Raw genomic sequence first — 49261 nt, 5'->3', positions numbered from 1 at the left:
TTTACGGCTTATGCCGTGATCTCCCCGGAGACGAGTTCTTGGTTGACTCCGTCGCTGCCGTTCAGCTCTCGCCTACCCGACAGCTTGACACCTGCAACGGGTGCCAGGACCACACGGTTTTGCCGTACGCTTAATCCACGCCGTCGTCTCAGCGTAAACCAGCGTCCACCGCAACCCGCCCAACGTCCGTGACGACGGCCGACGCCCTTCTGAGTAGGACGGGATGGCCAAACATATGCACCTGATTGCCCTTCCGGTAAACAGAAATATTTTTTATTTTGGGGCTTGACACTATTTCCGCAAATCAGAACTGATTTGCCCGTCGGGTTGATTTGTCACATGCGGGACGCAAGATTGCGCTTGCGTGGGGGGCGACCGCAGTTGGCGTTTAGCGATACCTGCTTCGAGCAATCAAGGTGGGAGTTTCGCGACAAGGAAGCGTGATCCACGACGCTCGGCAAAGCTCGTTCAAGGGGCTGAAGGAGGGGTAAGCGTCGGTCTACCGAATGCGCTTCGACTGCTCCAGCAGGGTCGCATAGCATTCACAAGATAGACGCTCCAAAACATGGCGATCGAGAATCTGTATTTCTCCGCGAGAGTAATGAATTGCGCCGCTATCCTGGATCTTTTTCGCGACTTCGGTTACCGAAGTGCGCCGCACGCCCAGCATTTCCGCCAAGTATTGCTGTGTCAGATTGATGGTATTGCTTCCAGCCGTATCAGCCGTTTGCAGGAGCCACCGGCAAAAGCGGGCCTCGATGAGGTGAACGGCGTTGCAAGCTGCGTTAATTCGAGCCTGGGACAGCAGGATTTCGTTGTAGCCCACGCAGAGGTTTCGAAGGGGGATGCTATCTCCCGTCGCCTTCCGAAATCGGCTTGCCGGGATTCTTGTAACCTCGGCTTGAAGCTGCACAACCACCCTGACATGCGAAATGTGCACGCCAAGCCCGGCCATCGCGCCAACAACGCCTTCGCGTCCAACGGTGGCGGTTTCGATGGCCCTGCCGTCCTTCAACACAGCCAGCAGTGACAGCATACCCCGGTGTGGGAAGTAGACGTTTTCGGTCTCTTCGCCGGCCTCGGTCAGAACGGCACCCTGCGCCAATTGCTCAACGGCCATGTAAGGCGAAAGCAAGCTGAACTGGGCGTGAGGCAAAGACGCGAGGAGATTGTTGGCTTGTTCCGCCGAAGCGTTGCGTTCTGGCACTGCGGTCCCCGCCCGGTCGGTCGGGCCGCATCTCCGCGGGAAGGGGTGCGCTCCGAGAGCACGCACCAAAGCGGGAATAGCTTATATGGAACTTATAGGTGGGCCTGTCGCTCCGGTTTCCGTCACAACCGCGCCAAAGCCGGTGCAGACCAAGTCGGGCTTCCGATGGAAAAGCCCCTCACATAAGCCAAAATCTGCGGACCGATTACGTTCCCGGGAAAAACTAATATTTTCTGCTGGCATTTCTTTGTCCGGTATCGGACACTCAACCATCACAGCGCGGTTCGTGGCCTATATCTGTGATGAGAACGCCGGTTGCGCTCCCGCCCCATTCAAAACAGGGAGCAGCGCCATGCAGCAGCAGCGACGCCGTTTCGAGCAAACACTCTCCCTAGAAGAACGTCTCGCGCAAGAGGCGAAGCGCCTCCGCAAGGAAGCCGCACTGCTTCCGCCCGGCAAGGTGCGCGACGAAACCATTCGCAGGGCACGTCAGGCGGAGACAGGCGCTCACATGAGCGACTGGCTGCGGTCTCCAGGTCTCAGTGCGCCGACGTGAAAGACTACCGCGCCTTCACCATCGGTCAGGACGGGCACATATCCGGTGCCGAAGGCTTCAACGCCGCTGATGATGAAGAGGCTCTCCAGAAGGCGAGGCGGCTCGTCGACGGCCATGATGTAGAGGTCTGGCAGTTGGAGAGGAAAGTCGGACTGATCAAGGCGGCAGAATAACTAGCGGCTATTTTACTGGCGGTCGCTCTCGGCCTTGTTGGCCTCTCTGAGCTTGTCCCTGATGTACTCGGCAACGTCGCCAATCTCGGCCTCCATATCGGCATCCGAGATGCCTTGGGCTTTCGCATTCTCGATGCAGCGCGCGGCCAGTTCGCTGACGTTCTGCGACGCTCCGGGGGTCCGGAATTGCTCTACCGCATGAACGCTGTGTTCTCAATCCAGAAATCTATGAACTCTCGCGCCTTGTTCACGGCCCACCCTGCAAAATACGATCCCTGCCGGGTCGCGTGCTAATGTCGGAGACCGGACAGATCAAGCCAAGCCGGAATCTTTGGAGGTTTCAAACGTCAATCTCGTGCAACATTAGTGAGATACGGCGGTTAGACTTGATGTCTCATCCGAACGAGCGCGTAGAACTCGCAATGCAAATTCTGGAATTGCGACGCAAGTTGCGACAAGCGGCTTCGGACGACGATACCATCAAGGAAATTCAGGCAGAGTTGAAGCTGGTCGAGCGGAAGCTGCAGGAGATAGACGAGTAGGAACGGGCTCTGCTGAGCCTGTAACGGCGGACAACGCCTTCTACCTTCGAGCTACGGCGGACAGGTCGCTCTTTGAGCCACGGCGGACGAGTTGGCCGCCGACGAAGACCCGCGTATTCGTTGATACTGCAGGCGCGTCGATCAGGGCGGGATGGGGGGCGCGGTTAGTGGTTACGGGATCACACCCTGAAGACCAGGCTACGGGAAGTTTAGTTATTGCGGCCCGGATGGACGGCGGATAGGCTCCTTGACGCCGACCGGAGTTCGATCGCCCTGGTTGTGCTGACCTGGGAGCATTCTGCTGCGACCGACTAGTGCGGGATACCATCTTCATGAGGCGCAAGATCGCCGCAATTCTGGTGGCCCACATCGCCGACTACGGCAGGTTGGTCGCTGAGGACGAAGAACAGACGCTGCGGCGAATGGCGTCCTGTCGAACCACCACTGACGACTTCATTGCGGTAGCGGGCGGCCGGATCTTCAATACCGCGGGCGACGCAATTCTTGCAGAATTCCCCAGCGCGGTCGAAGCGGTACGCTGCGCCATCGATATCCAGGAAAGCCTGCGCACGCGAACCTCGCTTATCCCGGCAGCCGGCAGCTGAGCTATCGCATCGGCATCGGTATCGGCGACGTGGTCGAGCGCGATGGCGATCTGCTTGGCGATGGCGTCAATATCGCCGCGTGGCCGAAATTGGCGGTATCTGCATTTCACGCGCGGTGCATGAGCAGGTGGCCGGCAAGTTGTCCGCGATTTATCGACATCGGCGCGCGGCAGGTGAAGAACATTCCACAGCCGGTTCATGCCTATATCGTGGTGACGTGGGACGACAGCCGATCCGCTGAAGCGTCACAGGCGGCTGCCGTACCGGCAGGCGCAAAACCGGCCAGGAAGTTGCTTGAGGTCGCAATCATCAGCGCCTTCATGCTATGCACTGCGGCTCTTGCGTTCTTTCTTGCAAACCAGAGGCCTGACGTTAAGGCTTCATCGGGCCAAACCGCTGCCGCGGCAATGCCGCCGGTGCCGGCGGTCGTACCTCCAACCGCGTCAGCGCCTCCGACATCGCCATTACCTCCGGCATCGCCATTACCTCCGAAATCGGCAACGCCCGCCCCGGTCATCATCCGTCGCACCAGCTCTTCCACCAACGAACCTGATGCGCCGAAGCGCTCGTTTGAAGCCTGCAGCGCGCTTGCGGCTCAACGTGGCTGGAAGGGCACCGGTCATGACATGATGAACGGACAGAGCGCCTTTATGACAGCATGCATGCAGGGTCGCGAGTGAGGTCGTGTAGCGTGCAGGGCGGATTGGCCCACCGGGTGCGCGCAAGCGCGGCCCGATAGCTCCGGCGTCATTCGTCGTTCAGCGACCGCTTCGCATAGCGCGTCAGAGACGCGCGTAAACGTGCTTTTGGCAAAGCGCAGCATCCGGGGAATGCCGAGAGCAACCGGCCCTAGCCAAAAAAGATGAGGTAAGTTGTCGGGAGCCGCGCTGGTCGTTCGTCCTCCGGACGCAAATCTCGATGGCGTCATGCAATTATCCGGAGCCTCGCAATGATCCCCACCATCACCGCCTTTGAAAATTCGCCCGACCGCGGTGAGGGACAGGCACGTGACATGCGTGTTCGCTGGGCGCTCGAAGAAGTGGGCGTACCCTACGACGTCCGTCTGGTGTCGTTCCGTGAGATGAAGGAACCCGCGCATCGCGCGCTTCATCCTTTCGGGCAGATTCCGACCTATGAAGAAGGCGATCTTGCCCTGTTCGAGACGGGGGCGATCGTGTTCCATATCGCGCAGCGCCATGCTGGACTGCTGCCGGAGAATGCGAATGCCCGGGCGCGCGCGATCACATGGATGTTCGCCGCGCTGAACACGATGGAGCCACCAATCGTTGATCTGGAAATTGCTTTTCTCCTGGAGCGCGACAAAGCCTGGTACGAGCAGCGCCTGCCGATGGTCGAGGCTCCCGTCCGCGATCGGCTGGGCCAGCTTTCCCGGCGCCTTGGCAATGCCGACTGGCTCGATGGCGCGTTCAGCGCCGGTGACCTGATGATGGTCACCGTGCTGCGCCGGTTGGATGGATCGGATATGCTGGACGAATATCCAAACCTCTCCGCCTATGTAGCCCGCGGCGAAGCGCGGCCGGCGTTCAGGCGCGCCTTCGATGCTCAATTGGCGGTTTTTACGGCATCGAAAGGTTGAGCCGTATCCCGTAGGATGGGTGGAGCGCAGCGATACCCATCGATTTTTGTCATTGAAGAAAGGTGATGGGTTTCGCTGCGCTCTACCCATCCTACGGCGTATCCGCTACGCCGGCACCCGCCCGCCGAAAAACGGCATCAAGGCCTGGCTCAGCGTGTGCGGTCGCTTTGAGGTGAACACCATCTCGGCGCCGGCGGTGTCGGATTCTTGCCCGGGTCCACCAAGCAGATCGGAGACGCGCCGCGCGATGGCGGGGGCGGGGTCGATCCAGTCGACCGGCCATGGCGCCAACTTCACCAGACGATCCAGCAACAGCGGATAGTGGGTGCAGGCCAGCACGACGGTGTCGGTGCGGGCGTTGCCGCGATCGACGAAGCAGGGCGCGAGTTCGGCCGAGATGTCCTTGTCGCTGACGTAAAAGCCGTTGAGCGCGCGTTCGGCCAGCGAGGCCAGTTCACCCGAGCCGACCAGCGTCACCTCGCAGCCCTGCGCGAAATCGTCGATCAGTTTTCGCGTGTATTCGCGCTTCACCGTGCCCTTGGTGCCGAGCACCGACACGCGTTTTGTTCTGGAACTGGCGCAGGCCGGCTTGATCGCGGGCACGGTGCCGACGAACGGCACGGAATAGGCGCCGCGCAGATGCGACATAACCAGCGTGGAGGCGGTATTGCAGGCGATCACCACCAGATCGGGGGCGTGGGCCGCGATCAGTTCGCCGACCAGCGGCACCACGCGGGCGATGATCTGCTCTTCGGTATGGTGGCCATAGGGGAAGAACGCGTCGTCGGCGACATAGACGTAGTGGGCGTCGGGCCGCGCGCCCACGATCTCGCGCAGGACCGTGAGACCGCCAAGGCCGGAATCGAAGACGAGAATCGTTGGAGGACCTGCCACGCTGCGACTTTAGCCGATCCGCGGTTAGCGTTGGGTTGACGTGAGGGCCGCGGCAGCCCGTCCATCGGGCCATCGCCAGCTGAGGGCAATTTGGAGTGATTCAAATCGCTTTGGCAAGGGCGGAGAGCCCTCAGAGCGCGCCGTCTCAGCTGCCGCCAGAACCGCTGCAGACTGATCCTTTTTCCCCGCCGAACGCCGTGGCGCGTCGTCAACCCGCCGGCATCGACTTCTCGATCAGCCGCACCCAGTACGATGCGCCGTGGCCGAGGATATTGTCGTTGAACGTGTAGCCGGGGTGGTGGCATTCATTGCCGTCGCCCATGCCGAGGAAGATGAAAGCGCCGGGGCGCGCTTCCAGCATGAATGCGAAATCTTCCGAACCCATCAGTGGCAACGCGCGCTCGTTGACGCGGTCGGCGCCGACGACATCGCGGGCCACTTCTGCGGCGATGCCGGCCTCTCGCGCGTGATTGACCGTCACCGGATACGAACGTGTGTATTTGACCTCGGCAGATCCGCCGTAAGCCCGCGCCACGCTGTCGGCAACCTCGCTGATGCGGCGCTCGACGAGATCGCGGATTGCAGGATCGAGCGTGCGCACCGTTCCACCGAGCCTGGCGGTCTCCGGGATGATGTTGAAGGCGGTGCCGGCCTGGAACATGGTGATCGAGATCACGGCCGATTTGAGCGGATCGACGTTGCGCGATACGATCGACTGCAACGCGTTGACGATCTGCGAGCCGACCAACACGCTGTCGACCGCGTTGTGCGGACCGGAGCCCGCATGGCCGCCCTTGCCGTGCACCGTAATCTCGATCTTATCCGCTGAAGCGAGCATTGCGCCCGGCGTGGTGTGGAAGTGCCCTTCGGGCAAGCCCGGCATGTTGTGCAGGCCATAGACCTCCTGAATGCCCCAGCGGGTCATCAATCCATCGTCGACCATCGCCTTGCCGCCGGCGCCGCCTTCTTCGGCCGGCTGGAAGATGACCACAGCCGTACCGTCGAAATTGCGCGTCTCGGCGAGATATTTGGCCGCGCCAAGCAGCATCGCGGTGTGCCCGTCATGGCCGCAGGCGTGCATCTTGCCGGGAATCTTGGAGGCGTAGGGTACATCCGAAGTCTCCTCGATCGGCAGCGCATCCATGTCGGCGCGCAGGCCGATGGTCTTGCCGGACGTGCTCTTGCGGCCGCGGATCACGCCGACGACGCCGGTGCGGCCGATGCCCGTCACCACCTCGTCGCAGCCGAATTCGCGCAAGCGGTCGGCTACGATGCCGGCGGTACGGTGGACTTCGTAGAGCAATTCCGGATTCTCGTGGAAGTCATGGCGCCAGGCGGCCATTTCATCTGACAAAGCGGCGATGCGGTTGACGATGGGCATGGGAAATCCGTTTCTTGTGTTGTTCGTTTGCGGCTAGCGTAAGGGATTCTGCCGCGATGTCACCGACAAGAAGGCGCGCCTGTTTACGCTGCCCCAAACACGCGCCTGAAGATCGTGTCGACGTGCTTGAAATGATAGCCGAGGTCGAACTGGTCCTCGATCTCGGCGTCGCTCAGATGCTTCTTCACATCGGGGTCTTTTTTCAGCAGCGTCAGGAAGTCGCCTTCGCCGCGCCATACCGGCATCGCGTTGCGCTGCACGAGTTTGTAGGCGTCCTCGCGGCTGGCGCCCTTTTGCGTCAGCGCGAGCAGGATGCGCTGCGAATGCACGAGGCCGCCGAGGCGGTCGAGATTCTTCTGCATGTTCTCGGGGTAGACCAGCAGTTTTTCGACCAGGCCGGCGAGGCGCATCAGCGCGAAGTCGAGCGTCACGGTGGCGTCCGGCCCGATCATGCGTTCGGCGGACGAGTGCGAGATGTCGCGCTCGTGCCAGAGCACGATGTTCTCCATCGCCGGCATCGCATAGGCGCGCACCATGCGCGACAGGCCGGTGAGGTTTTCCGACAGCACCGGGTTGCGCTTGTGCGGCATCGCCGAAGAACCCTTCTGGCCCTCGGAGAAGAACTCTTCGGCTTCCAGTACTTCGGTGCGCTGCAGGTGTCGGATTTCGGTGGCGAGACGCTCGACCGAGGAGGCGATGATCCCAAGCGTTGCAAAATACATCGCGTGGCGGTCGCGCGGGATCACTTGCGTCGAGATCGGCTCCGGCGTCAGTCCCATCGCCTTCGCGACATGTTCTTCGACACGCGGATCGATCTGCGCAAAGGTGCCGACGGCGCCCGAGATCGCGCAGGTCGAGACTTCCTTGCGGGCGGCGACCAGGCGCTCGCGGGCGCGGGAAAATTCCGCATAGGCGTAAGCGAGCTTGAGGCCGAACGTCACGGGTTCGGCATGGATGCCGTGGGAGCGGCCGATGGTCGGCGTCATCTTGTGTTCGAAAGCGCGCTTCTTCAGCGCTGCCAGCACCTTGTCGATGTCGGCGAGTAGCAGGTCGGCGGCGCGGGTGAGCTGGACGTTGAAGCAGGTGTCGAGCACGTCGGAGGAGGTCATGCCCTGATGAATGAAGCGCGCCTCGGGGCCGACGATCTCGGCCAGATGGGTCGTGAAGGCGAGGACGTCGTGCTTGGTCTCGCGTTCGATCTCGTCGATGCGAGCGATGTCGAAGGTGACGTTACGCGCCTTGTCCCAGACGGTTTTGGCGGCTTCCTTCGGGATGACGCCGAGTTCCGCCTGCGCGTCGGCCGCATGCGCCTCGATCTCGAACCAGATCTTGAAACGGGTCTGCGGCTCCCAGATGGAGGCCATTTCCGGGCGGGTGTAGCGGGGGATCATCGACGACTCCGGCGAATTGTTTTTTACGCCGTGCTTTAGCAGGGCCACCCAAATGAGACAAACAAAGCGAGACAAACGCCCGGGAAAAACGGCTGGAATAGCCTCGGGCAGGCTTGGGCCGAGTGCCCGGCGGATGCGGGCGGGCGGAAGGGCCCCAATCACGGAAAACTGAATGACAGATATTGAAATCTGTCAGCGAGACATGCTATATCCTTCTTCGACGCCACGGATAGGGGCGTCATCCGGGTTCGCTGGCACTGAGCCTGGGTACTTGAGAGGACTTAAGCCATGACAATCGAAATCATTAATCTGACGACACAAATCTCCCGCTGGCTGAACGCCCAGGTGGCCCGCCATCTGGAAGCCCAGGCCACCCGTTTGGGACCGTTGAAGAGCTGAACCTTGCAAGGCTCCAGGGGTTACCAAGGCTCCAGGGGTTACAAAGGGATCAAATGACCACCCATTCCATCATTCCGCAGGTGCGCGCATGAACGAAGTCGTGGTTTTGACCCCTGAGCGAATTTTGGAGGTGACCGAGGACGTATTGCGCCGCTACGGGCTGGCCAAGGCCACGGTGGTCGACGTTGCCCGTGCGCTGGATGTCAGCCACGGCAGCGTCTACCGCCATTTCCCCAGCAAGGCATCGCTGCGCCAGGCGGTTGCCAAACGCTGGCTCGACCGCGCCAACGCGCCGCTGCAGAAGATCGCGGAATCCTCCGGACCGGCGCCTGCCAGGCTCGAGAAGTGGCTGCGCACGATGTTCGAGATCAAATACAAGAAGGTTTCGGAAGATCCCGAGATGTTCCAGACCTATTTGACGCTGGCACGCGAGGCCTGCGAGGCGGTGCATGCGCACCGGGAGCGCCTGATCGGCCAGGTCACGGATATCATGTCCGAAGGCGTCAAGCAGGGCGTCTTCCAGATCGCCGACGTCAAGGTGACGGCGCGTGCGCTGTTCGACGCCACCACGCGCTACCATCATCCCGCGCATGCCGACGAATGGCGCGATCCGGAGACGCCGGCCCGCATCGACGCGCTGCTGGCTCTGCTGCTCAAGGGCCTGGAAGCGCCAAAGAAGCGCTGATCCCGCGCGCATCGTTACCTTGTTCCGCCTTCCGCATCATTGCGGGGCGCAAGCCTCCCGTAGTTTGATATCTTTCAAACCATGTGCCTGACGACGGCGCGGAGGAAGATGTGCGTCTTGCGGTGTTTGCGGATATCCATGCCAACCGGCAGGCGTTCAGCGCCTGCCTTGCGGCGGCGCGCGCGCGGGGCGCCGAGCGGATCATCTGCCTCGGCGACATCGTCGGCTATGGCGCCGACCCCGAATGGGCGGTCGAGACCGTGATGGACCTCGTCCATGGCGGCGCTATCGCCGTGCGCGGCAATCACGACAACGCGATCGGCACGCCGTCCGAGACCATGAATGCCGCGGCTCAGGCCGCGATCGAGTGGACGCGCGGGCGGCTGAGCGCACCGCAGCGGCGGTTCCTCGCCGAATTGCCGCTGACGCAGCAGGAAGACGATCGCCTCTACGTGCATTCCGAAGCCAGTCATCCGGCGCGATGGCGCTACGTCGAGGGCACCTCGGAAGCCGCCCGAAGTATCGAGGCCACCGAGGCTCACGTTACCTTCTGCGGGCACATCCACCAGCCCGCGCTCTATTCGATGTCCTCGGCGGCGAAGATGACGAGCTTCGTCCCGACCTCTGATGTCCCGGTGCAACTGCTGGGGGGCCGGCGCTGGCTGGCCGTTGTCGGCTCGGTCGGGCAGCCGCGCGACGGCAATCCGGCGGCGGCGTTTGCGATGCTCGATACCGCGACGCGCGAGATCACCTATTGCCGGGTGCCCTACGACGTCGAGACTGCGGCGGACCGGATCCGCGCCAACGGCTTGCCGCGCTGGCTGGCCGATCGCCTGCTTGAGGGGCGGTGAGCAATGGCGAAGCCTTCGATCGAGCCGGGCGCCGAACTCGACGGTAGGACCATCGACCGGACGCTCGACGAACAGGGCAACAACAAACACATCGACCGGCTGGTCGCGCTGCGGCACTGGGCCTCGCCATTAAAACTCGACGAGAGCCGGCTCACCGTGCATGTGCTGGAAGCGATCGATCCGGCATCCGCGATTCTGGAATTTACCGCAGTCAATCAGGTCGACCATATCGTCATCGGCGCGCGGCAGAATTCGATGATGCGGACGTTTCTGGGCAGCGTCTCGGCCAAGGTTGCGGCCGCGGCGGCAGAGCAGGAAGAAAAAAGCGGCGGCAAGCCGAAGGCGATCGAGGCTTAAGGGTTCATCTGAAGCGCTGGACGTGATCGATCAGCGCGCGCAGTTTCGGGGCCGTGTTGCGGCGACTTGGGTAATACAAATAGAAGCCGGCGAAGCGCGGGCAATATTCTTCCAGGATAGACACGAGTTCGCCGCGCTCGATCGAGGGGCGAAAGCTCGCTTCCATGCCAAAGGTGATGCCATAGCCGGTGACGGCGAGCTTGATCATCAGCGCCATGTCGTTGGTCGTGATCTCGGGCGCGACGGCGACGCTGAACTCCTTGCCGTGCTCGGCGAATTCCCAGCGATAGGGTGCGACCCTGGGCGCGGGGCGCCAGCCGATGCAGCGATGACCTGCAAGCTCGCTTGGATGTGACGGCACTCCGAACCGGTCGCGGTAGGCCGGGGCGCAAACCGCAAGCTGGCGCTCGTCGCCCGCGACGGACACCGCGATCATGTCCTGCTCGATCACTTCGCCGAGTCTGACGCCGGCGTCATATCCCTCGGCGACGATATCGAATTCCTCGTCGGTCACGGTGATGTCGATCTGGATTTCCGGATTGGCCTCGGCAAACGTCGCCAGGAACGGGCCTGCGAGAAAGCGCTCCGCGATCGATGAGACGGCCAGCCGCAGCTGCCCGCGCGGCAGCCCGCGCAGGTTCCCGGTGGTCTCGATGGCCGCGCGCATCTCTGCAATCGCGGGCGCCGTCTCGGCAAAGAGGCGTTCGCCGGCCTCGGTCAGGCTGACGCTGCGCGTCGTGCGCTGCACCAGTGCAATGCCAAGCGTCTCTTCCAGCCGCCGGATGGTCTGGCTGACCGCCGAGCGCGTGACCCCCAGGCGGTCGGCCGCCGCGCGAAAACTCCGCTCCTCGGCCACGACGGCGAAGACGGCCAGCGCATTGAGGTCCGGTTCCATTGGTTAGATTTTCTTTCCATATTGGGAAGAAATGGTCGTCTTCCGTCGACAATGGGCCAGATCTATCTTCCTGGCAACCGCTCAAGGACGGCTCGCAAATCAGCCAGGAAAGAGACCAGATATGTCGCTGAACAAAGTCATCCTCGTTACGGGCGCTTCCAGCGGCATCGGCGCCGCCATCGCGCGGGAGGTCGGCGCCGCCGGCGCGAAGGTCATGCTCGGTGCGCGCCGCTTCGACCGGCTGGACGCGCTCGCGGAGGAAATCAGGGCCAGCGGCGGAGAGGCGATGCCGCGCCGCGTCGACGTCACCGACCGCGCCGACGTCGCGGCGTTTGCGGAAGGCGCGCGGCAGGCCTGGGGCCGCGTCGACGTCATCGTCAACAATGCCGGCGTCATGCCGCTTTCGCTGATGGCCTCGATGAAGGTCGATGAGTGGGACCGCATGGTCGACGTCAACATCAAGGGCGTGCTGCACGGCATTGCCGCGGTGCTGCCGGAGATGACCGCCCGGGGCTCCGGCCATGTCGTCAACATCGCTTCGATCGGCGCGCTTTCGGTTGTCCCAACCGCTGCGGTCTATTGCGCGACCAAATATGCGGTGCGCGCGATCTCGGATGGATTGCGGCAGGAACACGACAACATTCGCATCACCTGCATCCATCCCGGTGTGGTCGAGAGCGAGCTTGCCGACGGAATCACCGACCCGGTAGCGGCGGAAGCGATGAGGACTTACCGCGCCATTGCGCTGCAGCCCGATGCGATCGCTCGCGCCGTCCGCTTCGCCATCGAACAGCCCGACGACGTCGACGTGAACGAGATCGTCATCCGGCCGACAGCCTGCAAATAAGGAGGCAGAAATGGGTTTTCGTTTTCACCGTTCGTACAGAGCAATCGCTGTAGCGGTTATGCTCGGTGGGATTCCGGCGGCGGCCAACTCGCAGACAACAGAAGAGCGCCTGCAACGCGGGGACGCTGTCGTGCGAAGCCTCAACAACGGGCAGCCGCAGCCCACCCTGGAGCGCATGCGGCGGGAGTTTCCATTCCTGGCCGAAGCCACCCAGGGCTATGCGCTGGGCGATGTCTGGTCCCGACCGGGCCTCGACAACCGAACGCGCCAGCTTGCCGCCGTCGCCGCATTTGCGGCAATCGGAGAGGTGGTCTTCATGAAGGTCCATGCCGGCTATGCGCTCAATGTCGGCGTATCCGAGGATGAGTTGAAGGAAGTCATCTACATGGTGACAGTTCCGGCTGGCTTCCCTCGGGCAATTTCGGCGTCGCAAGCGCTGTCCGAGCTGTTCGCCGCGCGTCGTGCAACGCCAGGCAGGCAACCCTGAGGAGGCCAGCCCATGAAGCATCCATTGATATTTGCGGCTGTCACGCTTCTCGCGGGCGCGGCTGCCTTGCCCGTAAAGAAAGGTCTCGCTCAGATGAACTCCGATCGGAAATCTGCCGCCCAGCCGGCACAAAACCATTCCTACGCCGGCATGTGGGTCACGGCCGACGGCACCATCCGCCACAACCTGCTCCCGAACGGCCGCTACGACGAAGCGCGCGGCAATCGCGAGAGCGCCTACCAGGGACGCTATGAGATCCGCGGCAATCACATCGACTATTGGGATGACACCGGTTTCACCGCCGATGGCGACTTCATCGACGGCGTGCTGTATCACGGCGGCATGATCTTGCGTCGGAAGGAATAGCCGCGCCCGACGCACAAGCAGCCTTGCGTCAGGCGGCGCGAACCTGATCGATCGGGCGCTTCGCGTCACGTGGCGGCTTGGTGTCGCGATCCTGCCAGACGTCGAAGAACTGGATGATTTCGCGGCAGGGTTCGCAACGGAACATGTTGCGCGACGACGCCGACTTCGACATCTCATTCAGACAGTTCGGGCAAAGCGGATTCATAGCGGTCTCGAAATTCTGATGCTGTAATATTCGGCGGCAGCGACAGTTCCCACGCACGGCGCAATAAAATGCGAACAGGCCGGCTTCAATTTGGGGAACGGTGTTTAGCGGCGATCCTGTAACCGCATCCGGCTTTCCAATTCGTAAAGATCGGACCGGGAACCGCTATCGAGCCGGTTCATCGTCGGCCGGCGCCACTCGTATCGGCTGAAGAAGAATTCGAGATCAGGACGAACACACCGCGCGAGGCGCTTGCGCCTCATCGATCGCCTCGCGACCGCGCTTTCCATCAACTCACTTGCGGGCGCGAGCGCGAGCGTATGCTCTCTTCCTGGTTCCTGGTTCCGCCGCCAGCAGGCAAACGGTGACGGCTGCATTGAACGCAAGCCACAGCGCCACACCAGTCCAGACCCATGTCATCGTCATCGTGCCGCACTCCCAAAAATCCGGGAAGCGCGTTGTGCTCGATTTGCCGTTCTCCGTGAAGACCGGACTTCTACGGTAGGTCGCACGAAGTCTATGCATGCGGCGGCGCATTATGAATTGCTGCAGGTGCGGTGCGTGACCTGCGTGGCGGCATCATTCGCGGGCCTCGGATTGTCGACGTCAGTCTACGCGCCTGATTCACTCGAGTGTCTGCACAGGCGGCGGTGTCGTTGCCACAGGCGCTGCTGTCGTCGCTGCAGGCGCCGATGTCGTTGCCGAAGGCGCCGATGGCCTCGCGCTCGGCGCTGCATTGCTGGCTTCGTTCCTGGTCGTCGCGACACGCGCGTCTTTTTCGACGCGAGCGGCGGCCGGTCTGGTTCCAGCGCTACCGACAGCTTCCGCTCTCGCGCCGCGCACGCGCTCTTTCGAGGCCTGCCGGCGCTGTCGCGGCGGGCCTGACCTTTCAATTCCCCAGGACCGCGCGATCGCAGGTCCCGCCGAATAGCCGATGAAGGCGCCGGCGACCGCGCCGATCGGTCCCAGCACCACCGCGCCCGATACCGCACCCAGTGCGGCGTCACTGGCCCGGTGCTGCGCAAAGGCTACGGACGGCGCAAGCATCAGGATGATGGCAGCTGCGGTTAGGGCTTTGGTCATGGCGTGGTTCCGTCGAATATCAGGGTTCGACGGTGTTACGGCTTTATGGCCAGACCATGAAGCTTCGTGGCCAGACGATGAAGCTTAAAGGTCAAGACGATGACACCTCGGGTTCCATCAGCCGCGAGCGGAACCCTGACGGAAACTCGCTAGTCGCGCTGCGTAGTCCCGGCGCGCGCGCGTTCGAGAATATCCCGCACCGCCGCGGGATTTCGAATGCAACGAAACCCGTAGCGGCCGGTGTAGTCGGTATCGGGCGACCGGGTCGAAATACCTGATGCGAAATTCAGGTGGCCTGCGCCGCGGCCAATGTCGAGGATTTCGAACGTCGCGTCCATGTCCTCGAACGAAGTGCCCCTGACGGTCGGTTTGCCCCAGGCCGTGCGCAAAATCAGCGCGCGGCGATTGGTGATCACGCATAGCGTCTGCCAATCGTACAGCAGCATCACCAGGGGTGCTGCGATCATCATGGCGCCGAACAGCAGAAGAAACATCGCTGCCTGATCGATCCAGCCTCTGGAGATCGCAATCGCGGTGGGAGCCAGCCAGGGAAATCCGATCCACCACAGAAACCGCCACATCAGCATGTTGGCGACAGCGTCGGGCTGTTCCTGCCAGAGCACGCGCTCGCCGTGCTGCAGCGCCTCGGCCAGCAGCCGCCGCAGCTTCGCGGAAAACAGCGTCGATCGAATTTCATCCAAGCTCATGTCTGTTGGTCGCTTGCGGTGCAGGAATGGTTCGGGACGCCGCCGCAACGCTCGATGGCGCGATTGCAAGGGTTGGCGTAAAGTGCGGCGTGGGGCGTCTGCTACCGGTGAAGGAGGATCTCCCATGTATGCCGCCATTCGTCAGGGCAAGGCTAAGACCGGCATGGCCGAAGAACTGGCACGCAGGATCAAGGAAGGTGCGATTCCGATCATCAGCGATGTCGAAGGTTTCATGGCCTACTACGTGGTCTATGCGCCCGACGACACCGTGACCGCGATCAGCATCTTCAACAATTACGCAGGCGCCGAGGAGTCGAACCGGCGCGGGATCGCCTGGATCGAGCAGAACCTGACGCCTTTGCTCACGGGACCGGCGACGGCGGTTGCCGGACCCGTGATCGTCCATACGCTGGCCTGACAATTGGCAGAAATCGTAGGGTGGGCAGAGCCAACGGGTCGCGCGAATGCGCGCCCGATGACAGGCTCCGCGTGCCCACCGACAAGAAGATGGTGGGCACGGCGCTAGCGCGCCTTTGCCCACCTGACGAATTGGCAGCAAGCAGAACGGTGTCGCTCGCCAGGGCGTGAACCCGTAATCTGTAGCGTTGGTGCGCACAACGGACTCAAGTCGGACATCGCTCCATGTCCGAAAAGTGCCAATAGGCGACCTGCGGATATGCCGTGTGCATTTGGTAGAGTTTCATGAGACATCTTTATTGAGTTTTAGGAGATGTGCGTCACAACCTTTGCATGAAAACGGCCGCACCTGCACTCGGGCTCTTAGCATACTTTTGTCTGTGCATCATTGTGGGAACAGCTGGTACCTGATAGCCTTTTCATACGCGCTCCTTTGGCCTTCCATATTTGCGTTTGCGATTCTTCCCGGTGTCCTGATCGGCACCCGTATGCGGACTTGGCAATCAAGCGTTATTGTTACTGAAATAATTACCATAGTTGCCGCGACCATGGTTGATCATCCGACCCTCGAACAATTGGTTCAGCCGCTGTTTGGTATGCGGCTCGCTATCGTTCACCTCGCCCTTTTCCCACCACTCCTTCTTTCGGTCCTCATTGGTCACTTCGGGAAGAAACGGAAACATGACCACACTGCGCATCTATGATCTTCGCGAAGGAAGTACTGGCGCTGGATTTGCGCGACCTAGTTGATTTTCTTGCGCCACGTTCATTGGAGGCAAGCTGGATCGTTTCACCGGTCAGTGTGGAATACCCCACTTTGGGGCGTGCTTTTGATCAGTTTGAAATAGTGCCGAACCGGGCGGGTGAGGACCATTTGGAGATTTTGGCGGCCAGCGGCGCGGCGGTCAACGGCATGGCCCTTTCGAAATATGCGCACGAAACGCTGCAAGTGATCTGGGGCCAGTTCGTTGCGACGCTTCCCGATCAGACGGACGTGTGGGTCACGATAAGAGCGATAGACAGCACCTTCTATGAAGTGACCACTTCGGATGAAGAGGCGCTGGCAGAAATAAGGTCCGCTTACCAAGACGTGCGCGATGCCTCTGGTCCCGTCTCTTCAGCGCCCTTTCCGCATGTACCCTGCGAAGGCGGCGAGTCGTATGTCGCGTTGAACATCAAGCCTGTCGAAGTAACTGGGATATTTGGCAACACTCAGATAAAGCGAGCTCTCGAATAGGCGTCGATTTTGACACGTCCGCAGCATGTCCGGTCACGGGGTAATCTCGGCAGTTCCGGTTGTCCGGTTTTGCCGGTTGAAGGCATCGGTTTGGCCGTGATTCAAGCGCTATTTCTGACGCGAGCGGGACATTCCAATTTAGCGAAACCAAAGCCGACCATGCCGGGGACGCGGTCAGCTATGCGGCTATCAGAATGAAGGCCGTTCCCGATGTGCGTGTGGTGCACGACATCATCCGGAAGGCATCGGCGACGACGTCCTGACTGAGCTAGATCGCTTCGCCGCGCGCCATCGCCGCCGCATTGCGGATCGCTGATATGTTGGTCTTGTAGGCCTCCACGGTGCCGCCCTTGAACACCGCGGAGCCCGCCACCAGCGCGTTGGCGCCGGCGGCGGCGAGTTCGCCCGCGACGTCGGGGCCGACGCCGCCGTCTACCTCGATATCGATCGGACGGCCCGCGGTCATCGCCCTGATGTCGCGCACCTTGCCGAGCGCCGAGCGGATGAAGGCCTGGCCGCCGAAGCCGGGATTGACCGACATCACGAGCACGAGGTCGATCAGGTCGATGACGTATTCGAGTGCGCTTACCGGCGTGCCCGGATTGAGCGAGACGCCGGCCTTCTTGCCGAGCGCGCGGATCGCCTGCAGCGAGCGATGCAGATGCGGACCGGCTTCGGCGTGGACGGTGATCTGGTCGCAGCCGGCCTTGGCGAAGGCTTCGAGATAGGGATCGCACGGTGCGATCATCAAATGCGCGTCGAAGATTTTCTTGGTATGCGGGCGCATCGCCTTGATGACGTCGGGGCCGTAGGAAATGTTCGGCACGAAGTGCCCGTCCATCACGTCGAGATGGATCCAGTCGGCGCCAGCGGTGTCCACCGCGCGGACTTCCTCGCCCAGCTTGGAGAAATCCGCAGCGAGGATCGACGGGGAAATGATGAGCGGACGCGACGCAAATTGCTGGGACATGTGCGCTCCGGTGCACAAGGGACGGATTTCCCCGCGTATCATGCAGGGCGGCCGGGGGCAATGCGGCTGCGAAAGACTCCGGTCGGGCGGAAAAATCTGCCGTCGCGGGCAGCTATTGCCGGGCATGTTCCCGACTTGGCGGCCCGGACAGGATCAGGAAAGCCGCGGTTTTGTTGGGTTTCTCGCCGTGGCACGGCGCTTGCTGAGGAACCGGCATGAACGAGGGGCCGCTCTGAGCGGCGTTGTTGGGGTTCTGTCATGTTGCTTGCTCTTGGTGCCGCGTCATCGGCGATCGATGCCCTGCAGGCGCTGACGTCCTCGAAGTCGTCGTCCGCAAAAGCCACCGGAACGAGCAAGGCAAGCCTGTTCGACTCTTTCGCGAGTGCCTCGGCCTCGACCGGTTCGAGCAGCAGCGCCGGAGGTAACGGCGGTTCGCAGATCTCGCCGGCAACCATGAGCGCGCTGCTGGCTGCGCAAAGCCAGTCCTCGACAGGATCGACGTCACAGGCGTCGACGAGCCGCTCGGACTCGCTCAAGAGCCTGTTCTCGCAGATCGACGGCAACGGCGACGGCAAGATCACCAAATCGGAATTCAACGATGCGCTTGGCGCGGGCGGCACCAATCTGGATCAGGCCGGCAGCGTCTTCGGCAAGCTCGACAAGGACGGCGACGGCTCGGTCAGTCTTGGCGAACTGGCATCGGCGCTGAAGGGCGGCAAGGGCCGCCACCACCATCACGAAGCCAGCGGTTCCGGCGAGAACGGATCGAATTCCGATCCCCTGATGCAGGCGCTGCAGGGCGCCTCCAGCACGTCCGTCACCAACAGCGATGGGTCAGTCACGACATCGCTGACCTATGCGGACGGTTCCAAGGTGACGATGACGTCGGCCGCATCGGCAAGCGCTTCGAGCGCCGCAACATCGTCGTATAATATCATCGAGAAGATGATCCAGCGTCAGGCCCAGGCGATTTCAGCTTCGGCCACGGCATCGCTGTCGCTGAGCGCCTGATCTTTTTTGTTTGACGCGTTTTCTTCACGCGAACGGGCTCCACTTCGCTTGAAAACGCTCTAAGAGACCCGGCGACGCTTCGGTAGTCGCGACCTAGCCGAAGCGATCCCCCCACGCCGGTAGCGCGCCCAGAAAGGGCAGCGCGGTCGCCTGATGGACGCCGCGCGCAATCGCGCGGGCAACCACATTGGCCGCCACCATCCCGAGTTCGGTGAGGCCATGCCGCGGATCGACCGGCTTCTTGCCGGTCGCCGCCGCAAACACCACGTCGCCGTCGGTTGGCGCATGCACGGGATAGATCGCGCGTGCCATGCCGGTCTGCGCGATCATCGCGAGGCGCTTGGCCTGCGCCTTCGTCAGCACCGCATCGGTGACGACGACGACCAGCGTGGTGTTTTCGCCGGAGATCGGTTCCGGGGCACCCTTGAGCCGCGCCTTCAGCATGTCTTTCGTGAATGACGGCGGCAGTCCGTGTCCGCCATACTCGTCGCCGATTTCGAACGGCGCCGCCCAGAACCACGGCCCGTCGCCGACCGTCACGCTGCCGACGGCGTTGACCACCGCAAGCGCCGCCACCATGACGCCATCTTCGGTTTGCGCGGAGGCCGAACCAAGGCCGCCCTTGAAATTGGCGGTGGTGGCGCCAAGGCCGGCGCCGACGCTGCCGAGCGCGAAATCGGTGCCCGCCGCGCAGGCGGCGGCATAGCCGAGATCGCGATAGGGCGGGAAACGTCCCCAGGCCTTGTTGCCGCCGTTGAGAAGATCGAAGCAGATCGCACCGGGCACGATCGGAATAACCGCTTCACGGATCCGCAGGCCGCGCCCCTGTTCGGCGAGCCAGGCCTGTACGCCGCCCGCGGCATCCAGCCCAAGCGCCGAACCGCCGGAGAGCGTAATCGCGTCGACGGCCTCGACCGTGGCTTCAGGCTTGAGCAGGGCTTCATCGCGGGTGCCGGGGCCGCCGCCGCGGACATCGATCGACGCGGTCGCGGGGGTATCGAAAATGATCGCGGTAACGCCGGATGCGACGGAAGCGTCTTCGGCGTGGCCGACGCGGACGCCGGAGATGTCGGTGAGAAGGTTTTTCAAGATGCCGGTCCGTTCAAGTCCGCGCCGATTGCGGCCATCGATATCTTTTCATCCTCGCCGATATATCGGCCGTCAACAAGGCTTCAACTGCCAAGCGCCAATCTGAACATCCTGGCGAGTTCGGACTTGCGGTACGGCTTGGCGAGCAGCAGCACGCCGGAATCGAGGCGGCCGTGGTGAACGATGGCGTTCTCGGTATACCCTGAGGTGTACAGCGTCTTCAGCGACGGGCGCCGTTTCAGCGCTTCGTCGACCAGCTGGCGGCCATTCATCATGCCGGGCATGATGACGTCGGTGAAGAGCAAATGCAGGGTCGGGGCGGTATCGATGATCTGCAGGGCCTCGCTGGCATTGGCCGCCTCGAGCGTGGTGTAGCCGAGGCTTTCGATCTGCGTCATCACGTAACGGCGCACCAGCGAATCGTCTTCGACGACGAGAACGGTCTCGGTGCCGCCCTCGACATTGGCTGATATCGCGGCTTCGGCGGCGGTCTGGTTCAATCCCGTGGCGCGCGGCAGGTACATCTTGACAGACGTGCCGTGGCCTTCCTCGCTGTAGATCTTGATATGGCCGCCCGACTGCTTGACGAAACCGAACACCATGCTGAGCCCGAGGCCAGTGCCCTTGCCGACCTCCTTGGTGGTGAAGAAGGGATCGAACACCCGCTCGATCAGCGCTGCGGGGATTCCGGTGCCGGTATCGCTCACCGCGACCATCACATAATGGCCGGGCACGACGTCGCTGTGCATACCGGCGTAGTTCTCGTCGAGATAGATGTTGCCGGTCTCAAGCGCGAGCTTGCCGCCATTGGGCATGGCGTCGCGCGCGTTGAGGGCAAGGTTGAGCACCGCCGTCGAGAGCTGGTTCGGATCGACCAGGGCCGTCCATGCATCCTCGGCCAGCAGCGGCGTGATCTCGACGTTCTCGCCGAGCGTCGGATGCAGCAGTTTGGCGGCCTCCAGCACCAGCCCATTGACGTCGACTTCGACGGGCTGCAGCGGCTGCTTGCGGGCAAAGGCAAGCAGATGCTTGGTCAGGTTGGCGCCGCGTTCGGCGGCTTCGTCGATCAATTTGGTAATGGCGACGAGTTCGGGCTTGTCGGCAACCGATTCCTCCAGGATTCCGATGGTCCCGGTGATCACGGTCAGGATGTTGTTGAAGTCGTGCGCGACGCCGCCGGTCAGCTGGCCGATCGCGTCCATCTTCTGGATGTGCCGCAACTGGGCTTCCGCCGCCTGCTTCTCGGTGAGGTCGCGGCCGATGAAGAAATGCCGTCTCACCGGCTCCGACCAGGTGCCGGTCCAGTTCAATGTGACGGACTGTCCGTCCTTGTGGACGTAACGGGTCTCGAAGTTTCGCATTTCATTTCCGCGGCGCGCGGCACGCATCTCTGCGCGCGTGCTCTCGAGATCGTCGGGATGAATGAATAGCAGGGCGCTCTGGCCGGCCATTTCCGAAGGGTCATAACCAAGGATGACTTTGGCGCTCGGACTGACCTGGATGAGATTCCCTTTGCTATCGGATACCAGGATGAGGTCATGCGAGGTCTCGAAGATGCGCTGCCGCTCTTCGATCTCCTGATTGAGCGCCTTCTCTGTTCGCTTGTTTTCGGTGATGTCGCGCGCGATCATGGAGGCGCCGACAATTTCGCCCGAGGCCGACCGGATCGGCGAGATGCTCAGCAGGACATCCACGTTGCGGCCGTCCTTGTGCAAGCGCACCGTTTCGTAGTCTTCCATCCTCTCGCCGCGGCCGACCTGTTCGAGGATGTTGCCAACCTCGGCGCGGCGATCCGGTGGAACAATGATGTCGATGCGCCTGCCGACGGCTTCGATTGAAGTGAAGCCGAACAAGCGTTCGGCAGCGCGATTCCAGGCGGTGATGATGCCGTCGAGCGATTTGGTGATGATGGCGTCGTTGGAGGATTCCACGACCGCGCTGAAAAGACGTTCGCGCTCGGTGTGGAGGCTGCGCTCGGAGGCGGCCTGGCGACGCAGCTTTTCGAGCAGCCGCGCCAACTGGCCTTGCAGCGACATATTGTCGATCAACAGCACCGCGAGGACGAAACTGGCCGCGCAAAGTCCGTAGAGCCGGCCGGCATAAAAACCCAGATCGAACCTGGCCGCGTTGAGAATTCCGGACAGCGCGATGTCGTACATCCAGGCACACATTACGACCATCAGCCAGACGTCGAGCACGGAATGCGGTCGCCGGTGCCACAGGATCAGCAGCGCTGCGAAGCTGAGAAGCACTTCCGCCGACAGGGTACCGATCAGCGTGTAGGTGAAATGTCCGCCACTGATCATGACAGGCAGCAGGTCATGTCTGGCGGTGACGAACCAGGCGGCAAAGGATATCGCCGCTGCGACCGCGATGATGCTGCCCAGGATCGCCCGTACCTCGGATCCCGGGATTTTCGGGCCGCCATCCTTGTCCTTCATGAACGCATAGCCGAGCACGAGAACCGGAAATACGATGTGCCAGATCTGGTAAAGCCAGGCGGTTGTTTGCGGGCCGGCATTGAGCAGCCCGGTCGGAGCAAACACACCTGGAAAGCTCAGGCCGTGGACGATCGCAGCGGCGGCGGTGAACAAATATCCACTTGCGAGCAGCAGCAGCGCCCGCGAGCGCAGAATCGTGAACTGCGAAAACAGCAGAATGGCGGTGATGAGATCGTTGATCGCGAGCGCGGATTGATAACTAGGAATGAAAGCCGGCACCGGGGTCAGTGGCACCCTGGCATAAACCGCAGCGATGACGAACAGAATCGACGAGACCGCGACGACGGCGAGTGCCCGCGCGCGATCACGGCTGCTCGCCGGCAGGGTCGATAGAAAGATGTTGCGTTCGTCAGCCGTCAGCATCGTTGTCCCTGGCAAACTGGCATCGAACGCGCCATCGGACCAGTACCAAATGCGCGAACATTAACCTATCCACTGAAGTGGCGTATCTAGCCGATAGGCGGATATCGATCGGGAGGACTAACAGACTAAAAACAGCAGGCGACGCGGAGCTGCTCAGGGGCCAAAATGGGCACGCCAGGTCTACAATGAGGTCGGGCCGGATGGAATCAACCCAAGGCTACATACTACCCATTCAATTCATGGCCGGAAAGACAGGTCCCGGGTAACCGGCCCTTTACCCAAACGCTGAATATTCTACGCGGCACTGCGTCTTCGTCGGGTACTTTTATCATAGGCTATCTGCGCGGCCGTTCGGGAATTTTTTTTCATGCCCCGTGTTCTTGTGATCGACGACCAGTCCGACGTGCGCACGATGATCTCGATCGTGCTGCGGATCAACCAATTCGAAATCGTCGAGGCCGCCACCGCCGAAGCGGGATTGAAGGCATTCGAAGCTGAGGATTTCGACCTCGCGATCGTCGATATCTTCCTGCAAGGTTCGAACGGCTCCGATGTGATCGCGACGATGCGCGAGCGGGTGCCCGACCTGCCTGTCGTCGCGATATCCGGCATGACGGCGCTCGACTTCCTGTCGAAATCACCTGAACTGGCTGGCGTGGTCTGCCTGCAAAAGCCGTTTCGTCCGACCGACCTGATCCGCGCGATCGAAGCGGCCCGGGAAGCGATGCGGCCATCGGCGGGCGCCGTTGCCGGGGCGGCGGCGCGGTAATCCGCCCGTCAGCCGTCACGGCCGGGCTGACTGTCCAACGCGCCGGCTGCCGGCATCACCCGCCACGGTTTCCCGAGGCGGAGCCGGATCGGGCGCGGTCTGGCGCGCCAGCGGAACCAGGAGCCGGCAAACGAGACCTTCCGGGCGCCAATCGAATTCGGCCTTTCCGCCGAGCTGCGACTCGATGCTGGCGATAACGCTCCGTGTGCCAAATCCCCTTGATATCGGTTTTTCGACCACAGGTCCGCCGGTCTCCATCCACACGAGGTCGAGAAGCCCCGACTCGAGTTCCCACTTCACCGATAGCCGGCCCGTCAACGCCGACAGCGCGCCATATTTGGCCGAATTGGTGACGAGCTCGTGCAGCGCCAAGGCCACTGTCTGTGCGGTCGCCGGTTGCAGCTGCACCTCGGCGCCGCGCAATGCGATCTGATCGCCCATCGAATATGGCGCCAGCTCTTCGTCGATCAGCTTGCCTATTTCGGCGCCTTGCCAGCTCGACAGTGAAAGCACGGTGTGAACCCGTGCGAGCGCGGTGATGCGCCCTTCGACCGAGCGGATGTAGCTCTTGACGTTTTCGCCGCGCGTCAGCCGAACGATCGACTGCGCCAGCGCCAGCGCGTTCTTGGCGCGGTGGTCGACTTCGCGGGCGAGCAGGGTCTGGCGCTCTTCGGCCTGCTTGCGTTCGGTGATGTCGACCGTCACGCCGCTGACGCGGATGACGCGGCCGTCCTTGTCGGTGCTCGCTGCGGCTGTTCCCGCGCACCAGCGCACTTCGCCATCGGGGCGGATGATGCGAAATTCCGCTTCGTAGGATTTCGCGCCTCGGGCGAAACTCGCCCACGCATCGTGCAGTTCCAGGACGTCGTCCGGATGGATCAGGGCCTGAATATTGGCCGGTGTCAGCTCAATGCTGCCGGGATCGACGCCGAGAATTTGATATTGGCCCTCGTCCCACATCCAGTCGCCATTGACCCAGTCCCAGTCCCACGACCCCATCTTTCCCGCGGCGATCGCCAGGCTCCGGCGCTGCTCGCTTTCCAACAGCCGCGCATGGGATTCTTCCAGTTCGGCGGTGCGGGCCCGAACCCGGTCCTCGAGCTCGACGTTGAGCCGCTCCAGCTGACGGGTCTTGCGATAGAGTTCGGCGAACACCTTGATTTTGGCGCGCAACACTTCAGGCACCACCGGCACCGGAACGTAGTCGACCGCGCCCATCTCGTAGCCGCGCAGCCGGTCCAGGTCGCTGACCTGGATCGCCGAGATGAAGATCATCGCCGTCTTCTGGAAACGGGGATGTTCGCGGATCATCGCGGCGAGCTCGAAACCGTCCAGTTCCGGCATGCAAACGTCAACCAGGATGATGGCGACGTCATTCTTCAACAGGAACTCAAGCGCCTCGCGCCCGGAGGAGGCCGAGACCAGGTTCTCTCCAAGCTCCTTCAGGATGACCTCATAGGCGAGCAGCTTTGCCGGCTGATCGTCCACCAGAAGTATGTTTACTTTCTCTTGGTCCATCATCTGCGCGCCGATCAACGGTGGAGCCACATACGGATGGCAAGGAGCAACTGCTCGGTGTTGACCGGTTTTGCCAGATAATCCGACGCTCCGGCCTCGAGGCATTTCTCGCGGTCGCCCTTCATCGCTTTTGCGGTCAGCGCGATGATGGGCAGGCGGCCAAACGACGGGTTTTGCCTGATCACCCCGATGGTCTGGTAGCCGTCCATCTGCGGCATCATGATATCCATCAGCACGATCGCTATCTTGGGATTGGATTCGACCAGCGCAATGGCCTCATGGCCGGTGGTCGCCGTCAGCACCTTCATGCCGCGCCGTTCCAGCACGCTCGACAGCGCGAAGATGTTCCGGGCGTCGTCGTCCACCAGAAGCGCGGTCTTGCCAACGAGATCCTCATCGGAACTATTGAGTTTCTCCAGCATCCTCTGCTTTTCGACCGGCAATTCCGTGATCACACGGTGCAAAAACAGCGACGTTTCGTCGAGCAGGCGTTCCGGCGATTCCACGCCCTTGACCACGATGCTGCGGGCCATGGTGTGGAGTTCCGCGTCTTCCTCGGCGGAAAGTTCCCGCCCTGTGAACACGACCACCGGCACGTTCGACAGCGCCTCGTCGTTGCGGATCTGGTCCAGTACCTCGAAACCGCTCATGTCCGGTAGCCGCAGATCCAGCACGACGCAGTCGCAGGGGTTGTCGCGCAGGGTCGAGAGGGCGCCGGCGCCGGTATCGCTGGTGAGGATCTCGATATCTACGTGATCGAGCAGGGCCTTGATGCTCATCTGCTCGGCGGCGTTGTCTTCCACAATCAGAAGGCGCTTGCGCCGCGGCTTGGCGTATTCCTTGATCTGGGACAGTGCGGCGCTGACGCCTTCGGTGGTGGTCGGCTTGTTGACGAAGGAAAACGCGCCGCGTGCCAGCGCGTGCTGGCGATCCTCGTCGAGCGTGATGATCTGCACCGGAATGTGCCGGGTCAGCGGATTATGCTTGAGCTGGCTCAGCACGGTCCAGCCCAGCATGTCCGGCAGGAACACGTCGAGCGACACCGCCGTGGGCTGGAACTGCTTGGCGAGCTCAAGCGCCTCGGCGCCGCGATTGGCGACCAGGACCTTGAAGCCCTTGTCGCGGGCGAGATCGATCAGCACCCGCGCGTAGTGCGGATCGTCCTCGACGATCAGAAGGATGGTGTCGCCGGCCTCGAGATTGAGCCGGTCATCCGGCAGCTGCTCGATCACCCGCTCCTGGGTCGCGGCAACCTGCAGCGCCGGCGCGGTCAGATAGGGCGACGGGGCAGGGGTGCGCGGCGCGACGGTGGGCCCGGAATATTTCAAGGGCAGATACAGGATGAAGGTGCTGCCCTTGCCCGGCGCGCTGCGCAGATGAATCTCGCCGCCGAGCAGGCTTGCAAGTTCGCGGCTGATGGCGAGACCGAGGCCGGTGCCGCCATATTTCCGGCTGGTGCCGGCATCGGCCTGCTGGAACGCCTCGAAGATCAACTTCTGTTTTTCCGGCGGAATGCCGATGCCGGTATCGGTGACCTCGAAGGCCACGACCGCGGGAGCGTGGTTCAGGATCGGGTGCTCCGCGCTCCATCCGCCGACGGCTGCGGACACGGTCAGCCGCACACCGCCTTCGGCGGTGAACTTGAACGCGTTCGACAGCAGATTCTTCAGCACCTGCTGCAGGCGTTTGGAGTCGGTCACCATGCTGCGGGCGAGGTTCTCGTCGACGCTGATGTTGAACGAGAGCTGTCGGTTGTCGGCTTCGTGCCTGAACGGCCGGCCGACGGTTTCCAAAAGGTTCGAGGTCAGGATTTCCTCGGCATCGACCGTCACCGTTCCGGATTCGATCTTCGACAGGTCGAGGATGTCGCTGATCAGGTTGAGCAGGTCGGTGCCGGCGCCGTGGATGGTGCGGGCGAACTCGACCTGCTTGGCCGACAGATTGCCGTCGGGGTTTTCGGTGAGCTGCTGGCCGAGGATCAGGATGCTGTTGAGCGGCGTGCGCAGCTCGTGCGACATGTTGGCGAGGAATTCGGACTTGTACTTCGAGGTCAGCGAAAGCTCGGTCGCCTTCTCCTCGAGCGCGCGCCGCGCCTGTTCGATTTCCTGGTTCTTTCTTTCCACCTCGACGTTGCGTTCGGCGAGCTGCTGGGCCTTCTGCTCGAGCTGTTCGTTGGTCTGCTGCAGCTCCTTCTGCTGGGTCTGCAATTCGCCGGCGAGCTGCTGCGACTGCTTCAGCAGGCCTTCGGTCTGCATCGTGGCCTCGATCGAATTGAGCACGATGCCGATGGAGTCGGTGAGCTGTTCGAGGAAGGTCATCTGCGAGGTCGTGAACGAACTGACCGAGGAGAGCTCGATCACCGCCTTGACCTGGTTTTCGAACAGGACGGGCAGCACGACGAGGTTCTTCGGGACCACGCGGAGCAGCGCCGAATTGATCGGTATGGTGTCGGCCGGGATGTCCGAGATCACGCGCTGGCGCTTGTCCATCGCGGATTGCCCGATCAGGCCTTCGCCGAATTGCACGAATAGCGGGTGAGGGTGGTCGCCGTCGCCGGCGTAGGCCGACAACAGGCGCAGTTGCCGGTTGTCTTCGCTTTCGACGCGGTAGATGACGCCCATATGGGCGTTCACCAGCGGCGTCAGTTCGGTCAACAGCAGCCGGCCAACCGTGGTGAGATCGCGCTGGCCCTGCAGCATGTTGGTGAATTTGGCGAGGTTGGTCTTCAGCCAGTCCTGTTCCGAGTTCACGTCCGTGGTCAGGCGGAGAGTGCCGATCATGGTGTTGATGTTGTCTTTGAGTTCGGCGAGTTCGCCGCGTGCGTCGACCTGGATCGAGCGGGTAAGGTCGCCTTTTGTCACCGCGGTCGCGACCTCGGCGATGGCGCGCACCTGCGAGGTCAGATTGGCGGCGAGCAGGTTGACGTTGCCGGTAAGGTCCTTCCAGGTGCCGGCAGCGCCGGGCACGTTGGCCTGGCCGCCGAGCCTTCCTTCGACGCCGACTTCGCGCGCCACCGAGGTGACCTGATCGGCGAAGGTCGCCAGCGTCTCGGTCATGTTGTTGATGGTATCGGCGAGCGCGGCGACTTCGCCCTTCGATTTCACCGTCAGGTCCTGCTTCAAATCGCCGTTGGCGACCGCGGTCACCACCTTGACGATGCCGCGGACCTGTTCGGTCAAGTTGGCCGCCATGAAGTTGACGGTGTCGGTGAGGTCCTTCCAGGTGCCGGCGACGCCGGGCACCTGCGCCTGGCCGCCGAGCTTGCCCTCGGTGCCGACCTCGCGCGCGACGCGGGTGACTTCGCCGGCGAACGCGTTCAGCTGATCGACCATCGTGTTGATGGTGTTCTTGAGTTCGAGGATTTCGCCCTTCACGTCGACCGTGATCTTGCGCGACAAGTCGCCGCGCGCCACTGCCGTGGTGACCTCGGCGATGTTGCGGACTTGCGTCGTCAGGTTGGCCGCCAGCAGGTTGACGTTGTCGGTCAGGTCCTTGAACGTTCCGCCGACGCCGGGCACCACCGCCTGGCCGCCGAGGCGTCCCTCGGTGCCGACTTCGCGCGCGACGCGGGTCACTTCGGCCGCGAACGAGCGCAGCTGTTCGACCATCGTGTTCAAGGTGTCCTTGAGCAGCAGGATTTCGCCGCGCACGTCCACGGTGATCTTCTTGGACAGGTCGCCGCCGGCGATCGCGGTCGCGACCTCGGCGATGTTGCGGACCTGCGCCGTCAGGTTGGAGGCCATGAAGTTGACGTTGTCGGTGAGGTCCTTCCAGGTGCCGGCGACTTCGGGCACTTGCGCCTGGCCGCCGAGCTTGCCTTCGGTGCCGACTTCGCGCGCCACGCGCGTCACCTCGGAGGCGAAGGCGTTGAGCTGATCGACCATCGTGTTGACGGTGTTCTTCAGCTCGAGAATCTCGCCCTTGACGTCCACCGTGATCTTCTTGGACAGGTCGCCCTTCGCCACCGCCGTGGTCACTTCGGCGATGTTGCGGACCTGGCCGGTGAGGTTGCCGGCCATCGAGTTGACGTTGTCGGTAAGATCCTTCCAGGTGCCGGCGACGCCGGGCACGTTGGCCTGACCGCCGAGCCGGCCTTCGGTGCCGACCTCGCGCGCCACGCGGGTCACTTCGCCCGCGAAACGGTTGAGCTGGTCGACCATCGTGTTGAGCGTTTCCTTGAGCTGCAGGATCTCGCCGCGCACGTCCACGGTGATCTTGCGCGACAGGTCGCCGCCCGCGATCGCCGTCGCGACTTCGGCGATGTTGCGGACCTGCGCGGTCAGATTGCCGGCCATCGAGTTCACGCTGTCCGTCAAGTCCTTCCAGGTGCCGGCGACGCCGGGCACTTCGGCCTGGCCGCCGAGCTTGCCGTCGGTACCGACCTCGCGCGCCACGCGGGTCACTTCGCCGGCAAAGGCGTTGAGCTGGTCGACCATCGTGTTCAGCGTTTCCTTCAGCTGAAGGATTTCGCCTGACACGTTGACGGTGATCTTCTTGGACAAGTCGCCCTTGGCGACGGCGGTGGCGACTTCGGCGATGTTTCGCACCTGGCCGGTGAGGTTGCTGGCCATCGAGTTGACGCTGTCGGTCAAGTCCTTCCAGGTGCCGGCGACGCCGCGCACCAGGGCCTGGCCGCCGAGCTTGCCTTCGGTGCCGACCTCGCGCGCGACGCGGGTGACTTCGCCGGCAAACGCGTTGAGCTGGTCGACCATCGTGTTGACGGTGTCCTTCAGCTCCAGAATTTCGCCGCGCACGTCCACCGTGATCTTCTTCGACAAGTCGCCATTGGCGACCGCCGTCGTCACTTCGGCGATGTTGCGGACCTGAGCCGTCAGGTTGCTCGCCATCGAGTTGACGCTCTCGGTGAGATCCTTCCAGGTGCCGGCGACGCCGAGCACGTTGGCCTGACCGCCGAGCCGCCCGTCGGTACCGACTTCGCGCGCGACGCGCGTGACTTCGCCGGCAAACGCATTGAGCTGATCGACCATCGTATTGAGCGTTTCCTTCAGCTGAAGGATTTCACCGGATACGTTGACGGTGATCTTCTTGGAAAGGTCGCCGCCCGCGATCGCGGTCGCGACGTCGGCAATGTTACGGACCTGCGCGGTCAGGTTGGAGGCCATGAAGTTGACGTTGTCGGTGAGGTCCTTCCAGGTACCGGCGACGCCGGGCACCTGGGCCTGACCGCCCAATTTGCCCTCGGTGCCGACCTCGCGCGCGACGCGCGTCACTTCGGAGGCAAACGAGTTGAGCTGGTCCACCATCGTGTTGATGGTGTCTTTCAATTCCAGAATTTCGCCGCGGACGTCCACCGTGATTTTTCGCGAGAGGTCGCCGCGGGCCACCGCGGTGGTGACGTTGGCGATGTTGCGGACCTGCGCGGTGAGGTTGCCGCACATCGCGTTGACGGAGTCGGTGAGATCCTTCCAGGTGCCGGCGACGCCGGGCACGATCGCCTGACCGCCGAGCTTGCCGTCGGTGCCGACTTCGCGGGCCACACGCGTCACTTCGGAAGCGAACGAGCGCAACTGGTCCACCATCGTATTGATGGCTTCCTTCAGCTGCAGAATCTCGCCGCGGACGTCGACCGTGATCTTTTTCGACAAGTCGCCATTGGCGACCGCGATGGTGACTTCGGCGATGTTGCGGACCTGGCCGGTGAGGTTGTTGGCCATGGAGTTGACGCTCTCGGTCAAATCCTTCCACACGCCGGTCACTTCCGGCACCTGCGCCTGGCCGCCGAGCTTGCCCTCGGTACCCACCTCGCGCGCCACGCGCGTCACTTCCGAGGTGAACACGCTGAGCTGCTTGATCATCGTGTTGACGATGTTGGCGGACTGCAAAAATTCGCCGCCCAGCGGGCGGCCATCGACATCGAGTTGCACGGTCTGCAGCAGGTCTCCCTGCGCCACGGCGGCGACCGCCCGGGTCACCTCGCGGGTCGGCCATAGCAGGTCGTCGATCAGGGTGTTGACCGACCCTTCCATGTCCGCCCACGAGCCGCTCGAAAGATCGAATTTGACGCGCTGGCGGGTTTTGCCCTCGCGGCCGACGACCTGTCCGACACGCTCCAGCTGCTGCGCCATTCGTTGATTGGCGGCAACGATCTCGTTGAAGGTGTCGGCGATCTTGCCCTCGATGCCGAGATGATCACCGGTCATCCGCACCGAGAAATCGCCGGAGCGCATCGCCTGCAGCGCGTGCAGCAGGTCCTGCATCGGGTCGGGCGTGCCGTTGGCTTGCGCCTTGGCTTTGGAGACGCGGCGGACCGGAGGTGATGCTCCAGGGGAAAGATCACTCATGGTGTCTCCTCGAGGCGATTTCGCGCGAATCTGGCCGCTGGTATGCGATTGCGCCATAAGACGTGCCGCCCGATCGGAGATCAAGGTGGAACAGCAGGTGATGCAGCAAAATCAATGACATGGAACCCAGCCCGAACTGTTTAAAACCGCTCGGATGCTTTTGGTTCCACCGCCCCGGGAAAAAAGTTCCATATTGTGAAAGGCCGTTAACCATTGCGGGCTTCGGGCTTTCCTTGATGAACGCGCCGCAAACAAAAAACGCCCCGGCAAAGCCGGGGCGTTGGTTGCTGACAAAGCTTGGGAGGGGTCTTAAGAACCCTTCGGATTGATCTCGGTGTAGTTGCCCTTGGCATCCCACTTGTAGACGACATAGTCGATCGCCTTGATGTCGCCCTTGGCATCGAAGCCCATCTTGCCGAGCACGGTATCCCACTCACCGGCCTTGATGGTTTCCATCACCTTCTTCGGGTCGGTCGTACCGGCCTTTGCCACCGCCTTCGACCAGACCTGAATCGTGGCGTAGGTGTAGAGGGTGTAGCCTTCGGGATCGATGTTCTTGGCCTTGAACTTGGCGACGATCTCCTTGGCGGTCGCCTTGTTGCGCGGGTCGGGACCGAAGGTGAACAGCGTGCCTTCGGCGGCGGGACCTGCGATCGAGGCGAACTCCTTGTCGTTCAAGGCGTCGCCCGCCATCAACACCGTCTTCAGGCCCTGGTCGCGCATCTGGCGCAGGATCAGGCCGGATTCCTGATGATAACCACCGACAAAGACCAGATCGATATTGTCGCGCTTCAGCCGCGACACGATCGCGTTAAAATCCTTGTCGCCCTTGTTGTAGGATTCGAACATCTTCTCGGTGACGCCGGCCTTGTTGAGCGCCTTCTTGGTTTCGTCGGCGAGGCCTTTGCCATAGGTGGTCTTGTCGTTGAGGATGGCGACGTTCTTGCCCTTGTAGTTCTTGACGATGTAATCGGCGGCGACCAGGCCCTGCTGATCGTCGCGGCCGCAGACGCGCGCCACGTTCCAGAGCTTGCGCTCGGTGAACAGCGGGTTGGTCGAGGCCGGCGTAATCTGCAGCACGTTGCCGTCGGCATAGGCTTCCGACGCCGGGATCGATGAGGACGAGCAGAAGTGACCGGCGACGAACGGGATCTTCGCGCTGGCGAACTTTTCCGCCACCGAGCGCGCCTGCTTGGGATCGCAGGCATCGTCACCGACCTGCAGCGCCAGCTTCTTGCCTGCGACGCCGCCGGCGGCGTTGATGTCGGCCACCGCCTGTTCGGCGCCGTTTTTCATCTGCCGGCCGAACGCGGATTCGCCGCCCGTCATCGGGCCCGCCACTGCAATATTGATGTCCTGCGCCAGCGCGCTCGCCGATAGCGCGAATGATGCGCCCAATGCCAGGCCGATGAGTTTCAGTGATTTCATGAGTGTCCTCGCGGGGATAATCGCTACGGGACGCACCCGGCGAACCGGGTACGCAAACCGGGGCCATTGTCCGCTGATTTTGCGGCGAAGTCATCGGCAAAATTCGGGCAAGTCCACGGTCCGTTCGCAGCATCTTGCCGCAGCGGCCGGATTTCGCCGCCGGCCTGGGCAACCCTAGCCCCGCCGGCCTCCCTCCAGATAGGCGGCGCGGATTTCGGGGCGCTGCAGCAATTCGCTGCCGGTGCCGGAGAGCGTGATCAGGCCGTTGACCATGACATAGCCACGATGGGCGAGTTTCAGCGCGTGATTGGCGTTTTGTTCGACGATCAGCACGGTCAGGCCGTCCTGCCGGTTCAGGGTCCGGATGGCGTCGAAAATCTGCCGCGCGATCAGGGGGGCGAGGCCGAGCGACGGCTCATCGAGCATCAGCAGGCGCGGCCGGCTCATCAGGGCTCGGCCGATCGCCAGCATCTGCTGCTCGCCGCCCGACAAGGTTCCGCCGCGCTGGGTCATGCGTTCCTTGAGCCGCGGGAACAGGTTGAAAATGCGCTCCAGGCCGCTGGCGCGGTCGGCCTCGCTGGAATTGGTTGCGTCGGCGCCCATTTGCAGGTTTTCCGCCACGCTCATGCGCGGGAAAATCCGGCGGCCTTCCGGGGACTGGGCGATGCGCAGCCGCGCGATCTCGTGCGTCGGCACGCCGGTGATGTCCTGGCCGTCATATTCAATCCGGCCGGCGCGGGCGCGGGGCCTGCCGAACACCGTCATCATCAAAGTCGATTTGCCGGCGCCGTTGGCGCCGATCAGGGCGACGATCTCGCCGGCGCCGACCTCGATATCGACGCCTTTCAGCGCCTCGATCTTGCCATAGGCCGCGCGCAAGCCGCGGATCGCGAGCAGGGGCGTTGTCGGGGACGATGCGGTCACGTTCCGCTCTCCATCACCGCGATGGCTTCCTCCTCGTCGGCGCCGAGATAGGCGGCGATCACCCTGGGGTCGTCGCGGACGTGTTGCGGCGTGCCCTCGGCGATCTTGACGCCGTAGTCCATCACGACGACGTGGTCGGAGATTTCCATCACCACCGACATGTCGTGCTCGATCAGGAGGATCGAGGTGCCCTGATTCGCGCGGATAGCGAGCAGCAGCTCGCTCAGGCTTGCGCTCTCCCGCGCGTTCAGCCCGGCGGCCGGCTCGTCGAGGCAGAGCAGCGCCGGTTCAGTGCACATCGCGCGCGCGATTTCGAGGCGGCGCTGATCGCCGTAGGGCAGGTTGCCGGCGGCATCGTCGGCGCGGTCGAGCAGGCCAATGCGCTCCAGCCACGTTCGCGCCAGATCGATCGCCGCTTTCTCCGCGACGCGCCACGACGGCGCGCCGATCAGTCCGAGCAGGGTGAGGCCGGAGGCGCGCATGAGCGCATTGTGCTGTGCCACCATCAAATTCTCCAGCGCCGTCATGCCGGGAAAGAGCCGGATGTTCTGGAAGGTGCGCGCGACTTTCGCCTGCTTGGAAATCCGGAAATCGTTCAGCCGCTCGAGCTGGATGTTGCGGCCGTCATCATGCGCCAGCCGCATGCTGCCGCTGGTCGGCTTGTAGAAGCCGGTGATGCAGTTGAAGACGGTGGTCTTGCCGGCGCCGTTCGGTCCGATCAGCGCCGTGATCTTGCGCCGTTCGGCGCCGAAGGAGAGGTCGTTGACCGCGACGATGCCGCCGAAGCGCATCGACAAATGATCGACGGAAAGGATGTGGTCGGCGCTCATCCGTGCCCCTCCTTGACGAGGTCGGACGAGATCGCCTGGTTGCGTTCCAGGAACACGGTCGGCGCACGGTGACCGATCAGACCGCGCGGGCGCCAGATCATCAACAACACCATCGCCATGCCGAACACCAGCATGCGATACTGGTCGAGCCCGCGGAACAGTTCGAAGCCGCCGATCATGGCAAGCGCCGCCAGCGCCACGCCCAGCTGCGAGCCCATGCCGCCCAGCACCACGATCGCCAGCACCAGCGCCGATTCATGGAAGGTGAAGGATTCCGGGCTGATGAAGCCTTGTCTGGTCGCGAAGAACGCGCCGGCGAGCCCGCCGAACATCGCACCGGTCGCAAACGCCGTCAGTTTTGTGGTTGTGGTGTTGATGCCGAGCGCGCGGCAGGCGACTTCGTCCTCGCGCAGGGCTTCCCAGGCGCGGCCGATCGGCAGGCGGCGCAGCCGGATCGTCACCCAGTTGGTGAGCAGCGCCAGCGCCAGGATCAAATAGAACAGAAACACGATGCGGTGGGTCGGCGAGAATTCGATGCGGAGCATGGCCGCGAGCCCGTCGTCGCCGGGCGAGAGCGGAATGCCGAACATGGTCGGCCGGGGAATGCCGGTGACGCCGTTCGGACCGCCGGTTACGCTTTGCCAGTTGAGCAGGACGAGGCGGATGATCTCGCCGAAGGCGAGGGTGACGATGGCGAGATAGTCGCCGCGCAGTCGCAGCACGGGAAAGCCGAGCAGCACACCCCAGAAGGCGGCGAGGATGCCGGCCAGCGGCAGACAGATCCAGAACGACAGCCCGAAATTGGTCGCCAGCAGCGCGTAGGAATAGGCGCCCACCGCATAGAACGCGACATAGCCGAGGTCGAGCAGGCCGGCGAGGCCGACCACGACGTTCAGCCCCCATCCCAACATCACATAGGTCAGCACCAGGATGCCGAGATCCAGAATGTAGCGCTCATTGTAGAAGATCACCGGCACCAGAAAGGTGAAGATCAAGAGCACCGGCGCGACGAGGCGAGCCCCGAGCGAGAGCGCCGATGTCACCTGTGGCGGCACGACGCGCACGGTGCCGACCGGTCCCCACCATTGCCGCAGCAACTCGACGACGATGCTGCCGCCGAACACGGTTGCGACCATCATGGCGAGGTCGCCGAAGCGGGTCCAGTAGGTCAGTTGGCCGTCTGATCCTGCTTCGGTGCGCACGCCGATCATCAGCGAGAACAGCACCAATGCTACCAGCGCGCTGATCAGGGCCTTCTTGAAGATGAAGGCGACGCCCGGTGCGCGTGAGGTTTGCATGGCGGCGGCGGGGTTTGCGCTCACGCGGCGGCCCGTCAGACTTTTTCGACTTCAGGCCGGCCGAGCAGGCCGGTCGGAAGGAAGATCAGGACGACGATCAGGATCGAGAACGCCGCGACGTCCTTGTATTCGACCGAGAAGTAGGCCGACCATAGCGTCTCGATCAGCCCGATCAGCAGTCCGCCCAGCATCGCGCCGGGCAGCGAGCCGATGCCGCCGAGCACGGCGGCGGTGAACGCCTTGATGCCGGCGACGAAGCCCATGAAGAAATCGACCAGGCCGTAATAGAGCAGGTACATCATGCCGGCGACCGCGGCGAGCGCCGCGCCGATCACGAAGGTCATGGAGATGGTGCGGTCGACGTCGACGCCGAGCAGCGAGGCCATGGTCTGGTCCTGCTCGCAGGCGCGCATGTCGCGGCCGAGCCGCGTGCTCGATACCAGCCAGGTGAACAGCGCGAGCAAGACGACGGTCGTGATCACGACGATGATCTGGATGTTGGACAATTGCACCACGAAGCCGCCGGCGCCCTCATGCAGCGTGTAGCCGCCGGTGATGATCGGCGGCACCGGTTTGACACGCGCGCCCTGCGCGACTTGGGAATAATTGGTCAGCACGAATGACATACCGATGGCTGACAGCATCGGGGCGAGGCGGAACGAATGCCGCAGCGGCCGGTAGGCGATGCGCTCCACCGTCCAGCCATACAGCGCGGTGATCGCCATCGATACCAACAGCACGACCAGCAGGATCAGGGGGATCGCGGTCAGGCCGAACGAAACCAGGATCAAGAACGTGATCAGGGCAATGAAGCCGCCGATCATGAAAATATCGCCATGGGCGAAATTGATCATGCCGACAATGCCATAGACCATGGTGTAGCCGATGGCGATCAGGCCGTAGATCGAGCCGAGCACGAGGCCGTTGATCAGTTGCTGGGCGAAATAATCCATGCGCTGCCGTATCTAGAGGTCAACGCGCCGAGGCCACCGGCAGCCTTGATCGATGCGTCGTATCGTTTTCTTACAGTTTGGAACCGGGGGCGGCAACAGTGGCGGCTGCGGCTTAAAGGGCTTGTACAGAGCTAGTTTTGAACTGCCGGTTCCCAGGGAGTTCCTTGGGTCACAATGCCAACACGGCTTTGCCGCGCAATCATCCCGCCGGAACCGGTGTTCCCTGGCAACCAAACTCGCGACTTTCTCGTTGACTACGACCACGTTCAACGAGGGAGATTCCCATATGAACAACCCGACCCAAAAGCCGGGCCAGCAGAACCAGAACCCGGGTCAGAAGCCCGGCCAGCAGCAGCAGGGCGGTGGTCAAAAGCCCGGTCAGCAGCAGCAGGATCCGAGCCGCCGTCAGGGCGAGCGACCCGGCGAGATGCCGGATCAGGACCGCTAGTTCGAAAGTAAGGAAAGTAAGGAAGGCCCCGCCCAGGCGGGGCTTTTCTTTGGCCGGCCCTGTTGTCTACTCGTCACCCCCGGGCTTGACCCGGGCGTCCATCATTTTTTGAAGAGCGATGGATTGCCGGGTCAAGCCCGGCAATAACAGGTGTACTCCGGGCCGGCCGCCGGCCAATTAAGGTAAACAAAGGGTTTAAATTGCCGCTCGCCGTTTAAGGGAGTTACGTCGCCGTCAGCCCGCCGCCTCGAAGCGCGGCGGGACCAACGGGAAGCGACATGGCCAAACACTGGCGGCTCAGTTCACTCAGCGGCGTGCTGCTGGCGGCGTATTTCATTCCGGCCTGGACCCTGATCGCGTTCAAGATCATGGTTTCGCCGATCCACGGCCTCTACGACCGGCCCAACATTTCGCTCGCTTTGTTCGTCAGCGATCATCTGCAACTGGCGGGCGCGGCGACCGTGCGTTTCGCCTGGCTGTTGGCGCTGGGGCGGATGACGGTCGTGGCGTTCTTTGCGGTCTTCCTGGTGTTCGTGACCCGCGCTGCGATCCGCAAGAGTGGCGGCTGCAATGAGGCGCTCGGCATGGCGCTGGCGATCGGCAGCGTTATCAGCTTTGCGGGCGTGCTGATGGCGTCGCAGGCCGGTGAGACCGCCGCCCTTCGGATGCATGCGGCCGAACTGTTGATGATGCTCGGCACCGTGATCGTGATGCTGGTCGAGGCGCCGGCGCAGAAGCCGGCGGAGACGAGCGCTACCGCGGGCGAGCTATCCCTTCAGCAGACCTAGTTCGGCGACGATCCCTGCGGCTTCCTTGACGGCGTGGTTGGCCGCGGGCACGCCGCAATAGATCGCCTGCTGCAGGATGATCTCCTTGATATCGTCAGGCGTGAAGCCGCCTTCGGCGAGGGCCGCGCGCACATGCAGGCGGAATTCATCCCACTGCCCGAGCGCGACCATCGTGCCGATCACCAGCACGCGGCGGGTGCGATGGTCGAAATGCGGCCGGGTCCAGATATCGCCCCAGGCATAGCGGGTGATCAGGTCCTGGAAATCGCTGTTGAACGCATTGCGGTTCTTGATCGATTTGTCGACCCATTCATTGCCGAGCACTTTTCGGCGCTGGGTCATGCCATTCTCGCGGCGCTTGTCGTCGTCCATTGCTGTCTCCTTCCGTCCTGCGAGCGCAGCGAAGCAATCCATCGTGCAACCAAGGAAGTATGGATTGCTTCGCTGCGCTCGCGATGACGATCGTTAGCGTTGCGTCAGGAAGCCGACCACCGCGTCGGTGAAGGCGTGCGGCTGCTCGACATTGGAAATATGCGCGGCGTCCAAAATCGTCATGCTGGCGCCGGGAATCTGGCTGCGGATGAATTCACCCGCCGCAACCGGCGTTGACATGTCGTGGCGTCCGGCAATCACCAGGGTCGGGCTCTTGATCTTCGGCAGCATCTCGCGGTTATCCAGCGTCGACAGCGCCTCGCAGCAGGCGAGGTAGCCCTCGACCGGGGTCGACAGCATCATCGCCTTCATGTTGGCGGTGATCTGCGGCTCGCGCTCGCGAAAATCCGCCGTCAGCCAGCCGCCGATCACGGTGTCGGCGACCGCGGCGATGCCGCCTTCCTTCACCGCCTTGATGCGGTTGTGCCAGTTGGTCGGGTCGGGATAGTGGCAGGCGGTATTGGCGAGGATGAGTTTGCCGAATCTCTCCGGCGCATTGGCGCCCAGCCATTGCCCGACCATGCCGCCCATCGACAGCCCGCACCAATGCGTCTTGGCAATATTCAGATCGTCGAGGATCGCCAGCACGTCGCGGCCGAACCGCTCCATCGAATAGGGCCCGGGCGGCACGCTGGATTTGCCGTGGCCGCGCCGGTCGTAACGGATGACGCGAAACACCTCCGTCAGCGCCTTCATCTGCGGCTCCCACATCTGCATGGTCGAGCCCAGCGAATTCGACAGCATCAGCGTCGGCCCGCCGTCGCGGCCTTCGACGGAAACGTTGAGCAGGCAGCCGTCGGCGTCGATCATCGGCATGGTGTTTTCCCTCGTCATGCGCGGGCTCGACCCGCGCATCCATCAAAAAGATTCTATTCAAGAAGATGGATTGCCGGGTCAAGCCCGGCAATGACATCTATTGAATGTCCAGTGAAGCGAGCAGGCGGTCGATCAGGGCTTGCGAGTCGCCCTGATAGGCCATCGGCTCGAACAGTTTTGCGATTGTGTCCGTGCTGAGCTGCGCGGTGACATTTGAGTCCGCGCCAATTACGTCGCGCAGATGCTTCTTTTCGGCGACCGCTTTCTTGCTGGCCGCCTCGATCAGATGATGTGCGTCGCTCTTGCCGATTTTCTCGGCCAGCGCGAACGTCACCGCTTCGGCCATGATCAGCCCATCGGTGGCGTCGAGATTGGCGCGCATCCTGACGGCATCGACTTCCAGCCCCTCGGCGATGTCGACGATGGCTGCAAGGGCTCCCGAGGTGACCAGCAGCAAGGTCGGCAGGGTCGGCCATTCCGCGTGCCAGGGCCCGGCGCTGCGCTCGTGGTCCTGCACCTGGGCGGCAAAAATCGTCGCCGCCAGATTAGGCGCCATGGTGGCGGCGGCGAGCGCGGTCGCGGCCGCCACGGGGTTGCGCTTGTGCGGCATGGTGGAGGAGCCGCCGCGGCCTTCGCCTGACGCCTCAAAGGCTTCGCCGACGTCGGTCTGCATCATCAAGGACACATCGCGGGCGATTTTGCCGCAAGTGCCGGCGAGAATGGCGAGCACGGATGCGGCCTCCGCGATACGGTCGCGGTGGGTGTGCCAGGGCGCCTCGGGCAGCGGCAGTTTCAATTCCTGCGCCAGCTTTTCGGCGACCAGCAATCCCCGGTCGCCGAGCGCGGCGAGCGTGCCGGCGGCGCCGCCGAACTGCAGCGCCAGCGTCTCGCTGCGCAATCGCCGCAGCCGCTTCTCCGAGCGGTGCAGGGCCGCGGCATATTCGGCGAGCTTGAGCCCGAACGGCATCGGCAGCGCATGCTGCAGCCAGGTGCGGCCGACCATGGCGGTGTTGCGGTGCTGGCGCGCCAGTTTGGCAAAGCCCGCGATGGCGCGGGCGGTGTCCGCGAGCAGTGCATCGATGCCGGCGCGCAGGCCGAGCATGGCGCCGGTATCGATCACGTCCTGGCTGGTCGCACCCCAATGCACGTAGCGCGCGGCGTCGGCGTCCAGCTTCGCCACATCAGCCGTCAGCGCCTTGACCAGCGGGATCGCGAGATTGCCCGACCGCGTCGCCGCCTCGGCCAATGCCGCAAGGTCGAATGATTCGGCTTTGCAGGCGCTCGTGATCGGGCCCGCCGCTTGGCTCGGAATAACGCCGATCGCGGCTTCGGCGCGGGCCAGCGCGGCCTCGAAATCCAGCATGTTCTGCAGGCATGCGGCATCGTCGCACACCGCGCGCATCGCGGCGCTCGACAGCATCGGGGCAAGCAGTGGGGACAGGGATGTGCTCATCTGTGCGGACCTAACCATCCCAAGTTGGCGTTGCCAACCCGGTTGGCGGTATCCCGGTCACAACACCGGCCGCCAAAATTTGCGGCATTGCGGCGATCCCTGTTTGGCTTTGCGAATATGCATCGCTCGTCGTCCCAGGGCGGCCTTTCCTTCTGCGCGGCCGTGCATTACTTGGGAGAACAGTTTTGAAGCGTTACAGGAGACACCACCATGGCCATGACGATGAACGGCGAAGTCCAGCTTGCGGCGTCGCGCGAGGCCGTGTGGGCCAAATTGAACGATCCGGAAGTGCTGAAGGTCTGCATCCCCGGCTGCGAGGAGCTGGAAAAGACCGACGAGCATGGCTTCCGCGCCACCGCGAAAATGAAGGTCGGGCCAGTCTCCGCCCGCTTCAAGGGCAAGGTCACGCTGAGCGATCTCGACCCGCCCAACGGCTACAAGATCTCGGGCGAGGGCGAGGGTGGCGTGGCCGGTTTCGCCAAGGGCGGCGCCACGGTGGCGCTGGCCGAAAAGGATGGCGGCACCTTGCTGAGCTATAATGTCGAGGCCCAGATCGGCGGCAAGCTGGCCCAGCTCGGACAGCGCCTGATCAATGGTTCGGCCAAGAAACTGGCCGACGAATTCTTCGCCAATTTCGCCAAGGCGGTGCAAGGCTGAGGCTTGGCAGCCTCCTGGCCCCGTCCAAGATTCCCGCCTCAAGTCCAGCCCGAATATCCCGTCAAGAGTCCCGCTAAGCCGCATCTGGCCATGCCGGAAGTGAGTGACTGCCAAGGTTGCTCATTGCCGGGATGGCCCATATTATGGCCTTGGAACGATTTTAAACGCCTGCGCAGCCGATATGCGGCAGTGCAGCTCAAGAGAGTGCTGATGGCCAAGATTTCCCTGATCGTGAACGGCAATCCCGTAAACGCCAATGTCGACCCCCGTACCCTCCTGGTCCAGTTTCTCCGCGAAAACCTGCGGCTGACGGGCACCCATGTCGGCTGCGATACCTCGCAGTGCGGCGCCTGCGTCGTCCATCTCGACGGCAAGGCGGTCAAAGCCTGCACCACGCTGGCGGTCATGGCCGACGGCCATGAAGTGCGGACCATCGAGGGCCTGGCCGCCGACGGCGCGCCGCTGCATCCGATGCAGGAAGCCTTCCGCGAGCACCACGGGCTGCAATGCGGCTTCTGCACCCCCGGCATGATCATGACCGCGGTCGATTTGGTGCACCGCAAGGGCAACGACCTTTCGGACCACGTCATTCGCGAAGAGCTCGAAGGCAATCTGTGCCGCTGCACCGGCTATCAGAACATCGTGACCTCGATCGCCGCCGGCGCCAAGGCGATGGCCAAATCCGACCTTGCTTAAATCCGACCTGGCTTAAGTCCGCCTCGCATCATCGAATTCATCGCGACCGCGATCAGGAAGTCCTCATGTACGAATTCAAATATCATCGCCCCGCGACCGTGCGTCAGGCCGCCAATCTCCTGGTGAAGAACGAAGACGCCAAGGTGATCGCCGGCGGCCACACGCTGGTGCCGGTCATGAAGCAGCGGCTCGCGAGCCCGCCGCATCTGGTCGATCTCTCCCATATCGATGGCCTCGACGGCATCGAGATGAAGGGCCGTTCGCTGGTGATCGGCGCCACCGCCAGGCACGCCGCGGTCGCGACATCGGCCGTCGTCGGCGAAGCCATTCCGGCGCTGGCCGAACTCGCCGGCATGATCGGCGATCCTGCGGTGCGCCACAAAGGCACCATCGGCGGTTCGCTCGCCAACAACGATCCGACCGCGGATTATCCCGCCGCGGTGCTGGCGCTCGGCGCCACCATCGTCACCAACAAGCGCCGGCTGAAGGCCGAAGAATTCTTCCAGGGCCTGTTCACGACGGCGCTCGAGAGCGACGAGATCATCACCAAGGTGATGTTCCCGGTGCCGAAGAAGGCGGCCTATATCAAATTCCGCAACCAGGCCTCGCGCTACGCGTTGGTCGGTGTGTTCGTCGCCAAGCGTCCGTCGGATGTCCGCGTCGCCGTCACCGGTGCCGGTTCGGACGGCGTATTCCGCGCCGAACCGTTCGAAGAGGCGTTGAAGAAGCGCTTCTCGCACAAGGTGCTCGATGGCGTTTCCGTTCCGGCCGAAGGGCTGAACAGCGACCTGCACGGCAGCGCCGAGTATCGCGCGCATCTGATCGGCGTACTGACGCGCCGCGCCGTCGAAGCCGCGACGGCGAAGTAAGTTTGCCGTTTCCCGGCTCAGCAAGATTGGCTTTGTCATGAGTGCATCGGCGCTACCGAAATCCGTCGATGCGATGCAGGAGTTGCTGACCTCGCGCGGCTATCTCGCCGAGCGGTCGCTGGCGACGGTGACCTATCTGTCGCTGCGGATGGGCCGACCGCTGTTCCTCGAAGGCGAGGCCGGCGTCGGCAAGACCGAAATCGCAAAGGTGCTGTCGGCCGCCCTTGGCCGCAAGCTGATCCGTCTGCAGTGCTACGAAGGCCTCGACGTTGCCTCCGCGGTCTACGAGTGGAACAGCGCAGCGCAGATGATCGCGATCCGGCTCGCGGAAGCCGGCGGCGACACTGACCGCGACCAGCTTTCCAGCGATATTTTCGCCGAGCGCTTCCTGATCAAGCGGCCGCTGCTGCAGGCGCTGGAGCCCGATGTGGCCGGCGCGCCGGTGTTGTTGATCGACGAACTCGACCGCGCCGACGAGGCGTTCGAGGCGTACCTTCTGGAAATCCTCTCGGACTTCCAGGTGACGATTCCCGAATTCGGCACCGTGAAGGCGCCGCAAGCGCCGATCGTGATCATCACCTCGAACCGCACCCGCGAAATCCACGACGCGCTGAAGCGCCGCTGCCTCTATCATTGGGTGGATTATCCCAATGCCGAGCGCGAGCTGGCGATCGTCAAATCGCGCGTGCCGGATATCTCCGCAAAGCTCTCGCAGCAGGTGGTGCGCTTCGTGCAGGCGCTGCGCGATCAGGATTTCTACAAGTCGCCCGGCGTCGCCGAGACCATCGACTGGGCCACCGCGCTGACCGAACTCGACGCCCGCTCGCTGACGCCGCAAGTCGTCGGCGACACGCTGGGCGCGCTCCTGAAATACCAGGACGACATCGCGCGGATGCAGGGCGACACGCTGCAAAAGGTTTTGAAGGAAGCGACGAGCGACTAGCCGTCATTCCGGGGCACGCAAAGCGTGAACCCGCAATCCATTCGTCAGCACGCACGCTGCTCAATGGATTCCGGGCTCGCGCCAAGGGCACGCCCCGGAATGACGATAGAGATTGGTTCCATGACAACCATCGATCACCTCAATCCGCCCACCGGCCAAATGGCCGACAACGTTATCGGCTTTGCCCGCGCGCTGCGCGCTGCCGGGATTCCGGTCGGGCCGGGTGCGGTCATCGATGCGCTCAACGCGCTGCAGGTGATCGAGATCGGCAATCGCGCCGATGTCTACGCCACGCTGGAAGCGATCTTCGTCAAGCGTCACGAGCATGCGCTGATTTTCAAGCAGGCCTTCGACCTGTTCTTCCGCGCCGCCGAAGAGTGGAAGTCGATGCTGGATTCGGTGCCGCTGCCGGACCACGCCAAGAAAAAACCGCCGCCGGCCTCGCGGCGTGTGCAGGAGGCTTTGGCGCAACCCTCGATGCGCGAGGAGGCCCCGCAGGCCCAGGAGCAGGAGCTGCGGCTCTCCGTCTCCGACAAGGAGATCCTGCAGAAGAAAGATTTTGCGCAGATGAGCGCGGCCGAGATCGCCGAAGTGACGCGCGCGATTGCGGACATGCGATTGCCGCAAGCCGAGCTGCGCACCCGCCGCTATCAGCCGGACGCGCGCGGGCTCAAGCTCGACATGCGCCGGACGCTGCGCGGCTCGTTGCGCACCGGCGGCGAGATCATCGACATCCGAAAGCTCGGGCGGATCGACAAGCCGGCGCCGATCGTGGCGCTGCTCGATATCTCCGGGTCGATGAGCGAATATACCCGCCTGTTCCTGCATTTCCTCCATGCCATCACGGATGCGCGCAAGCGCGTCTCGGTGTTCCTGTTCGGCACCCGCCTGACCAATGTGACGCGCAGCTTACGGGCACGCGATCCCGACGAGGCGCTGGCGCGCTGCTCGTCCTCGGTCGAGGACTGGGCCGGCGGCACCCGCATTGCCACCTCGCTGCACTCGTTCAACAAATTGTGGGGTCGCCGCGTGCTCGGGCAGGGCGCCATCGTGCTCTTGATCTCGGACGGGCTGGAGCGCGAGGCCGACGACAAGCTGGCGTTCGAGATGGACCGGCTGCATAGATCTTGCCGCCGCCTGATCTGGCTCAATCCGCTATTGCGCTATGGCGGGTTCGAGGCCAAGGCGCAGGGCATCAAAATGATGCTGCCGCACGTTGACGAATTCCGCCCGGTGCATAATTTGAGTTCAATGGAAGGGCTGATCGAGGCGCTTTCGGCGCCGCCTCCGCCCCATCATCGCAGCGTGATCCGATCAGCAGCTTGAAACGAGGCCCGCTATGCTCAATCGCGACGAAGACATCCTGCAGGCCGCCGAGGCCTGGCAAAAGGCCGGTCATGGGGTTGCCCTGGCGACCGTGGTCGAAACCTGGGGCTCGGCGCCGCGCCCGGCCGGCTCCAGCCTGGTCATCAATGACGACGGCACGTTCCTGGGCTCGGTGTCAGGCGGCTGCGTCGAAGGCGCTGTCGTCACCGAGGCGCTCGACGTGATCGCGAGCGGCCAGCCCAAAATGCTGGAATTCGGCGTGGCCGACGAGACCGCCTGGAATGTCGGGCTAAGCTGCGGCGGCACCATCCGTGTCTTCGTCGAGAAGGTAGCGCAGTCGTGAAGCTCCAAACTCTTTCCGAAGTGAACATCGAGCGCGCCGCGCGGCGGCCGGTGATCGTGATCACCGATACCGCCAATGGCGACCAGCGCCTCGTAAAAGCAAAAGACATCGCGACCGATCCCCTGCGCGGCGAGCTTTCAAAGCAATTGCGCATGGGCAAGAGCGGCATGATCGAGGCTGCCGGCAAAAAGCTGTTCCTCAATGTCTACGCACCGACCGCACGGCTCGTGATCGTCGGTGCGGTCCATATCAGCCAGGCGCTGGCGCCTCTGGCGCGTTCGCTGGATTATGATGTCACGGTGGTCGATCCGCGTACCGCGTTCGCCAGCCCCGAGCGTTTTCCGGATGTGCCTTTGATCGCCGAATGGCCCGACGTGGCGCTGCCGCCGCTCAATGTCGATCACTACACGGCATTCGTCGCGGTCACGCACGATCCCAAGATCGACGACCCGGCGCTGCTGCATGCCTTTGCGCGCGACTGCTTCTATATCGGCGCGCTCGGCTCGCGAAAGACGCATGCCAAGCGTGCCGAGCGGTTGAAGGCGCAGGGTGCGTCCGATGCCGACATCGCGCGCATCCATGCGCCGATCGGGCTGAACATCGGCGCGGTGTCGCCGTCGGAAATCGCGGTCTCGATCATGGCCGAGATTACCGCCGAACTGCGGCTGCCGAAGGAAAATGTGAAAGAGCAGGCGGCATGAAGTTCGGCCCCGCCAGTCCGGCCGACGCGATTGGCGGCGTCACCGTGCATACGCTGCGCCAGGGCGCGCTGGTGCTCAAGAAGGGCACGACGATTGGCCCTGGCGAAGTCGAGGCGCTGACCAGGGCCGGCGTCAAGGAAATCGTCGTGGTGCGACTGGAAGACGGCGACGTCTCCGAAGATGTCGCGGCCGCCAGCATCGCGCAGGCGGTGGCGGGCGAGGGCGTCAATGTCGAGCGCGCCTTTACCGGCCGTTCCAATCTGTTCGCCGCCCAAGCCGGCGTGCTGGTGGTCGACCGCGCTGCGGTCGACCGCATCAACGGCGTCGATGAAGCCATTACCTTTGCAACCCTTGCCGCCTTCAAGCCGGTGGTCGAAGGCGAGATGATCGCGACCGTCAAGCTCATTCCATTCGGCGTCGAAGCGAAACTGCGCGACGCCGCCGTTGCCGTCGCAGGCAAGGGCGCGCTGCGGATTGCGCCCTATAGCATCAAGCGCGTCGGCGTGGTCTCGACCCTGCTGCCGGGGCTGGCGCCGAAGGTGATCGAGAAAACGCTGCGCGTCACCGCCGAGCGCCTGGCGCCGGCGGGCGCCAGCATCATCGCCGAGCGGCGCGTACCGCATGACGAGACCGTGCTCGCCGCCTCGATCAAGGAGTTGCTCGGTTTCGGCGCCGAACTCGTGATCGTTTTCGGCGCATCCGCGATCGCGGACCGCCGCGACGTGATCCCGGCCGCGATCACTGAAATCGGCGGCGCGATCGAGCATTTCGGCATGCCGGTCGATCCCGGCAATCTGCTGCTGATCGGCAGCGCCGGCGGCGTGCCGGTATTGGGCGCGCCGGGCTGCGCGCGCTCGCCGGTCGAGAACGGATTCGACTGGGTGCTGATGCGCCTGCTCGCAGGCCTGAAGGTGACGCGCGCCGAACTCACCGGCATGGGCGTCGGTGGCCTGTTGATGGAAATCGTCACAAGACCGCAGCCGCGCACCGTTGCCGACACCGAAGCCAGCCGCAACGTCGCGGCCATCGTGCTGGCGGCGGGACGTTCGACCCGGATGGGCGGACCCAACAAGCTGCTCGCCGAACTCGACGGCAACAAGCTGGTGCGGACCGTGACCGAGCACGCGCTGGCCTCGAAGGCGATGGAGGTGATCGTCGTCACCGGCCATCAGGCCGATCTGGTCGAGCAGGCACTGGCCGGTTTGAGAGTGAAATTCGTGCGCAATCCGGATTTCGCCGGCGGTCTTGCAAGCTCGGTCAAAGCGGGTATCGCGGCGGTGCCCGCGAATGCCGACGGCGCGCTGGTGTGCCTCGGCGACATGCCGCTGATCGATGCCAAACTGATCGACCGGCTGATCGAGGCGTTCGAGCCGGATCGGGGGCATCTGATCGCAGTCCCGGTCAGCGACGGCCGGCGCGGCAACCCGGTGCTGTGGTCGCGGCGTTTCTTCCGCGAATTGATGACGCTGGATGGCGACGTCGGCGCCCGCCACCTCATCGCCAAGCACGCCGAGGCTGTGGCCGAAGTCCCGGTCGAGGGCGAAAGCGCGTTTCTCGATATCGACACCCCTCAGGCGCTGGAAGCGGCGCGCAGGTCCTAGCCGAACCCTATCCACGTCGTCCCGGCTTTGAGCCGGGACCCATACCGCGTTGTGCTATCGGCTGAAGCAAGGTGGCCGACACCTCCTACAATCACAACCGCCGCGGCGTATGGGTCCCGGCTCAAGGCCGGGACGACAAACCGATAGATCGGTTGTTATCCCACCCCCCGAATTCAACCTTCCGTTCACCAAGTCTCAACTCCCTCCCGGCTAGATTCCGCCCGCTGTCTTGGGGATGGGGATCTTGATCGTTTCGACCGCTGCCGCGCAGCGCCGCGCGCTGTTTATTCTCGCGCTCACTTTGGTGATCGGCGCGTCGCGTTTCGTCACTGAAAGCTGGGCGGCCGGCGCGTTGGCGGTCGGCAAATGCGGCGCCTATGGCCAGGCCTATGACTATCCCGCCGAAGAGACCGCGCGGGCCGCTGCGCTGAAGCAATGCAAGGGCGACTGCACCGCCGTGACCATGAAGCGCGCCTGCGCCGCGTTCGCGATCGACATGGCCAAGCCCTGCGGCGCCCACGGCTACGCCGTGAAGCCGAAAATTTCGAGCTCGCTCAACGCCGCAACCAAGAAGTGCTACGAATTCGGCGGCAAGGAATGCGTGATCCGCGCGTGGGCCTGCGACGCCAAGGGGTGATATACTGACCTCATCCTGATACGATGGCCTCATCCTGAGGAGCGCGCCCTTGCGCGCGTCTCGAAGGATGGAGACGGGCTCCCATGGTTCGAGACGGCGCTACGCGCCTCCTCACCATGAGGGATTGAGTTCTCTGGAATTCCTGGAGTGAAGTTTTCCATGCAATTCGACACTAAAATCGCGGTCGTGATCCGGACCGATCTTGAACCGTGGCAGAAGCTCAACGTGGCCTCGTTCCTGGCTGGCGGCATTGCCGCTTCGTTTCCCGAATGCATCGGTGAGCCCTATGGCGACGGCTCTGGCACCAAATATCTGTCGCTGATCGGCCAGCCGATCCTGATCTATGGCGCCGATCGCGCCGCGCTGTCGCGCGCGCTCGAACGCGCGCTGGCACGGGACGTGACGCCTGCGGTCTATACCGAGGACATGTTCAAGACCACGCATGACGCCGCCAACCGCGAAGTGGTGAAAGCGGTGATCCGCGCCGAACTCAATCTCGTGGGGCTCGCCATGCGCGCCGAGCGCAAGGTGATCGACAAGATCGTCGACGGGCTGAAGTTTCACAGCTAGGAAGCGTCGAACTTGGAGCGTTGCTGCCAGGCGGAATCGCCGGCGCCGCCCCATGCGTCCTTTGGAGAGGATCATCCTCACCTCAGGCCGCTAGGGTACGCCAAACGAGGCCGACCATCTGTGCCGGATTTCACGGTTCCGGC

General features: G+C 63.1%; 47 protein-coding genes and 3 pseudogenes. 26 read left to right on the top strand and 24 right to left on the bottom strand.

What is annotated here, in order from left to right; translation table 11 throughout:
• Positions 1-499 precede the first annotated feature (499 nt).
• Complete coding sequence (locus JQ558_RS27065; protein WP_212204557.1) at positions 500-1207, bottom strand: Crp/Fnr family transcriptional regulator; 708 nt, start codon at positions 1205-1207, stop codon at positions 500-502.
• Between the two features lie 352 nt (positions 1208-1559).
• On the opposite strand from JQ558_RS27065, the gene JQ558_RS27060 reads away from it, so the two are divergent.
• The 3 genes and pseudogenes from JQ558_RS27060 to JQ558_RS27050 all read left to right on the top strand — a co-directional run.
• Complete coding sequence (locus JQ558_RS27060) at positions 1560-1763, top strand: hypothetical protein (protein WP_212295687.1); 204 nt, start codon at positions 1560-1562, stop codon at positions 1761-1763.
• Positions 1760-1936: a hypothetical protein gene (locus JQ558_RS27055; RefSeq protein ID WP_212274339.1), complete on the top strand. Its 177-nt coding sequence runs from the start codon at positions 1760-1762 to the stop codon at positions 1934-1936. The genes JQ558_RS27060 and JQ558_RS27055 overlap by 4 nt, the downstream gene beginning before the upstream one ends.
• Positions 1937-2810: 874 nt before the next feature.
• Positions 2811-3296, top strand: a pseudogene (locus tag JQ558_RS27050) (adenylate/guanylate cyclase domain-containing protein); the annotation flags it as partial.
• Here JQ558_RS27050 and JQ558_RS27045 read toward each other — a convergent pair.
• Positions 3286-3612: a hypothetical protein gene (locus JQ558_RS27045; protein ID WP_212295694.1), complete on the bottom strand. Its 327-nt coding sequence runs from the start codon at positions 3610-3612 to the stop codon at positions 3286-3288. The pseudogene JQ558_RS27050 and the gene JQ558_RS27045 sit on opposite strands and share 11 nt — an antisense overlap.
• 420 nt (positions 3613-4032) lie before the next feature.
• On the opposite strand from JQ558_RS27045, the gene JQ558_RS27040 reads away from it, so the two are divergent.
• Entirely contained in the window at positions 4033-4680 is a 648-nt protein-coding gene (locus JQ558_RS27040; RefSeq protein ID WP_212295686.1) for a glutathione S-transferase family protein, read from the top strand.
• Positions 4681-4785: 105 nt separating this feature from the next.
• Here JQ558_RS27040 and murI read toward each other — a convergent pair whose 3' ends face one another.
• From murI to purB, 3 genes are all read right to left on the bottom strand, one after another.
• On the bottom strand, positions 4786-5574 hold the full coding sequence (murI, locus tag JQ558_RS27035) for a glutamate racemase (RefSeq protein ID WP_212295685.1): 789 nt from the start codon (positions 5572-5574) through the stop codon (positions 4786-4788).
• A 208-nt stretch (positions 5575-5782) separates the two neighbouring features.
• On the bottom strand, positions 5783-6955 hold the full coding sequence (locus JQ558_RS27030) for a M20 aminoacylase family protein (RefSeq protein ID WP_212295684.1): 1173 nt from the start codon (positions 6953-6955) through the stop codon (positions 5783-5785).
• An 83-nt stretch (positions 6956-7038) separates the two neighbouring features.
• Positions 7039-8346, bottom strand: a complete 1308-nt coding sequence (gene purB, locus JQ558_RS27025) for an adenylosuccinate lyase (RefSeq protein WP_212295683.1) — start codon at positions 8344-8346, stop codon at positions 7039-7041.
• A gap of 487 nt (positions 8347-8833) precedes the next feature.
• On the opposite strand from purB, the gene JQ558_RS27020 reads away from it, so the two are divergent.
• The 3 genes and pseudogenes from JQ558_RS27020 to JQ558_RS27010 form a co-directional block, all read left to right on the top strand.
• Positions 8834-9430, top strand: a complete 597-nt coding sequence (locus JQ558_RS27020; RefSeq protein ID WP_212274343.1) for a TetR family transcriptional regulator — start codon at positions 8834-8836, stop codon at positions 9428-9430.
• A 110-nt stretch (positions 9431-9540) separates the two neighbouring features.
• Positions 9541-10281 carry a metallophosphoesterase gene (locus JQ558_RS27015; RefSeq protein ID WP_212295682.1) on the top strand — a complete coding sequence of 247 codons (741 nt, stop codon included), beginning with the start codon at positions 9541-9543 and terminating at the stop codon, positions 10279-10281.
• Positions 10282-10329: 48 nt separating this feature from the next.
• Positions 10330-10638: pseudogene (locus JQ558_RS27010) on the top strand (universal stress protein); the annotation flags it as partial.
• Positions 10639-10642: 4 nt separating this feature from the next.
• On the opposite strand, the gene JQ558_RS27005 reads toward JQ558_RS27010, so the two are convergent.
• Positions 10643-11533, bottom strand: a complete 891-nt coding sequence (locus tag JQ558_RS27005) for a LysR family transcriptional regulator (protein ID WP_212295681.1) — start codon at positions 11531-11533, stop codon at positions 10643-10645.
• A gap of 121 nt (positions 11534-11654) precedes the next feature.
• On the opposite strand from JQ558_RS27005, the gene JQ558_RS27000 reads away from it, so the two are divergent.
• From JQ558_RS27000 to JQ558_RS26990, 3 genes are read left to right on the top strand one after another with little or no spacing between them, the layout of a single operon-like run.
• Positions 11655-12380, top strand: a complete 726-nt coding sequence (locus JQ558_RS27000) for an SDR family oxidoreductase (RefSeq protein WP_212295680.1) — start codon at positions 11655-11657, stop codon at positions 12378-12380.
• Between the two features lie 10 nt (positions 12381-12390).
• Positions 12391-12867, top strand: coding sequence for a carboxymuconolactone decarboxylase family protein (locus JQ558_RS26995; protein WP_212274347.1), 477 nt, complete (start codon positions 12391-12393; stop codon positions 12865-12867).
• Positions 12868-12879: 12 nt separating this feature from the next.
• Positions 12880-13233, top strand: coding sequence for an Atu4866 domain-containing protein (locus JQ558_RS26990; RefSeq protein WP_212204577.1), 354 nt, complete (start codon positions 12880-12882; stop codon positions 13231-13233).
• Positions 13234-13261: 28 nt separating this feature from the next.
• Here JQ558_RS26990 and JQ558_RS26985 read toward each other — a convergent pair whose 3' ends face one another.
• The 3 genes from JQ558_RS26985 to JQ558_RS26975 form a co-directional block, all read right to left on the bottom strand.
• The gene (locus JQ558_RS26985) at positions 13262-13438 is read right to left on the bottom strand and encodes a hypothetical protein (RefSeq protein WP_212205046.1); all 177 of its coding nucleotides are present in this window, start codon (positions 13436-13438) and stop codon (positions 13262-13264) included.
• A gap of 624 nt (positions 13439-14062) precedes the next feature.
• On the bottom strand, positions 14063-14521 hold the full coding sequence (locus JQ558_RS26980; protein ID WP_212295679.1) for a hypothetical protein: 459 nt from the start codon (positions 14519-14521) through the stop codon (positions 14063-14065).
• Between the two features lie 149 nt (positions 14522-14670).
• Positions 14671-15228, bottom strand: a complete 558-nt coding sequence (locus JQ558_RS26975; protein WP_249142649.1) for a hypothetical protein — start codon at positions 15226-15228, stop codon at positions 14671-14673.
• A gap of 124 nt (positions 15229-15352) precedes the next feature.
• Between JQ558_RS26975 and JQ558_RS26970 the strand changes: the two genes are divergently transcribed.
• Positions 15353-15646 (top strand): antibiotic biosynthesis monooxygenase, encoded by a 294-nt coding sequence (locus JQ558_RS26970; protein ID WP_192734137.1) that lies wholly within the window; start codon positions 15353-15355, stop codon positions 15644-15646.
• Positions 15647-16148: 502 nt separating this feature from the next.
• On the opposite strand, the gene JQ558_RS26965 is transcribed toward JQ558_RS26970, so the two are convergent.
• A complete protein-coding gene (locus JQ558_RS26965) occupies positions 16149-16343 on the bottom strand; it encodes a hypothetical protein (RefSeq protein ID WP_212295678.1) in 195 nt (64 codons plus the stop codon).
• Between the two features lie 2 nt (positions 16344-16345).
• Here JQ558_RS26965 and JQ558_RS26960 point away from each other — a divergent pair, with 2 nt between their 5' ends.
• On the top strand, positions 16346-16882 hold the full coding sequence (locus JQ558_RS26960) for a hypothetical protein (protein ID WP_212295677.1): 537 nt from the start codon (positions 16346-16348) through the stop codon (positions 16880-16882).
• A 268-nt stretch (positions 16883-17150) separates the two neighbouring features.
• Here JQ558_RS26960 and rpe read toward each other — a convergent pair whose 3' ends face one another.
• A complete protein-coding gene (gene rpe, locus JQ558_RS26955; protein WP_212295676.1) occupies positions 17151-17852 on the bottom strand; it encodes a ribulose-phosphate 3-epimerase in 702 nt (233 codons plus the stop codon).
• 258 nt (positions 17853-18110) lie between these two features.
• Here rpe and JQ558_RS26950 point away from each other — a divergent pair, with 258 nt between their 5' ends.
• Positions 18111-18863, top strand: a complete 753-nt coding sequence (locus tag JQ558_RS26950; protein ID WP_212204587.1) for an EF-hand domain-containing protein — start codon at positions 18111-18113, stop codon at positions 18861-18863.
• Positions 18864-18956: 93 nt separating this feature from the next.
• Here the strand turns inward: JQ558_RS26950 and JQ558_RS26945 are convergent, their stop codons facing one another.
• On the bottom strand, positions 18957-19952 hold the full coding sequence (locus JQ558_RS26945; RefSeq protein WP_212295675.1) for a P1 family peptidase: 996 nt from the start codon (positions 19950-19952) through the stop codon (positions 18957-18959).
• An 83-nt stretch (positions 19953-20035) separates the two neighbouring features.
• Positions 20036-22816 carry a PAS domain S-box protein gene (locus JQ558_RS26940; protein ID WP_212295674.1) on the bottom strand — a complete coding sequence of 927 codons (2781 nt, stop codon included), beginning with the start codon at positions 22814-22816 and terminating at the stop codon, positions 20036-20038.
• A gap of 367 nt (positions 22817-23183) precedes the next feature.
• Between JQ558_RS26940 and JQ558_RS26935 the strand changes: the two genes are divergently transcribed.
• Positions 23184-23585 carry a response regulator gene (locus JQ558_RS26935; RefSeq protein WP_212295673.1) on the top strand — a complete coding sequence of 134 codons (402 nt, stop codon included), beginning with the start codon at positions 23184-23186 and terminating at the stop codon, positions 23583-23585.
• 15 nt (positions 23586-23600) lie between these two features.
• Here JQ558_RS26935 and JQ558_RS26930 read toward each other — a convergent pair whose 3' ends face one another.
• The 8 genes and pseudogenes from JQ558_RS26930 to JQ558_RS26900 form a co-directional block, all read right to left on the bottom strand.
• Positions 23601-25103 (bottom strand): HWE histidine kinase domain-containing protein, encoded by a 1503-nt coding sequence (locus JQ558_RS26930; protein ID WP_212295672.1) that lies wholly within the window; start codon positions 25101-25103, stop codon positions 23601-23603.
• A gap of 14 nt (positions 25104-25117) precedes the next feature.
• Positions 25118-30502 carry a HAMP domain-containing protein gene (locus tag JQ558_RS26925; protein ID WP_409410588.1) on the bottom strand — a complete coding sequence of 1795 codons (5385 nt, stop codon included), beginning with the start codon at positions 30500-30502 and terminating at the stop codon, positions 25118-25120.
• Between the two features lie 183 nt (positions 30503-30685).
• A pseudogene (locus JQ558_RS38400) lies at positions 30686-30778 on the bottom strand (hypothetical protein); the annotation flags it as partial.
• A gap of 936 nt (positions 30779-31714) precedes the next feature.
• Complete coding sequence (locus JQ558_RS26920; RefSeq protein WP_212204597.1) at positions 31715-32833, bottom strand: branched-chain amino acid ABC transporter substrate-binding protein; 1119 nt, start codon at positions 32831-32833, stop codon at positions 31715-31717.
• A gap of 174 nt (positions 32834-33007) precedes the next feature.
• Positions 33008-33757, bottom strand: coding sequence for an ABC transporter ATP-binding protein (locus JQ558_RS26915; RefSeq protein ID WP_212204599.1), 750 nt, complete (start codon positions 33755-33757; stop codon positions 33008-33010).
• The gene (locus tag JQ558_RS26910; RefSeq protein WP_212274353.1) at positions 33754-34587 is read right to left on the bottom strand and encodes an ABC transporter ATP-binding protein; all 834 of its coding nucleotides are present in this window, start codon (positions 34585-34587) and stop codon (positions 33754-33756) included. Before JQ558_RS26910 ends, JQ558_RS26915 begins: the two co-directional genes overlap by 4 nt.
• Entirely contained in the window at positions 34584-35885 is a 1302-nt protein-coding gene (gene livM / locus JQ558_RS26905; protein WP_212205004.1) for a high-affinity branched-chain amino acid ABC transporter permease LivM, read from the bottom strand. Before livM ends, JQ558_RS26910 begins: the two co-directional genes overlap by 4 nt.
• 35 nt (positions 35886-35920) lie before the next feature.
• Positions 35921-36838: an ABC transporter permease subunit gene (locus tag JQ558_RS26900; RefSeq protein ID WP_057853065.1), complete on the bottom strand. Its 918-nt coding sequence runs from the start codon at positions 36836-36838 to the stop codon at positions 35921-35923.
• 286 nt (positions 36839-37124) lie between these two features.
• Between JQ558_RS26900 and JQ558_RS26895 the strand changes: the two genes are divergently transcribed.
• Together JQ558_RS26895 and JQ558_RS26890 are read left to right on the top strand one after the other, a co-directional pair.
• Entirely contained in the window at positions 37125-37286 is a 162-nt protein-coding gene (locus JQ558_RS26895) for a hypothetical protein (RefSeq protein ID WP_212204606.1), read from the top strand.
• A gap of 278 nt (positions 37287-37564) precedes the next feature.
• On the top strand, positions 37565-38074 hold the full coding sequence (locus JQ558_RS26890) for a hypothetical protein (RefSeq protein WP_212295670.1): 510 nt from the start codon (positions 37565-37567) through the stop codon (positions 38072-38074).
• On the opposite strand, the gene JQ558_RS26885 is transcribed toward JQ558_RS26890, so the two are convergent.
• From JQ558_RS26885 to JQ558_RS26875, 3 genes are all read right to left on the bottom strand, one after another.
• Positions 38054-38446 (bottom strand): carboxymuconolactone decarboxylase family protein, encoded by a 393-nt coding sequence (locus tag JQ558_RS26885; protein WP_212295669.1) that lies wholly within the window; start codon positions 38444-38446, stop codon positions 38054-38056. The two genes, JQ558_RS26890 and JQ558_RS26885, sit on opposite strands and share 21 nt — an antisense overlap.
• Before the next feature lie 93 nt (positions 38447-38539).
• Positions 38540-39322, bottom strand: a complete 783-nt coding sequence (pcaD, locus tag JQ558_RS26880; protein ID WP_212204613.1) for a 3-oxoadipate enol-lactonase — start codon at positions 39320-39322, stop codon at positions 38540-38542.
• A gap of 97 nt (positions 39323-39419) precedes the next feature.
• Positions 39420-40775, bottom strand: a complete 1356-nt coding sequence (locus JQ558_RS26875; protein ID WP_212295668.1) for a 3-carboxy-cis,cis-muconate cycloisomerase — start codon at positions 40773-40775, stop codon at positions 39420-39422.
• 210 nt (positions 40776-40985) lie between these two features.
• On the opposite strand from JQ558_RS26875, the gene JQ558_RS26870 reads away from it, so the two are divergent.
• The 10 genes from JQ558_RS26870 to JQ558_RS26825 all read left to right on the top strand — a co-directional run bounded on the left by JQ558_RS26870 (position 40986) and on the right by JQ558_RS26825 (position 49118).
• Positions 40986-41432 carry a carbon monoxide dehydrogenase subunit G gene (locus JQ558_RS26870; RefSeq protein WP_212204615.1) on the top strand — a complete coding sequence of 149 codons (447 nt, stop codon included), beginning with the start codon at positions 40986-40988 and terminating at the stop codon, positions 41430-41432.
• Between the two features lie 210 nt (positions 41433-41642).
• Positions 41643-42128, top strand: coding sequence for a (2Fe-2S)-binding protein (locus JQ558_RS26865; protein WP_212295667.1), 486 nt, complete (start codon positions 41643-41645; stop codon positions 42126-42128).
• Positions 42129-42193: 65 nt separating this feature from the next.
• On the top strand, positions 42194-42997 hold the full coding sequence (locus JQ558_RS26860; protein ID WP_212274357.1) for a xanthine dehydrogenase family protein subunit M: 804 nt from the start codon (positions 42194-42196) through the stop codon (positions 42995-42997).
• 37 nt (positions 42998-43034) lie between these two features.
• Positions 43035-43940 (top strand): MoxR family ATPase, encoded by a 906-nt coding sequence (locus tag JQ558_RS26855; protein ID WP_192734113.1) that lies wholly within the window; start codon positions 43035-43037, stop codon positions 43938-43940.
• A gap of 120 nt (positions 43941-44060) precedes the next feature.
• Positions 44061-45266, top strand: coding sequence for a VWA domain-containing protein (locus tag JQ558_RS26850; protein WP_212295666.1), 1206 nt, complete (start codon positions 44061-44063; stop codon positions 45264-45266).
• A 13-nt stretch (positions 45267-45279) separates the two neighbouring features.
• The gene (locus JQ558_RS26845; protein WP_212036957.1) at positions 45280-45609 is read left to right on the top strand and encodes an XdhC family protein; all 330 of its coding nucleotides are present in this window, start codon (positions 45280-45282) and stop codon (positions 45607-45609) included.
• Complete coding sequence (locus tag JQ558_RS26840; RefSeq protein ID WP_212295665.1) at positions 45606-46310, top strand: XdhC family protein; 705 nt, start codon at positions 45606-45608, stop codon at positions 46308-46310. Before JQ558_RS26845 ends, JQ558_RS26840 begins: the two co-directional genes overlap by 4 nt.
• A complete protein-coding gene (locus JQ558_RS26835; protein ID WP_212295664.1) occupies positions 46307-47911 on the top strand; it encodes an NTP transferase domain-containing protein in 1605 nt (534 codons plus the stop codon). The genes JQ558_RS26840 and JQ558_RS26835 overlap by 4 nt, the downstream gene beginning before the upstream one ends.
• A 247-nt stretch (positions 47912-48158) precedes the next feature.
• Positions 48159-48548, top strand: a complete 390-nt coding sequence (locus JQ558_RS26830; RefSeq protein ID WP_409363368.1) for a DUF4189 domain-containing protein — start codon at positions 48159-48161, stop codon at positions 48546-48548.
• 159 nt (positions 48549-48707) lie between these two features.
• Complete coding sequence (locus JQ558_RS26825; RefSeq protein ID WP_212204635.1) at positions 48708-49118, top strand: DUF2000 family protein; 411 nt, start codon at positions 48708-48710, stop codon at positions 49116-49118.
• Positions 49119-49261 lie beyond the last annotated feature (143 nt).

Source organism: Bradyrhizobium sp. AUGA SZCCT0160, assembly GCF_018130105.1.
In the GTDB taxonomy this organism is placed as follows: domain Bacteria; phylum Pseudomonadota; class Alphaproteobacteria; order Rhizobiales; family Xanthobacteraceae; genus Bradyrhizobium.
The sequence above is the reverse complement of the archived record's forward strand: the minus strand, read 5'-3'. Positions and strand labels throughout refer to the sequence as shown.

Coding starts and splice junctions, on each gene's coding strand:
- JQ558_RS27060 (WP_212295687.1), top strand. CDS start 1,560: ATGCAGCAGCAGCGACGCCGTTTCGAGCAAACACTCTCCCTAGAAGAA.
- JQ558_RS27040 (WP_212295686.1), top strand. CDS start 4,033: ATGATCCCCACCATCACCGCCTTTGAAAATTCGCCCGACCGCGGTGAG.
- JQ558_RS27030 (WP_212295684.1), bottom strand. CDS start 6,955: ATGCCCATCGTCAACCGCATCGCCGCTTTGTCAGATGAAATGGCCGCC.
- purB (WP_212295683.1), bottom strand. CDS start 8,346: ATGATCCCCCGCTACACCCGCCCGGAAATGGCCTCCATCTGGGAGCCG.
- JQ558_RS27020 (WP_212274343.1), top strand. CDS start 8,834: ATGAACGAAGTCGTGGTTTTGACCCCTGAGCGAATTTTGGAGGTGACC.
- JQ558_RS27005 (WP_212295681.1), bottom strand. CDS start 11,533: ATGGAACCGGACCTCAATGCGCTGGCCGTCTTCGCCGTCGTGGCCGAG.
- JQ558_RS27000 (WP_212295680.1), top strand. CDS start 11,655: ATGTCGCTGAACAAAGTCATCCTCGTTACGGGCGCTTCCAGCGGCATC.
- JQ558_RS26995 (WP_212274347.1), top strand. CDS start 12,391: ATGGGTTTTCGTTTTCACCGTTCGTACAGAGCAATCGCTGTAGCGGTT.
- JQ558_RS26990 (WP_212204577.1), top strand. CDS start 12,880: ATGAAGCATCCATTGATATTTGCGGCTGTCACGCTTCTCGCGGGCGCG.
- JQ558_RS26985 (WP_212205046.1), bottom strand. CDS start 13,438: ATGAATCCGCTTTGCCCGAACTGTCTGAATGAGATGTCGAAGTCGGCG.
- JQ558_RS26980 (WP_212295679.1), bottom strand. CDS start 14,521: ATGACCAAAGCCCTAACCGCAGCTGCCATCATCCTGATGCTTGCGCCG.
- JQ558_RS26975 (WP_249142649.1), bottom strand. CDS start 15,228: ATGAGCTTGGATGAAATTCGATCGACGCTGTTTTCCGCGAAGCTGCGG.
- JQ558_RS26970 (WP_192734137.1), top strand. CDS start 15,353: ATGTATGCCGCCATTCGTCAGGGCAAGGCTAAGACCGGCATGGCCGAA.
- JQ558_RS26965 (WP_212295678.1), bottom strand. CDS start 16,343: ATGCGCAGTGTGGTCATGTTTCCGTTTCTTCCCGAAGTGACCAATGAG.
- JQ558_RS26960 (WP_212295677.1), top strand. CDS start 16,346: ATGATCTTCGCGAAGGAAGTACTGGCGCTGGATTTGCGCGACCTAGTT.
- rpe (WP_212295676.1), bottom strand. CDS start 17,852: ATGTCCCAGCAATTTGCGTCGCGTCCGCTCATCATTTCCCCGTCGATC.
- JQ558_RS26950 (WP_212204587.1), top strand. CDS start 18,111: ATGTTGCTTGCTCTTGGTGCCGCGTCATCGGCGATCGATGCCCTGCAG.
- JQ558_RS26940 (WP_212295674.1), bottom strand. CDS start 22,816: ATGCTGACGGCTGACGAACGCAACATCTTTCTATCGACCCTGCCGGCG.
- JQ558_RS26935 (WP_212295673.1), top strand. CDS start 23,184: ATGCCCCGTGTTCTTGTGATCGACGACCAGTCCGACGTGCGCACGATG.
- JQ558_RS26930 (WP_212295672.1), bottom strand. CDS start 25,103: ATGGACCAAGAGAAAGTAAACATACTTCTGGTGGACGATCAGCCGGCA.
- JQ558_RS26925 (WP_409410588.1), bottom strand. CDS start 30,502: ATGTGCGGCAACCTCACCGCGCAGGTCCGCAACATCGCCAACGTCACC.
- JQ558_RS26920 (WP_212204597.1), bottom strand. CDS start 32,833: ATGAAATCACTGAAACTCATCGGCCTGGCATTGGGCGCATCATTCGCG.
- JQ558_RS26910 (WP_212274353.1), bottom strand. CDS start 34,587: ATGAGCGCCGACCACATCCTTTCCGTCGATCATTTGTCGATGCGCTTC.
- livM (WP_212205004.1), bottom strand. CDS start 35,885: ATGCAAACCTCACGCGCACCGGGCGTCGCCTTCATCTTCAAGAAGGCC.
- JQ558_RS26900 (WP_057853065.1), bottom strand. CDS start 36,838: ATGGATTATTTCGCCCAGCAACTGATCAACGGCCTCGTGCTCGGCTCG.
- JQ558_RS26895 (WP_212204606.1), top strand. CDS start 37,125: ATGAACAACCCGACCCAAAAGCCGGGCCAGCAGAACCAGAACCCGGGT.
- JQ558_RS26890 (WP_212295670.1), top strand. CDS start 37,565: ATGGCCAAACACTGGCGGCTCAGTTCACTCAGCGGCGTGCTGCTGGCG.
- JQ558_RS26885 (WP_212295669.1), bottom strand. CDS start 38,446: ATGGACGACGACAAGCGCCGCGAGAATGGCATGACCCAGCGCCGAAAA.
- pcaD (WP_212204613.1), bottom strand. CDS start 39,322: ATGCCGATGATCGACGCCGACGGCTGCCTGCTCAACGTTTCCGTCGAA.
- JQ558_RS26875 (WP_212295668.1), bottom strand. CDS start 40,775: ATGAGCACATCCCTGTCCCCACTGCTTGCCCCGATGCTGTCGAGCGCC.
- JQ558_RS26870 (WP_212204615.1), top strand. CDS start 40,986: ATGGCCATGACGATGAACGGCGAAGTCCAGCTTGCGGCGTCGCGCGAG.
- JQ558_RS26865 (WP_212295667.1), top strand. CDS start 41,643: ATGGCCAAGATTTCCCTGATCGTGAACGGCAATCCCGTAAACGCCAAT.
- JQ558_RS26860 (WP_212274357.1), top strand. CDS start 42,194: ATGTACGAATTCAAATATCATCGCCCCGCGACCGTGCGTCAGGCCGCC.
- JQ558_RS26855 (WP_192734113.1), top strand. CDS start 43,035: ATGAGTGCATCGGCGCTACCGAAATCCGTCGATGCGATGCAGGAGTTG.
- JQ558_RS26850 (WP_212295666.1), top strand. CDS start 44,061: ATGACAACCATCGATCACCTCAATCCGCCCACCGGCCAAATGGCCGAC.
- JQ558_RS26845 (WP_212036957.1), top strand. CDS start 45,280: ATGCTCAATCGCGACGAAGACATCCTGCAGGCCGCCGAGGCCTGGCAA.
- JQ558_RS26835 (WP_212295664.1), top strand. CDS start 46,307: ATGAAGTTCGGCCCCGCCAGTCCGGCCGACGCGATTGGCGGCGTCACC.
- JQ558_RS26825 (WP_212204635.1), top strand. CDS start 48,708: ATGCAATTCGACACTAAAATCGCGGTCGTGATCCGGACCGATCTTGAA.